The organism is Mesorhizobium sp. M6A.T.Ce.TU.016.01.1.1, assembly GCF_003997065.1.
Taxonomy (GTDB): Bacteria; Pseudomonadota; Alphaproteobacteria; order Rhizobiales; family Rhizobiaceae; genus Mesorhizobium; species Mesorhizobium mediterraneum.
The window spans coordinates 279,992-333,604 of the sequence record NZ_RZTJ01000005.1 but is presented as its reverse complement, the minus strand read 5'-3'; the positions used below and the strand labels follow the sequence as shown (position 1 = coordinate 333,604).

Annotated in this window: 68 protein-coding genes (2 of these 68 only partly in view); 6 read left to right on the top strand and 62 right to left on the bottom strand. The window is 62.0% G+C overall.

The features are described from left to right. On the top strand, positions 1-685 hold the 3' portion of the coding sequence (locus tag EOC94_RS13065) for a hypothetical protein (RefSeq protein ID WP_127290929.1). Its footprint begins 431 nt before the window's first position; only the last 685 of its 1,116 coding nucleotides appear in the window; its start codon lies off the left edge, out of view; its stop codon occupies positions 683-685. Positions 686-717: 32 nt separating this feature from the next. On the opposite strand, the gene nadE is transcribed toward EOC94_RS13065, so the two are convergent. From nadE to asnB, 4 genes are read right to left on the bottom strand one after another with little or no spacing between them, the layout of a single operon-like run. After that, complete coding sequence (nadE, locus tag EOC94_RS13060; RefSeq protein WP_127290927.1) at positions 718-1,725, bottom strand: NAD(+) synthase; 1,008 nt, start codon at positions 1,723-1,725, stop codon at positions 718-720. Beyond that, positions 1,722-3,269 carry an AMP-binding protein gene (locus EOC94_RS13055; protein WP_127290925.1) on the bottom strand — a complete coding sequence of 516 codons (1,548 nt, stop codon included), beginning with the start codon at positions 3,267-3,269 and terminating at the stop codon, positions 1,722-1,724. Before EOC94_RS13055 ends, nadE begins: the two co-directional genes overlap by 4 nt. 22 nt (positions 3,270-3,291) lie before the next feature. Continuing rightward, a complete protein-coding gene (locus EOC94_RS13050; RefSeq protein ID WP_095489621.1) occupies positions 3,292-3,552 on the bottom strand; it encodes an acyl carrier protein in 261 nt (86 codons plus the stop codon). A gap of 16 nt (positions 3,553-3,568) precedes the next feature. Beyond that, positions 3,569-5,446 (bottom strand): asparagine synthase (glutamine-hydrolyzing), encoded by a 1,878-nt coding sequence (asnB, locus tag EOC94_RS13045; protein WP_245465562.1) that lies wholly within the window; start codon positions 5,444-5,446, stop codon positions 3,569-3,571. Here asnB and EOC94_RS34555 point away from each other — a divergent pair. Both EOC94_RS34555 and EOC94_RS13040 read left to right on the top strand, forming a co-directional pair. Next, a complete protein-coding gene (locus EOC94_RS34555) occupies positions 5,333-5,758 on the top strand; it encodes a hypothetical protein (protein WP_245465563.1) in 426 nt (141 codons plus the stop codon). The genes asnB and EOC94_RS34555 overlap by 114 nt on opposite strands. Before the next feature lie 100 nt (positions 5,759-5,858). Beyond that, positions 5,859-6,518 carry a pentapeptide repeat-containing protein gene (locus EOC94_RS13040; RefSeq protein ID WP_210212076.1) on the top strand — a complete coding sequence of 220 codons (660 nt, stop codon included), beginning with the start codon at positions 5,859-5,861 and terminating at the stop codon, positions 6,516-6,518. Positions 6,519-6,783: 265 nt separating this feature from the next. Here EOC94_RS13040 and EOC94_RS13035 read toward each other — a convergent pair whose 3' ends face one another. Beyond that, positions 6,784-7,056, bottom strand: a complete 273-nt coding sequence (locus tag EOC94_RS13035) for a hypothetical protein (RefSeq protein WP_127290921.1) — start codon at positions 7,054-7,056, stop codon at positions 6,784-6,786. A gap of 57 nt (positions 7,057-7,113) precedes the next feature. Here EOC94_RS13035 and EOC94_RS13030 point away from each other — a divergent pair, with 57 nt between their 5' ends. After that, on the top strand, positions 7,114-7,332 hold the full coding sequence (locus EOC94_RS13030; protein ID WP_127290919.1) for a hypothetical protein: 219 nt from the start codon (positions 7,114-7,116) through the stop codon (positions 7,330-7,332). Here EOC94_RS13030 and EOC94_RS13025 read toward each other — a convergent pair. The 9 genes from EOC94_RS13025 to EOC94_RS12990 form a co-directional block, all read right to left on the bottom strand. After that, a complete protein-coding gene (locus tag EOC94_RS13025; RefSeq protein WP_127290917.1) occupies positions 7,316-8,194 on the bottom strand; it encodes an ATP-dependent DNA ligase in 879 nt (292 codons plus the stop codon). The two genes, EOC94_RS13030 and EOC94_RS13025, sit on opposite strands and share 17 nt — an antisense overlap. Positions 8,195-8,315: 121 nt before the next feature. Next, a complete protein-coding gene (locus tag EOC94_RS13020) occupies positions 8,316-8,678 on the bottom strand; it encodes a hypothetical protein (RefSeq protein ID WP_127290915.1) in 363 nt (120 codons plus the stop codon). Positions 8,679-8,776: 98 nt separating this feature from the next. Then, the gene (locus tag EOC94_RS34080) at positions 8,777-8,929 is read right to left on the bottom strand and encodes a hypothetical protein (RefSeq protein WP_185928221.1); all 153 of its coding nucleotides are present in this window, start codon (positions 8,927-8,929) and stop codon (positions 8,777-8,779) included. A 31-nt stretch (positions 8,930-8,960) separates the two neighbouring features. Next, entirely contained in the window at positions 8,961-9,458 is a 498-nt protein-coding gene (locus EOC94_RS13015; protein ID WP_127290913.1) for a hypothetical protein, read from the bottom strand. Further along, entirely contained in the window at positions 9,455-9,868 is a 414-nt protein-coding gene (locus EOC94_RS13010; RefSeq protein ID WP_127290911.1) for a hypothetical protein, read from the bottom strand. Before EOC94_RS13010 ends, EOC94_RS13015 begins: the two co-directional genes overlap by 4 nt. Next, positions 9,868-10,209 carry a hypothetical protein gene (locus EOC94_RS13005; RefSeq protein ID WP_127290909.1) on the bottom strand — a complete coding sequence of 114 codons (342 nt, stop codon included), beginning with the start codon at positions 10,207-10,209 and terminating at the stop codon, positions 9,868-9,870. The genes EOC94_RS13010 and EOC94_RS13005 overlap by 1 nt, the downstream gene beginning before the upstream one ends. A gap of 10 nt (positions 10,210-10,219) precedes the next feature. Beyond that, positions 10,220-10,462, bottom strand: a complete 243-nt coding sequence (locus tag EOC94_RS13000; RefSeq protein ID WP_127290907.1) for a DUF6527 family protein — start codon at positions 10,460-10,462, stop codon at positions 10,220-10,222. Between the two features lie 39 nt (positions 10,463-10,501). Next, positions 10,502-11,098 (bottom strand): lysozyme, encoded by a 597-nt coding sequence (locus tag EOC94_RS12995; RefSeq protein WP_127290905.1) that lies wholly within the window; start codon positions 11,096-11,098, stop codon positions 10,502-10,504. Then, entirely contained in the window at positions 11,070-11,318 is a 249-nt protein-coding gene (locus EOC94_RS12990; RefSeq protein ID WP_127290903.1) for a hypothetical protein, read from the bottom strand. Before EOC94_RS12990 ends, EOC94_RS12995 begins: the two co-directional genes overlap by 29 nt. Before the next feature lie 178 nt (positions 11,319-11,496). Between EOC94_RS12990 and EOC94_RS12985 the strand changes: the two genes are divergently transcribed. Further along, on the top strand, positions 11,497-12,534 hold the full coding sequence (locus tag EOC94_RS12985; protein ID WP_127290901.1) for a serine hydrolase domain-containing protein: 1,038 nt from the start codon (positions 11,497-11,499) through the stop codon (positions 12,532-12,534). On the opposite strand, the gene EOC94_RS12980 is transcribed toward EOC94_RS12985, so the two are convergent. From EOC94_RS12980 to EOC94_RS12950, 7 genes are read right to left on the bottom strand one after another with little or no spacing between them, the layout of a single operon-like run. After that, positions 12,457-13,527 carry a hypothetical protein gene (locus tag EOC94_RS12980; protein ID WP_127290899.1) on the bottom strand — a complete coding sequence of 357 codons (1,071 nt, stop codon included), beginning with the start codon at positions 13,525-13,527 and terminating at the stop codon, positions 12,457-12,459. The two genes, EOC94_RS12985 and EOC94_RS12980, sit on opposite strands and share 78 nt — an antisense overlap. Positions 13,528-13,534: 7 nt before the next feature. Beyond that, a complete protein-coding gene (locus EOC94_RS12975; protein WP_127290897.1) occupies positions 13,535-13,957 on the bottom strand; it encodes a hypothetical protein in 423 nt (140 codons plus the stop codon). 12 nt (positions 13,958-13,969) lie between these two features. Continuing rightward, positions 13,970-14,455 carry a hypothetical protein gene (locus EOC94_RS12970; protein ID WP_127290895.1) on the bottom strand — a complete coding sequence of 162 codons (486 nt, stop codon included), beginning with the start codon at positions 14,453-14,455 and terminating at the stop codon, positions 13,970-13,972. 10 nt (positions 14,456-14,465) lie between these two features. Continuing rightward, positions 14,466-17,855 (bottom strand): phage tail protein, encoded by a 3,390-nt coding sequence (locus tag EOC94_RS12965; protein ID WP_127290893.1) that lies wholly within the window; start codon positions 17,853-17,855, stop codon positions 14,466-14,468. After that, positions 17,855-18,688, bottom strand: coding sequence for a DUF2163 domain-containing protein (locus tag EOC94_RS12960; protein ID WP_127290891.1), 834 nt, complete (start codon positions 18,686-18,688; stop codon positions 17,855-17,857). The genes EOC94_RS12965 and EOC94_RS12960 overlap by 1 nt, the downstream gene beginning before the upstream one ends. Continuing rightward, on the bottom strand, positions 18,685-19,296 hold the full coding sequence (locus EOC94_RS12955) for a DUF2460 domain-containing protein (RefSeq protein ID WP_127290889.1): 612 nt from the start codon (positions 19,294-19,296) through the stop codon (positions 18,685-18,687). Before EOC94_RS12955 ends, EOC94_RS12960 begins: the two co-directional genes overlap by 4 nt. Continuing rightward, positions 19,286-22,759 (bottom strand): hypothetical protein, encoded by a 3,474-nt coding sequence (locus tag EOC94_RS12950; protein ID WP_127290887.1) that lies wholly within the window; start codon positions 22,757-22,759, stop codon positions 19,286-19,288. The genes EOC94_RS12955 and EOC94_RS12950 overlap by 11 nt, the downstream gene beginning before the upstream one ends. Positions 22,760-22,817: 58 nt before the next feature. On the opposite strand from EOC94_RS12950, the gene EOC94_RS12945 reads away from it, so the two are divergent. Continuing rightward, complete coding sequence (locus EOC94_RS12945; protein WP_127290885.1) at positions 22,818-23,222, top strand: TM2 domain-containing protein; 405 nt, start codon at positions 22,818-22,820, stop codon at positions 23,220-23,222. Positions 23,223-23,235: 13 nt separating this feature from the next. Here EOC94_RS12945 and EOC94_RS12940 read toward each other — a convergent pair whose 3' ends face one another. The 41 genes from EOC94_RS12940 to EOC94_RS12740 all read right to left on the bottom strand — a co-directional run. Further along, on the bottom strand, positions 23,236-23,436 hold the full coding sequence (locus EOC94_RS12940; protein WP_245465555.1) for a hypothetical protein: 201 nt from the start codon (positions 23,434-23,436) through the stop codon (positions 23,236-23,238). A 146-nt stretch (positions 23,437-23,582) separates the two neighbouring features. Continuing rightward, complete coding sequence (locus EOC94_RS12935; RefSeq protein WP_127290881.1) at positions 23,583-24,023, bottom strand: branched-chain amino acid ABC transporter; 441 nt, start codon at positions 24,021-24,023, stop codon at positions 23,583-23,585. Positions 24,024-24,106: 83 nt separating this feature from the next. Beyond that, entirely contained in the window at positions 24,107-24,307 is a 201-nt protein-coding gene (locus tag EOC94_RS12930; protein ID WP_127290879.1) for a hypothetical protein, read from the bottom strand. A 32-nt stretch (positions 24,308-24,339) separates the two neighbouring features. Beyond that, positions 24,340-25,572: a phage tail tube protein gene (locus tag EOC94_RS12925; protein WP_127290877.1), complete on the bottom strand. Its 1,233-nt coding sequence runs from the start codon at positions 25,570-25,572 to the stop codon at positions 24,340-24,342. Positions 25,573-25,602: 30 nt separating this feature from the next. After that, positions 25,603-26,055: a phage tail terminator-like protein gene (locus EOC94_RS12920; RefSeq protein ID WP_127290875.1), complete on the bottom strand. Its 453-nt coding sequence runs from the start codon at positions 26,053-26,055 to the stop codon at positions 25,603-25,605. Position 26,056: 1 nt separating this feature from the next. Then, the gene (locus EOC94_RS12915; RefSeq protein WP_127290873.1) at positions 26,057-26,722 is read right to left on the bottom strand and encodes a hypothetical protein; all 666 of its coding nucleotides are present in this window, start codon (positions 26,720-26,722) and stop codon (positions 26,057-26,059) included. Then, on the bottom strand, positions 26,722-27,060 hold the full coding sequence (locus EOC94_RS12910; protein WP_127290871.1) for a hypothetical protein: 339 nt from the start codon (positions 27,058-27,060) through the stop codon (positions 26,722-26,724). The genes EOC94_RS12915 and EOC94_RS12910 overlap by 1 nt, the downstream gene beginning before the upstream one ends. After that, positions 27,060-27,710: a hypothetical protein gene (locus EOC94_RS12905; protein WP_127290869.1), complete on the bottom strand. Its 651-nt coding sequence runs from the start codon at positions 27,708-27,710 to the stop codon at positions 27,060-27,062. Before EOC94_RS12905 ends, EOC94_RS12910 begins: the two co-directional genes overlap by 1 nt. A gap of 3 nt (positions 27,711-27,713) precedes the next feature. After that, positions 27,714-28,175, bottom strand: a complete 462-nt coding sequence (locus tag EOC94_RS12900) for a hypothetical protein (protein WP_127290867.1) — start codon at positions 28,173-28,175, stop codon at positions 27,714-27,716. Between the two features lie 48 nt (positions 28,176-28,223). Then, on the bottom strand, positions 28,224-29,615 hold the full coding sequence (locus EOC94_RS12895; protein WP_127290865.1) for a class I SAM-dependent methyltransferase: 1,392 nt from the start codon (positions 29,613-29,615) through the stop codon (positions 28,224-28,226). A 44-nt stretch (positions 29,616-29,659) separates the two neighbouring features. Then, positions 29,660-29,839, bottom strand: coding sequence for a hypothetical protein (locus EOC94_RS12890; protein ID WP_127290863.1), 180 nt, complete (start codon positions 29,837-29,839; stop codon positions 29,660-29,662). 30 nt (positions 29,840-29,869) lie between these two features. Continuing rightward, positions 29,870-31,990: a hypothetical protein gene (locus tag EOC94_RS12885; protein ID WP_127290861.1), complete on the bottom strand. Its 2,121-nt coding sequence runs from the start codon at positions 31,988-31,990 to the stop codon at positions 29,870-29,872. Positions 31,991-32,004: 14 nt separating this feature from the next. Next, positions 32,005-32,265 carry a hypothetical protein gene (locus tag EOC94_RS12880; RefSeq protein WP_127290859.1) on the bottom strand — a complete coding sequence of 87 codons (261 nt, stop codon included), beginning with the start codon at positions 32,263-32,265 and terminating at the stop codon, positions 32,005-32,007. Between the two features lie 72 nt (positions 32,266-32,337). Then, positions 32,338-32,763, bottom strand: a complete 426-nt coding sequence (locus tag EOC94_RS12875; protein WP_127290857.1) for a hypothetical protein — start codon at positions 32,761-32,763, stop codon at positions 32,338-32,340. Positions 32,764-32,860: 97 nt separating this feature from the next. After that, complete coding sequence (locus tag EOC94_RS12870; protein ID WP_245465554.1) at positions 32,861-34,297, bottom strand: phage major capsid protein; 1,437 nt, start codon at positions 34,295-34,297, stop codon at positions 32,861-32,863. Between the two features lie 27 nt (positions 34,298-34,324). Continuing rightward, positions 34,325-35,056: an HK97 family phage prohead protease gene (locus EOC94_RS12865; protein WP_127290855.1), complete on the bottom strand. Its 732-nt coding sequence runs from the start codon at positions 35,054-35,056 to the stop codon at positions 34,325-34,327. A gap of 6 nt (positions 35,057-35,062) precedes the next feature. Continuing rightward, positions 35,063-36,820 carry a phage portal protein gene (locus tag EOC94_RS12860; protein WP_127290853.1) on the bottom strand — a complete coding sequence of 586 codons (1,758 nt, stop codon included), beginning with the start codon at positions 36,818-36,820 and terminating at the stop codon, positions 35,063-35,065. Between the two features lie 11 nt (positions 36,821-36,831). Beyond that, positions 36,832-38,463 (bottom strand): terminase large subunit, encoded by a 1,632-nt coding sequence (locus EOC94_RS12855; RefSeq protein WP_245465553.1) that lies wholly within the window; start codon positions 38,461-38,463, stop codon positions 36,832-36,834. Positions 38,464-38,560: 97 nt separating this feature from the next. Then, on the bottom strand, positions 38,561-39,037 hold the full coding sequence (locus EOC94_RS12850) for a hypothetical protein (protein WP_127290849.1): 477 nt from the start codon (positions 39,035-39,037) through the stop codon (positions 38,561-38,563). Between the two features lie 76 nt (positions 39,038-39,113). After that, a complete protein-coding gene (locus EOC94_RS12845; RefSeq protein ID WP_127290847.1) occupies positions 39,114-39,446 on the bottom strand; it encodes an HNH endonuclease in 333 nt (110 codons plus the stop codon). A 142-nt stretch (positions 39,447-39,588) separates the two neighbouring features. Further along, positions 39,589-40,230: a transcription termination/antitermination protein NusG gene (locus EOC94_RS12840; RefSeq protein WP_127290845.1), complete on the bottom strand. Its 642-nt coding sequence runs from the start codon at positions 40,228-40,230 to the stop codon at positions 39,589-39,591. Then, positions 40,205-41,383: a helix-turn-helix domain-containing protein gene (locus EOC94_RS12835; protein WP_127290843.1), complete on the bottom strand. Its 1,179-nt coding sequence runs from the start codon at positions 41,381-41,383 to the stop codon at positions 40,205-40,207. The genes EOC94_RS12840 and EOC94_RS12835 overlap by 26 nt, the downstream gene beginning before the upstream one ends. A 2-nt stretch (positions 41,384-41,385) precedes the next feature. Beyond that, positions 41,386-42,603, bottom strand: a complete 1,218-nt coding sequence (locus EOC94_RS12830) for a phosphoadenosine phosphosulfate reductase family protein (RefSeq protein WP_127290841.1) — start codon at positions 42,601-42,603, stop codon at positions 41,386-41,388. Beyond that, positions 42,600-44,765 carry a DNA cytosine methyltransferase gene (locus tag EOC94_RS12825; RefSeq protein WP_245465552.1) on the bottom strand — a complete coding sequence of 722 codons (2,166 nt, stop codon included), beginning with the start codon at positions 44,763-44,765 and terminating at the stop codon, positions 42,600-42,602. The genes EOC94_RS12830 and EOC94_RS12825 overlap by 4 nt, the downstream gene beginning before the upstream one ends. After that, positions 44,762-45,319, bottom strand: coding sequence for a hypothetical protein (locus tag EOC94_RS12820; RefSeq protein ID WP_127290839.1), 558 nt, complete (start codon positions 45,317-45,319; stop codon positions 44,762-44,764). Before EOC94_RS12820 ends, EOC94_RS12825 begins: the two co-directional genes overlap by 4 nt. Continuing rightward, on the bottom strand, positions 45,319-45,912 hold the full coding sequence (locus tag EOC94_RS12815; RefSeq protein ID WP_127290837.1) for a hypothetical protein: 594 nt from the start codon (positions 45,910-45,912) through the stop codon (positions 45,319-45,321). Before EOC94_RS12815 ends, EOC94_RS12820 begins: the two co-directional genes overlap by 1 nt. Further along, positions 45,905-46,156, bottom strand: a complete 252-nt coding sequence (locus EOC94_RS12810; RefSeq protein WP_127290835.1) for a hypothetical protein — start codon at positions 46,154-46,156, stop codon at positions 45,905-45,907. Before EOC94_RS12810 ends, EOC94_RS12815 begins: the two co-directional genes overlap by 8 nt. Further along, the gene (locus tag EOC94_RS12805; protein WP_127290833.1) at positions 46,153-46,641 is read right to left on the bottom strand and encodes a hypothetical protein; all 489 of its coding nucleotides are present in this window, start codon (positions 46,639-46,641) and stop codon (positions 46,153-46,155) included. The genes EOC94_RS12810 and EOC94_RS12805 overlap by 4 nt, the downstream gene beginning before the upstream one ends. Then, positions 46,634-47,059 (bottom strand): hypothetical protein, encoded by a 426-nt coding sequence (locus tag EOC94_RS12800; RefSeq protein WP_127290831.1) that lies wholly within the window; start codon positions 47,057-47,059, stop codon positions 46,634-46,636. Before EOC94_RS12800 ends, EOC94_RS12805 begins: the two co-directional genes overlap by 8 nt. Continuing rightward, positions 47,056-47,910 carry a site-specific DNA-methyltransferase gene (locus EOC94_RS12795; RefSeq protein ID WP_127290829.1) on the bottom strand — a complete coding sequence of 285 codons (855 nt, stop codon included), beginning with the start codon at positions 47,908-47,910 and terminating at the stop codon, positions 47,056-47,058. Before EOC94_RS12795 ends, EOC94_RS12800 begins: the two co-directional genes overlap by 4 nt. Further along, entirely contained in the window at positions 47,907-48,887 is a 981-nt protein-coding gene (locus EOC94_RS12790) for a hypothetical protein (RefSeq protein ID WP_185928219.1), read from the bottom strand. Before EOC94_RS12790 ends, EOC94_RS12795 begins: the two co-directional genes overlap by 4 nt. Further along, positions 48,884-49,546: a site-specific DNA-methyltransferase gene (locus EOC94_RS12785; protein ID WP_127290827.1), complete on the bottom strand. Its 663-nt coding sequence runs from the start codon at positions 49,544-49,546 to the stop codon at positions 48,884-48,886. Before EOC94_RS12785 ends, EOC94_RS12790 begins: the two co-directional genes overlap by 4 nt. A 71-nt stretch (positions 49,547-49,617) precedes the next feature. Further along, positions 49,618-49,851: a hypothetical protein gene (locus EOC94_RS12780; protein WP_127290825.1), complete on the bottom strand. Its 234-nt coding sequence runs from the start codon at positions 49,849-49,851 to the stop codon at positions 49,618-49,620. Then, positions 49,848-50,315, bottom strand: a complete 468-nt coding sequence (locus tag EOC94_RS12775) for a hypothetical protein (RefSeq protein ID WP_127290823.1) — start codon at positions 50,313-50,315, stop codon at positions 49,848-49,850. Before EOC94_RS12775 ends, EOC94_RS12780 begins: the two co-directional genes overlap by 4 nt. Continuing rightward, positions 50,312-50,512 carry a hypothetical protein gene (locus EOC94_RS12770; protein ID WP_127290821.1) on the bottom strand — a complete coding sequence of 67 codons (201 nt, stop codon included), beginning with the start codon at positions 50,510-50,512 and terminating at the stop codon, positions 50,312-50,314. Before EOC94_RS12770 ends, EOC94_RS12775 begins: the two co-directional genes overlap by 4 nt. Then, a complete protein-coding gene (locus tag EOC94_RS12765; protein ID WP_127290819.1) occupies positions 50,509-50,784 on the bottom strand; it encodes a hypothetical protein in 276 nt (91 codons plus the stop codon). The genes EOC94_RS12770 and EOC94_RS12765 overlap by 4 nt, the downstream gene beginning before the upstream one ends. After that, a complete protein-coding gene (locus EOC94_RS12760; RefSeq protein WP_127290817.1) occupies positions 50,781-52,019 on the bottom strand; it encodes an MT-A70 family methyltransferase in 1,239 nt (412 codons plus the stop codon). Before EOC94_RS12760 ends, EOC94_RS12765 begins: the two co-directional genes overlap by 4 nt. Then, positions 52,019-52,288, bottom strand: a complete 270-nt coding sequence (locus tag EOC94_RS35245) for a DUF2312 domain-containing protein (RefSeq protein ID WP_127291055.1) — start codon at positions 52,286-52,288, stop codon at positions 52,019-52,021. Before EOC94_RS35245 ends, EOC94_RS12760 begins: the two co-directional genes overlap by 1 nt. A 230-nt stretch (positions 52,289-52,518) precedes the next feature. Further along, the gene (locus EOC94_RS12750; RefSeq protein WP_127290815.1) at positions 52,519-53,109 is read right to left on the bottom strand and encodes a hypothetical protein; all 591 of its coding nucleotides are present in this window, start codon (positions 53,107-53,109) and stop codon (positions 52,519-52,521) included. Continuing rightward, complete coding sequence (locus tag EOC94_RS12745; RefSeq protein WP_127290813.1) at positions 53,109-53,288, bottom strand: hypothetical protein; 180 nt, start codon at positions 53,286-53,288, stop codon at positions 53,109-53,111. The genes EOC94_RS12750 and EOC94_RS12745 overlap by 1 nt, the downstream gene beginning before the upstream one ends. Continuing rightward, a protein-coding gene (locus EOC94_RS12740; protein ID WP_127290811.1) for a hypothetical protein crosses the window boundary here: on the bottom strand, positions 53,285-53,613 show its 3' portion. 142 nt of this gene lie beyond the right edge of the window; 329 of the gene's 471 nt are visible here — the last part of the coding sequence; the start codon falls outside the window, past its right edge — the gene reads right to left on this strand; it ends in the stop codon at positions 53,285-53,287. Before EOC94_RS12740 ends, EOC94_RS12745 begins: the two co-directional genes overlap by 4 nt.

Genomic DNA, 53,613 nt, shown 5'->3' with positions numbered 1-53,613 from the left:
CTGGGTACGCGTAATGCGGCCGTCGACCTTTGTGCTCGGCCTTTCCGCCAGTCGCATGAAGCTTGTCCGAACGCTCAGTCCGTTTGCCCACGCCCTCGACCGATTTTATTGCAGACGAATGAAGTCGAGCGAACGACGCTGGTCCGGTGTGGCGGCGGACGGGGCAGGCCACGGAGCCTTTCGGATGTCCGAAATCGACAGTCACACATTTGCCAAGCTGATCGAACCGTTGACCGCCCAGTTCGCCCTGCGCCCGGCTTGGGCGGAAGGCCTACTCGATCATATCCTGACCGATGCGGCACAAAAGACGGATCTGGGCGAGCTTGTCTACGTTTCCGTGACATCGCCAGTCGGCACCAATGTCGGCGCATTCGCCTATCACGCACGGACGGGTGAAATCGGTCGCGTGCTGCAGATCCTCGCCCTCCCCGGCCAGGCGGGTCCCGTCATCGACTGCCTGATCGATCATGCCACCGTGCGCGGCATCAGCGGCCTGCGCGGACGCATTCAACCTGCACTTCTGGAAGCAATGCTTGGGCGACGCATAGCTTTCCTGACCGTTGCCTCGACCGTGGTGCATTCACGCGATCCCGAGCTTTTGGATGCCATGAAGAACTCACAAGCTTTCCTGAACGGGCTTGCGGGCGAGCAGTGGAGCCAGTTGATCGGCGGCCGCTTCACCTGAAGCGCTCGCCGTGGCCGGGTTGGAGAGGCAGGTCAGGTACCGACTTCCTCCACCTCATCAACGAGTTGCGGGCGCAGGTGCAGATAGCGCGTGGCTTTTCGCTTGGCGGTGATGTCTGCCCAGACGCGTTCCACTTGTGAGGCGTCTAGTCCCGCCGCCTGCCCCACCACTTCGGCCGCCACGCCTTTGTTGAGGCCGCAAAGGCAAATATCCATGCGGTCATAGGGAAGCGAGAAGTAGAACTCCTCCTGCGTCTGCGCCAGCGAGTAGGTATCGGTGGTAGGCGGCCGGTTGCGGATTTCGTCGGGAACGCCGAGATAGGCCGCCAGCGCATAGACCTGCGTTTTATAGAGATGTGCGATCGGCTTGACGTCGGCCGCGCCGTCACCGTTCTTGACGAAGAATCCCTGATCGTATTCCAGCCGGTTCGGCGTTCCAAGAACGGCGAAGTTCAGCCGATCGGCATGATAGTATTCGATCTGCTTGCGGGTGCGCTGTTTCATGTTGGTGGCAGCGACGATCCCGAGATAGACCGGCAGCGGCATTCTTATTTTCGTCTGCTTGCCTTTGGGGTCCTGCACCACCAGCGAGGAAATATTGTAGCCCTCGCTCTCGAGCGCGTTCGCGATCACGATCTTCGAGGCCCAGCCTTCGCCGTATTCCGGGACCAATTCGCGGATGAAGGCGTCGCGACGCTGGTAGCAGCCCATGGCGCGCAGGGTCGGTCCGATATCCTCCACAATAGCCTCGACACCGAACGTGTCGGCGACAAGGCGGCCGAGCCGCAGACTTTCCGGATCGGAATCGTTTTCCGGCATGAACAGGCACAATACATTCTGAGGCCCGACGGCGCGCGCTGCCAACGCCACCGAAACGCTTGAATCGATCCCGCCGGAAAGACCGAGCGTGAGGCCCCGCTTGCGAATACCGCGCAACTGCTGGCGCAAAGCGGTCACGATCCTGTCCGTTTCGGCGCCGGGGTCGATAGCCAGAGCCTGCGCCAGAATGGCCTGCGCGTCCTCGCTGGGGCGAACACTCATTGCGCGGCCTCCATCATCTCTGCAGCAAGCCGGCGGCTGACCTTGCCCGTATCCGTCTTTGGCAATTCCGCGCGGAATTCTACGAGCTTGGGAACCATGAAATCCTCGAGATGACGTGCGCAGTGGCGCATGACATCCTTTTCGCTGAGCGTCGGGTCCGAGCGGATGACAAGTGCGCCGATCGCATGCCCGAGCACCGGATCCGCCACACCGACGACAATGGCCTCCGCGATGCCCGGATGAGCGTGAAGCACGGCCTCCACTTCCTTCGGGGCCACCTTCTCTCCCCGCGTCTTTATGATGTCGTCCTTGCGCCCGACGAAATAGAGAAAGCCGTCCTCATCGGTCCTGAACAGATCGCCGGTGTAGAGAACCTTCTCCCAGGGGTTCGGGCCAGGCCGCAGGGTCCGTTCGGTTGCAGCTTCGTTGCGCCAGTAACCCTGCATGACATGCGGCCCGCGAATGACCAACTCACCCGCAACGCCCGATGGCACTCGCTGCCCGTCCTCGTCGACGACGAAGGCTTCGGTGTTCGGAATGGCTATTCCGACCGATCCCGGCCGGCGATCGAGCTCCTCGGGCGGCAGATAGGTGCAGCGCTTGCACTCCGTCAGGCCATACATCGAATACAGCCTGACACCGGGAAAAAGGAAGCGCAGACGTTCTATGTGCGCCTGCGGCAACGCCGCCGCCGTATTCGAAATATAGCGAAGGCTGGGCAGGAAACCCGGCGTCAGGTCACGCATCTGCAGGATCATCGCTGCCATCGTGGGCACGAGCGGAAGACCGGTGACGCCCTCCTCGCGGATACGTTCAAAGACCGCTTGAGGAAAAGCGAAGGACTTTTCGAGCACGAGCGTGGCGCCGAGCCTAACGGCCATCAGCAATTGATAGAGGCCATAGTCGAAGGCAAGGGGAAGAACATTCAAAATGATGTCGTCTGGCGCGTTGCGCAGATAGGTGGTGATGGAGTCCGCGGCCGCATCGCTATTGCGGTGCGTCATCATCACGCCCTTGGGCCGGCCCGTTGAGCCCGAGGTGTAGATGAGCATGGCCAGATCGACGTCGATGCCGCCGTGGTCGATCTCACTGGCTTCGAGCGTCAGGCAGTCGGCCAGGGATGTCGCACCTGCCGGGTATTGGTTATCGGCATCAGCGGTGGAAGCCACGAAGATGCCGGTCTTGCCGCTCGATCCGCACGCCTCCGCGACCACGGGCATCAGTTTTGCTTGCGTGAGGATTGCGGCAGCGTCGCAATCGGCGATGATGTAGGCAAGTTTTTCAGCCTTGGTGGATGCGTTGATCGGACTGAACGTCGCCCCTGCCTTGAGGACGGCGAAAATCGAGACCGCAGCCTCCCAGCAATTGTCCATGAAGATCAGGACCCGGTCGTTGCGCCTGACGCCGTTCGCAAAAAGGGCGGCGGCCAGGCGGCTCGAAAGATCGTCCAGTTCTTCGTAGCACAGCCTTTTGTCCTTGGTGATCAATGCCGTTTTGGCGGGATGGGCAGCGGCCTTGGCGGCCAGGAGATGTTCGATCCGCATGGACGCTCCTCGCTGACTGCACCTACGCTGCCAGCGCTTCTGCTCTCGCCTTGATGAAGGACGAGAGGCGTTCAATCGAATCCAGATTGGCCGGCACAACGTCGGAATCGACCATCGCTATGCCGAAATCGTCTTCGATGAATGCCACCAATTCCAGCACGGCGGTCGAGTCGATGATGTCGTTCTCGATCAGCGAGTCCGTATCTGCAAGCTGGAATGATTTGTCGCCGAACAAGAAGTTGTCGACGATAAACGTTCTGACCTTGTCCTTGATTGTAACCATTTTACTTCCTTCCCTCTCAAGCTGCTCGTGCTGCGCCGACCTCTTGGCCGGTGAAATTCTTCTGCCACAGCTGCGTCGACAAAATGCCGACAAAGGCCGCGTTGTCGCGAAACCCGGATACTGGCTGAGTGCGGCATTTCTCATGGAGGCTCGCCACCGCCTTGGCGTTGAACAGTCCGCCGGCGGCGATGCTCGCTTCGCTCAGGCAGTCGCGTACATAATCCAGTTCTCCGGCTCCAACAAAGGAGCTTGCGTCCGGGGCTCGGTAAGGTTGTTTGGTACGCTTCCGGATCGCCGTCGGTAGCAGGTACTTGGCTGCCTTGCGCAGTATGTGCTTTTCCACCAATCCCTTCAGCTTCATCTCCGGCGGCAGTCTTGCTGCGAATTCCACCAAACGAGGATCGAGGAAAGGGAAACGTCCTTCGATACCATGCGCCATCGCCATGCGATCGCCTTGGCTGGAGAGGATATAACCCGGCAGAAGGAAGCGGGTTTCGAGATATTGTGCCTGATGCAGTGGATGCCACAGCGAAAATGCTTGGGGCAACCGGCTGACTAGGTCCTCGGCCGCGTCATAGCCCTTCAAGGCCGCACGCAGGTCACCGGAAAAGAAGATCTTTGCCGCCGCCGTGGTCTTGAAGCGCGGCCGATGCGAGAATAGCGGATCGTCGAGGGCAGTGTTGCTGGTGCCAAAGAATGCGGACAGGTACTCCACAGATTGCTGTTGCAGACCCGGCAGATAGGGATAAAGCCTGCGGAACAGCTGTGGCCTTATGCGCGATGCCGGCTGACGTCCGCAGAATCGGCGAACACGCGCTTCCTTAAAGACATCGTAGCCTGCGAAGACCTCGTCGGCGCCCTCGCCGGTCAGCACGACCTTCAGGCCAGCCTGGCGGACCAGGCTGGACAGCTGGTAGAGAGGCGCCGGGGCCGTGCGGATGATCGGCCGCTCGGCAAAGCGGATGACTTCCGGAAAGACACGAGCGATATCGCCGGGACGGCAGGCGATGGCTCGATGATGGGTGCCAAGTGCAGAAGCCATCTCGGTCTGGAAGGCGCTTTCGTCGTGCTCGGTGCTGTCGAACGTTACGGAAAATGTCTGCAGCCTCCGAGGAGTCATGCCGGCGGCAAGTGCCGAAACAAGGGATGAATCGAGCCCGCCCGAAAGATAGGAGCCGACCGGCACGTCGGCCCGCATGCGAAGTCTCACCGCATCGGTCAAAAGGGCCTGCAGTTCCTCGGCCGCGTCGCCCTCGTTCGTGACTTTCGACGGCTGGTCCCGATGCGGATAGTCCAGGTGCCAATAGCGTTTGACCGTGACTTGACCCTGTGTCGCGATCATCACGCTTGCCGGCTCCAGCTCGTGGATATTGTGGAAAGCCGTGCGCGGAGCAATCGGCGCCCAAAGCGTAAATATCTGATCGAGTGCAATCGGATCGATTTCGGCCGAGACGCCGGGGACCTTCAGCAGGGCTTTGATCTCCGAGGCGAAGTAAAGCACTCCGTCCTTGCTCGTGTAGAACAGCGGCCGAACACCCATTCGGTCTCGTGCAAGCACCATGCGCCGATGCCTGTTATCCCATATCGCGAAGGCGAAATCACCGTTCAGGAGAGGCAGGCAGTCCTCGCCCATCTCGTCATACAGCTGCAGGATGACCTCTGTGTCGCTCGACGTGCGGAAGCGTCGGCCCTTGGCTATCAGCCCTTCGCGCAATTCCACGTAGTTGAAAATCTCGCCGTTGAACGCAATCGTCAAATTGCCTGACACGTCGGACATCGGTTGCTGGCCATCACCGATCCCGATCACGGACAGCCGCGCATGCCCGAGTCCAGCGTCGGGTGCTACAAATTTCCCTTGCTCATCCGGCCCGCGATGGGCGATCGCAGCTGTCATGCGCGCAAGCAAAGCTTCCGCATCCCGGATCGAACCGAAATAGCCCCCGAATCCGCACATTGCTACAACTCATATATCAGTAAGGCGCGAGACGTAACCTCAATAATTTCCTCAAGCGTTAACCGGATAATCTCGGGTATCACATGGTTAACAACAATTAAAAACAAAGGTACTTTTTTATATTTTATTGTTTCGTCATACATAGAAGTATATTTCAATGCTAAACGCAACTTTTGTTCGAGCAAGGGCGGCGCAGTCGATCTGACGCCATCCGGCCCTGATCTGTTCCCGTTTAGCCCGCAACAACCCTGAGATCGTGTTTGGTAGCCGGTCCCCGTGATACCATTCGGCCGCATGGCCTGTGTTCTATCGCCTTGACCGACTGGGCGCGCCGCATGGCTTCTAGGCATCGTTGACAGATGGCGTGCCATTAGGAACGACACCAAGACGCTGGGCGATCTACGGCATTGCAACCGCGGGTCGCATTTTTCCAAATAGAGCCGCAAACATGTTGGGATGGCGAGTACAACAACTGATAGTTTCCACTGTGCTGGCCGTTGGCCTGGGCACTTCTTACTCAACTGCGTTCGATTTGGATGCGGTCGAGCGTCTCAGGTCCAAGCCCACATGCGCAGACTGCGACCTATCGGGCGCCAGCATAACGGGGAGCTATCTGCCGGGCGCGATCCTGACCAATGCGAACCTGACGGGCGCCGACCTCAAAGAAGCAAACATGAATGGTGCGGACCTTAGCGGTGCGAATCTCTCCGGCGCGGAACTATCTGGCGCCAGCCTAAATTACGCGAACTTGTCTGGCGCGAATCTGTCGAATGCGAACCTATCGAAGGCGAGCCTTTCTGGCGCAAACCTGTCAAATGCGAGCCTGTCAGGAGCGGTCTTGATTGGCGCAAGCCTAAGGGGCGCGCGCCTTGCGCAAGCTCAGCTGGCGGGCGCAAACCTGGAGGGAGCAAACTTGCATTTGGTGCTAAACTTAGATGCGGCGCTGCTTGTGGACGCGAAACTTTGCAACACAACAATGCCGGACGGCCGCATAGATAACAGAGGCTGCTAGGTGTTTAGTCCCGGCATTTGAGGGAGAGCGGGTGCCGTTTTGGATTTGCCTCCGAGTTCAATGAACCCGGAGGTGACTTCTGGGCGGAAGTTATTGATTTTATGGTGGGCGATGACGGGCTCGAACCGCCGACATCTTCGGTGTAAACGAGCGTTCAAACCGCAGGAATGGCGGATTTCTGGGCTTTTTCGTGCCGTTTGTGCCCAGCTATTCCCCCTGAAACTGGGCGCTGCCGGCACGTATCTGGGCGCTTTCTGGGCGCATGTCAGTCCGGCAGCTTCATGCCCCACGTCGTCGGCCCGCCGCCGCGCTTCTCGTTGCTCTTCAGGTGTACGGTGATCCCGACTTTCTTGCCGCGGCATTTTGTGCAGCGAAGCTTCGGCACCAGGTCGTCATGCATCGCCCCGTGATCCGGCCCTAGCCGGTCGCGCAGCTTGAGGAAGTCGATCTCCTGATGATGCCCGCACCGCGAATTGTGGCACCACGCTATAACCGTGTCGCCGCCGGCGATGACGTCCTGAATGGTTCTGCCTGCCATCCCGGCGATATAGCGCGAGCCCTTGACGATCGCCAGACCGACACCAGAACAGCAGCTATGGAAGAGAATTACGTCTATGAAGAGCGGACGGGCCTGCAGCTGGTGCGCATGGCGATCGAGATGACCTGCCCGGCCGGCGTGCTGCCGAGCGAGGAAGCGGTAAACGCGCTCTACGGCCCGTTGCCTGTGCATGAGGGCGAAGCCCTGGCGAAAGCAATCATCGAAACAGTCGAGCGGCTGAGCCGATGCCAAAACGACGCTACTCCTCGTCGCTGAAACCCAGCAGCGACGCATGGCGTATGTGGGCGTGGTCGCCACGGAGATGCTTGACGCGCAGCTTGACACCGGGCGTTACCCACTGCGTCGCCGGCCGCTTCTTCAAGGCCGCTGGCGGCGGCCCGGCATGCTCCTGTACGCGCTTCCACAGTCGCTCTTTCATGTCGCGGCCAAGGGTGATGAAGGCCGAGCCGACATATTTGCCGGTTCCCGGCTCGGCCAGCAGCGCAAATGCCGCCTTGCCCTGCTCACGCTCGACGCCGAGCAGCTCGAATTCGTCGATCGTGAAGCTCTTGGTCTTCTGCCAGTTCGACGTCGGCCCGCTGCGATATTTACTGTCGGCGAGTTTCGAGACGATTCCCTCGATCCCGGCCTGGTCGACGAGGTAAAAGATCGCCTTAGGGTCACCGGGCATGGCCTCGCTGAACTGGATCCTGCTGTTTGGCTTGATAATGCCGTAGAGGATCTCGCGGCGCGCCTTGCAGCCGATGTCGCGCAGGTCGTGGCCGTCGAGATGAAGGATGTCGAAGGCGCCGAGGATCATGGCGTAAGGATCGTTGTGGACGGCCTTTTGGAGCGCGCCGAAATCCGGCAGCCCGGCCTCATTGGTAACGACAGCCTCGCCGTCGATGATCGCATTCTCGACCTCGAGCTCCCTGGCGGCCTCAACGATGCCGGTGAACTTGCTCGTCCAGTCGGCGCCGGACTTCGTGAAAACGCGGATATCCTCGGGGCTGTTGATGACGACCTGGGCGCGGTAGCCATCGAGCTTGATCTCGTGAATCCAGTCGTCACCGCCGGGTGGCGTGGCGACCAGCTTGGGCTCCATCGGGGGGATAAACGTCAGCCTGGCCCCGTTCATGCAAACTCCAACGCAACAGACCCGATTCAATAAACTTTGAACGTTTCGGTTCCAAGAACGCAAAAAGCCCGCCGCACCTTTCGGCACGGCGGGCGATCATGTTGCTGGCGATGGGAAATGATCAGGGCGGCGGCCGGCCAGTCATAGCGTAATAGGCGGCAGCTGCACCGGCAGCAGCGGAGATGACGCCCTTCCCGATCGCCCACAGCACCTTGCCGAGCGATCCAGCGAAGACGACGCGATCGCGGACTCGCTCGAGCTCGACGGTCGTCGGCCGGATCGCCTCGACGCTTTTCTCGACGGAGGTCAGCCTGTGATTGATGCCGATCATCTCGCGTTCGGTGCGCTCCTGCGCCTCATAACCGCGGCGCCGGCCGTTGATGGCTTCCTTCTGGCCGGCAACGACGTCGACCAGCATCCTCTCGATCGATTTCAGCCTTTCGTCTAGGCGCGCGATCTCTACTTCCATGTTTTCGTCCGCCATTTTGTCCCCGCGCGCCCCATGCACTGCTCAATTCGAAAGGATCGCGATCGCGATAACGCAGACCACGGCGAAGATCAGCATGACCGTCAGCCAGAGCTTCACTTCGTCAAAGCCTTGATGGTCAGAGCCTTGGCGTGATCGCGGCGCTTGCAATCGCCAAGCGACTGGCGATCGATCGCGTGGAGACGCACGAGCTCGTCATAGGGAACGAAGCGGTGCGGAATGGACACCACGCCCTTGCATTCAGCCATCACACTGGGATCGACATGCGGCTTCGGCGGGTCAACGGCCGACGGCGTCAAGTTGTGTTGACACCCTTGCAGGAATGCCAGCGCGACACACAGGGCCAGTCTTTTGGTCAGGCGACTTGGGGTCAGGTGGGCCAAGGTCTTCGTCCTTCTGATCTCTGATCGCCTGCTCGAGGTCGGCGATGCGAACCGCGTCGGTGTTCTGTTGGTCGACATAAGCCTGAGCCGCGGCGTCGATCTCTTTCTGCTTCGCCTCCGCCTTGGCAGCCAACTGGGCGAGTGCCTTTCGCTGCTGCTCCTGCCAGACCAAGCGTTCGGCGAGCTGGCCGTGCGCGTATTCGCGATCGACACGGCCGTCGACGAGCGAGGCCAGGGCCGGCCCGGCGTAGGGAATGTAGCGAAGCGGCCCGATGGGCACGCCCTCATAGACCAGGACGATGCCGCCGGCGACGATCAGCGGAAAGCCGAAGCGCGAGGTCGCGAAGGCGAGGAATGGGCCGACGTAAGGCATAGCCATCAGCGCGGGGATCATCGACTGCTCCTCGCAATACGGAGACCATGAGGATGCCGCGTGCCCGGGTGGCGCTCGTTGGCCCAGGTCTGCGGCTGGATCTTGAAGTCGATTGGGAGACCGGTCTGCTCTTTCAACCAACCGGAGATGGCAACGGCGTGCAGCAGCCATTTGGTATCGAATTCGAAGTTGCCGGTGCTGAAATCTCGGACGGCCGGGAATTCGCGCTTGAACTGCTTGTCGTCGAGGATCAGGACGACATCGACATCCCGCCAGTCTGGCCGCTCGAGGGCGCTGCCGACGACATAGCAGCCGAAGCCGCCATAGGCGTCGTTGAGGTGCTTGCAGGCGAGCTCCAACTTGAACACGGCCGGCACGCCGATGTAGCTGGCCTTCTTCTTCGGCGCCGGCTTTTCCTGTTCGTCGCTCATCAGATGCCTCCGACGATCTGCCCGTTGGTGATGAAGCCATGCCAGAGACCGCCAGGGCTGCCATCGAGTGACGGAGTGACGGTCATCGTTTCGAAAGTCGCCGTGTCGATGCCGCCGGCAATCGTCCATCTGGCATTGGGATTGCAGCCTTGGATGATGGTGGCGCCGTATTGCTCCAAGTCGTTGAACATCTCGAACTGCTCTTTATGCGACGGTGGTGTCTCAAAGCAGGACTGATATTGGCGATGTCTGTCACGCTGGGTTGGCGATCGGAAGATAAAGCCGATGCGCTTGCCGTCCTTCATGATCCAGCGCGGGTCGAGATCAGTGAGCTTCATCATTCAGATCACCTCAGAGATGCGAGACGGCTTTGCCGCCTTCGATGGAGAAATGCCGACCGCAACCGGCCTGCCGGCAATCGATTGACGGCCGGATCGTCGGCACCTCGACGTTGCCGTCCCAGGTCCACATCGCCCCGACTGGCTCTCGCTTCCAGACTGACCACTTGCACTCCCCATTGAGCGGGCAGGAAACGACGATGAAAGCGCGGTCTTCGGCTCTCGGCTGCACACAGACACTGACATCAAGCATCATGATCGGTCGGCTCCCACCACGATGTCTTCAACTCGGTCATCAGTTCAGCCCCGACACGCAGAGCTCGGCCTCGCCGATGCGAGTGGCGTCGCCCATCTCGCGCCGCTTCACCAGGCCGATGATCATCTTGCCGCCAGCCTTGTTGAAGGCGGTCGCGGCGATGCAGCTCGCCTGATATTGTCCGGCGCGGCCCAACCGCGCGGCTGTCGATCCGCAGGCCGCGCCGACCCCGACATTGTAGGAAAGCGAGGTCATCATCGCCTGCCAGGACACCGGCTTCTTGTCGAACGAGGCAATGCACTTCTTGAGGCCAGGATAGAAATCCTTGGTCAGCCGCTTCTGGAGCCGCTTGTCGCAGCCGGCCGACGTTTCCACCATGCCGGCCTTCACGTTCTCCGTGTCACCATCACAGATGGTCCAGACCGCCGGCTTGGCGATCCGGTCGTAGTAGGCTCTGAGCTCCCGGCCTTCCCACGGCTGGACCAGTGTGCCGGAGGCGAGAACGATAGCGGCCGGAACAGGCTCCTGGTTCGGGCGGACGACGTAGTAGGCGCCGCCGACCAGGCTCGACATCGCCATGACGGCGGCGATCGCGGCCTTCGCGCGGCTACTCGACTTGATCTGATTTTTTGGCATTCGAATCTCCTGAGAGTTTTTCCTGGACGACGAAGCGAGAGATGAAGGCGCCGCAGACGCAGAGGCCCGACAGAGCGGCGAAGACGAGCGGCGAGATCGGCAGCAGGCCGTGGAGCAGCGGCAGCGCCACCTCGAGCCCGGAGAGCACAGCCGCAACAAAGAGCAGCCGAACCGACCAGGCGTGCTTCAGCACCGCCCGCCAGTTGTCGACGACGCGCATGGCAGTTCCTTTCCGCCCTCGCGGGCAGGTTGCGTGATCGCGGAAGTTGCGTTTTCAGATTGGTCGGGGCAGTGTCGCGCCGGGTCTGACTTCTGTCGGCCAAGGCCCGGCTGCCCGCTCCCCCGTCAAGGAAGCCCGAAGCCGGGCCGCCATCAGGCTTGGGGATGCAGTCTTGGTGATGACCAGACGCCAGCGTTTCGTTCTGATTGCCAGCGCTATCGGCTCCGTTGCCTTGGCGTTTTTTACGGTCAAGCCGATCGCCTCTGAAGCCCTATTCTGGCGCGAACGAAGAACTCCGGCGGACGTCGTCGCCTATTTCATGCGGCAGGAAAATATTGATGGTGCTGTTTTTGCCTATGGGCCAGCCGGACAGTCGCCAGTCCGGAAAGCCGGTTTCGGGAATCTAAAAATTGACGCGACGCTGCCGATCGCGTCTTTGTCCAAGACCATCACGGCGGCCGCAGTTTTCGAATTGGCCGACGCCGGCCTTGTCGATCTCGATGCCAGCCTCGCCAAATACTTTCCAGACGAACTCGCCGGAGCAAAGGACGATCGCTACCGCCTCATCACTCCCCGCATGCTGCTGCAACACACTTCCGGCCTCGACCATGCCGTCAGTTTCAAGAGAGACACCGGCGACGATTGCTGGCTGATAGCCAAGGAGGAACTCGCAACCCCGCTCCACTTCGCCCCCGGCACAAAGTGGGAATACGCGAACCTCAACTATTGCTGGCTCGGCCTGCTGATCGCTCGCGTGTCCGGGCAGCGATACGACGATTATGCAAGCCAGAAAGTCCTAGCTGGAATCGAGGGATTTAGCCTGAGCGACCGCACAAAAGGCGCCGCCTATGGATGGTCAGCAACCGCCGAGGGTTTGTTCCAGTTTGCCTCCAGCGCCAGACCGCTGCCGCCCAAGGCGCCGGCCCCTTCTTTCTACACAGGCATCAACTACGGGTACGGCTGGTTCCTCGAACCTGCAGTTGCATGGCATCTTGGTTCGATGCCAGGGAGCCTATCCCTGGCGATCAAGGCCGACGATGGCTGGACGATGGTGGTCATCTTTAACAAGCGCCCAGCCGGCGCCCGAAAGAAAGCCCTGCATCTAAAGCAGATGCTGATCAGAGCACATGAGCAGCAGCTACGTCCCACGGATAGCCATCGTCGCGGCGACCCAGTTGCTGTTGACCACCGTGAAGACTCCAGGGTTTTCCGATGAGGCGACAGAGGTAAGCCTTGCGGTGGAACATACCGCATCATCGTTGGCCGCTCCTGTCGTCGTGCCTGTAGCGAAGTTCGTATAGCCGGATGGTGCCGCAGTTGTCGGCGACGACGTCCCTCCGCGATGGCCCTCAAATGCAATCCACAGCACGTCGTCGCTGCCCCAGCTTGGAGTAAGCGTCGGCGGGTCCGGATTGGTGCTGAGCGAGTTGGCTGCGGTCGCTTCCGGTGTGCCCTGATAGTTCGAAATACGGAAGGACTGATGCCTGGATTTGCGAGTCGCCCCGGATGTGACCGAAACGCTTGCCCCCTCGGACCCCGTGGCAACCCGATAGTATCCCGCGGATGTCCGGCTCGATCCTTCGACTTTAAACAGTTGGTTCCAACCGGCCGGTGTCGAAAGTGTCGTGGATGCTCCGCCGAGCGTGATGACGATGATCAACAGTTCGCCAACTGTTATCGAGGCCGGCAGCAGGACCGTGTGCGACGTGACGAGGGTGTCATTGAGGCTGGTGTTTGTGCCGTTGACGAGTGGGAAAGGCGCCCCGGTTGTCAGCGTTGCCGCATTGCCGGTCAACGCGAACGCTCCAGCTCCTGCGGCCATGCGAAACTGCCGCTTCAGGCCGGCGGCATTCCCAGTCAAGGCGAAGGCGCCGACGTCGGCCGCCAAACGCCTGCCGTAGAGGAGAGCCGTCGCGTTGCCCGTAAGCACAAACGAACCAGCATCCGCGACGAGAGGCGGGATGCCCTGGAAAAGGGTAGCGGGATTCCCGGTAAGGATGAAGCTGCCGGCCGCCGCCGACATCTTGAGGGCACGCTTCAACGTCGCAGTGCTGCCGGTGAGTGCGAAGGAACCCGCCGCAGCAACAAGCGTCGCACCGCTCCCGCCGGCGGCCCAGATTTCGGTGGCGCCAAAATAGATCTTCGACACCGCAGTGGCGCCGAGATACACCTTCAGCGGCGACGTCGCGCCAAGCTTCAAGCCGGCCATGGCTGCTTTACGCGATCGTCAGGACGCCGGCCGAACCATCGAAGTCGATCGTCAGGCTTTCGCCGTCGGCAAGGGTGAGATCGGAGCCGTAGTCATACCAGCCGATCAGCGGGTCGGCCGGCGAGGTCGGCGTATCGTTATAGATCACGATGTATCGAAACGCCGCGACCGATCCGCCGGACGCGGTCAGCACCAGGTCTGCCAGCGTCAGCTTGTAGGTGCCGGCGGTCTGCGCCGAGGCCGACGTGGTGATGTTGCGCGACGACAGGTTGGTGTAGGCGACCTGCGTCAGATCGGCCAGAACCGAATTGCCCGCCACCGGCGCATTCGCAGCCGCGCAGAGCGCGACGACGAGCTGATCGGCGCCGAGGTTGTGGACCTTCTCGGCCAGCGCCTCGACGAACGACTGGAATTTGTTGAACGCTGCCATTTCCAATGATCCTTAGCTGGTGATGAGGTAGACCGTGTCGGCGTCCGCAGGCGACAGCGCGTCGTAGGCGATCTGGCTGATCTCGACGATACGCGAGGCATCGGAGCTGCGGACGGCATAGCTCGAGGCGTAGCGGACGTTGACGCCGTCGCTGATCAGCGTATCGCTCTTGCCGTCGGCGATTGTCGGCGCCGTCACGGACTGGCCGGAAATCGTCACCGTCACCGTCTGGCCGCAACTGTTGACTACACCGAACCGACCGACCGAATTGGCCGGCAGCGTCAACGTGACGGCGCCGCCAGGTGTCGAGTCGGTCAGGATGAACCCGGCGTAACCTCTGATCTGTGCCGCCGTCAGGCTTTCCGACGTGCTGTCGACAGCAATCGTCAGGAACGCGGTCAGCTTGGCGTCAAGCGCACCATCGGAATCGTTGATGGCGACGACGCCGTTGTCGGCCTGCCCGGTCGCCACCAGCGTCCGGCCGAGATTGTTGGTCATATCGAAATCCTCAGAGCGGGATGGTGGCGTCGGCGGCGTAACCGCGGCCTACGGTGGCCGACATCTGGTAGACCTTGATATCGGCCTCGGCCGGCGGGGTCCCGAAGTCGGTGACCTTGTCGGCGGCGAGGTAGGTGACCGGCAGCGATGTCGCCGTGATGGTGCGGACCACATCGACACCATCATAGACATCGACCTCGAAGGACTGCGTGGCCTCACCATTGTCGGGCGACACCGCGAACATCTCCCAGGGCCGTAGCCGGCTGCGGCGATCGAAGCTGATCAGGGTGTCACCACCATCCAGCGCGCCGGCGACGTTGACGGCGGCATAGGGTGTTTCCGCGGTACCGGTGACGACATGCGGCAGCACGGCACCGCTGAACTGGTCGGCCCCGGCGCCGATCGCCCGGTAATACAGCGTGGCGTCGAGATCGCTGAGCGGATGGCTGAGCTTGGTCAGCCATGCCGACGAGATCATCACAAAGGAATCGCCGACGGCATGACTGCCGCAATGCACCTCGGATCCTCGGCGGCCGCGCACGGTGAAGCCGGAGAGCGTGAAGGTGCCGTCGCCGTTATCGACTGCCGTCCTGTAGCCGACCCACTCCCAGCGGCCATCCTTGCCGATGAAGGCATTGTTGGCGCCAAGAAGGACTTGCGATGCGGAGGCGTCAACGAACAGCGTGGCATCACCGCTGGTGATCCGAACCGTGACGGTGGAAACATCATCGGTGACGAAGAATTCGCCAGGCGCCGCAAGCACCGTGGTGCAGATGCCGATGACGCCGTCGTGGGGCGCCTGGGTGGCCTGTGCGCCAAGATCTGAGGTGACGTTGCCGCGATACAGGATGCCGCCGGCCCAGTTCGCCTGGCCGCGTGATGCCACAACACCATATTGCACCAGCCCGGCGCCGGCGACATCGTCAGAATACTGGAACAGCGGGACGTCGAGATGGATGTATTGCGTCGCGAAGGTGACCGCCAGGACGGCGCCATATCCGGTGTTCGTCACCGCGGTTATCGTGGTCGAGACCGCGGTCTGGAAGTCGATCGCCTCGATGTCGGCGACCATGTTGCGGTTGAGCGAGACGCTGTCGATCTGTACCGTGTAGGTGATCGCTCCGCTCGGCACCGAAACGACGTCGCCAGGCAGAAAGGCGGGCTTGCCGGTCAGCGAGAACGAATGGGCGCGACGTCTCGCCTGCAGCTCGAAGAACTTTTCGGTGACGAAGGTCTGCGCATCCTGATCCGACAGCACCAGCGGCGTCGAATATTGTTCCACCCGGATCGAGTTGGTGATCGCCGGCATGGTGAAGGATGCCGGCCGCGAGGTGTAGCCTTGTTCCCTGGAGATATATTCGAGCTCGACGCGGGACACAGTGCGGATCGTCGCCTCATCCTTACTGTTGACCGCGGCATCTTCGCCGAAGACGAGGTCGGCGGTGGTCAGCGCGGCATCGAGCGCGAAGGAGGCGTCGCGGCCCGGCTTCTTGAAATAGAAGCCGTTGCCGGTGTCGGCGAAGGAAAACCCGTAGATGTCGGCGACGGACTGAATAACGGTCCTGATGTTGGTGTTGCTGTAAATGCCGAGCCCATAGCCAGACAGGCCGGAAAGCCCTTCGAAGGTGAGTTCCGATGGACCGTAGCCGACGAGGAAAGAGGCTTTGGTCAGAATGGTTTCAAGCGGAACGGACTGCGGTGTCGCCAGCGCCGATTTGTGGATCGTCCATGACCACGGGGTGCCATCAGGAGCCAGCCATGAATTGCGGCTCTGGTCGTAGATACCGAGTTCGGGAGAGGTGTACGGATATTCGGCGTATTTGATCAGAGCGAAGCTCGACAGGTTGAGAAGATAGACGTCCTTGTCGGTGCGCTCGATCAGGAACACGCTCCCGAATGACGGGAAGAGGCGGTTTGACGTATAATACCCGTAATCCGAATTGAGGTCGAAATCGCGTGCCGTGCTAATCGTCCTGATCAGCACCCCTGTCGCCGGATCGACGATATAGATCGAATGCACGCCGGAATTGACGGCAGGGATCACCAGATAGCCGGTCATCGGGTCGTAGGCGACGCCGCGAGCAAGCCCGGCCGGGACGGTGTAGATGTCGGTGACTGAAACAAGGCCGTCCTGCCAGACGATCTCGCTGATCGTGGCGTTGGAAAATTCGCTGCTGGTGTAGTCCCATTTGACGATGAAGAACGATGCCGATCCCGGGCCTACCCTGCCGCGACAGGCATAGCTCCATCCGTCATAGGTCACCGAAAGATCGATGATCTCGACCGTTCCGTTGACGGTATTGCAGACCGCGATCGCGGCGTTCGCATCATCGGTCGATGATGTATGGACGGTCAGATATTGGCCGAGAACAAGATAGACACCCGGCGCGCTCGTGCTGATGGCATGGAACCACGCGATTGCCTCCCAATCCTTGCTGCCGCTCGGCGCCGTGATCACCACGGCCTCGCCGTTGGCGGCGTTGATCAGGCCAACTTCGTAAGAGGCGCTGACCTGATAGGACGAAGCAAGCAGAAAGCCGGTTCCAGGCAGCACGACGAAGGATCCGGGTGAGGTTAGCGCAGATGTCGGCCATGGCACTTGGTAAAGTTCCGCCCGGCTGTCGACACTGAGCACATGCAGCGTGTCACCGCCGTCCGACACATACTGGTAGATCAACCCATCCGCGACGTCATAGGCGGCTTCGGTTTCGAACCAGTTCAGATCGGCGTATGCGCCTTCGATAGCTTCGGTAACGGCGTCATCGACATCGGCGGCGTTGGAGATGACACATTTGACCGATGGCGCGCTGTCGGTGGCGTAGCCGTCGAGATAGATCATTGCGAAGTTCTGCCAGGCACCGGCGTTGGCGCCGATGACGCCCGAGGTTATCGGGTCGACTTCGGTGTGGTTGCCGCCATAGAAGCGGAAGCTGACCGAGGCACCGACGCCGTTTTCGGCGTCATAGACAACGACGTCGTCGACCTCGACGCGGACCAGTTCGTAGCCGTCGCCGAACGGATCATAGGCCAGGAGATAGCCGAGCGCGGCGACTTGCTCCGCCGCGCCGGCAACCGGAACCAGAACAATCCCGTTCGACGAGAAGTAGTCACCCTTCAGCCACTTCGAGCCCGGCGGATAGTCGCCGAGCGATTCATAGTTCTTGATCTGCACCTGGTTGTAGCTGGTAGGCCCCGGGACGGTGAGCGCACCGCCGATGACCGGGATGCCATCAACCTTGCCGGTGCCGATGATGACCGGGATCGAGCGGCCGAGCACCTTTGAAACCGTGAAACGGTCTGCCGATACCTCCTCCGGCTGCTTGGTGGCGTCCTGTTTCACCGGACCGAAGCTGAAGCTCGGCGCGCCTGGCCGCGCGCCCGGTGACGCAAACCACACCATCAGGTCGATCCAAGCAATTCGCCCGGCGTGTAGTCGAAGCCGGGATAGCGATTCTTGTTGTCGTAGCTGACGCAGCCGGCGCGAGACAGCGGGCAGCCGGCGTGGATGGTCAAGGTGTCACCGACTTCGATGTCGAACGGGAACCCGGTCACCATCTGCACGACACCGGTGCCGGAGACCCAGAGCATGACCCAATCCTTGGCGCCTTCATTGGCGCCGGATGTGAAGGTGACGCCGCCATGGGTGAAGTCGAGCGCGTCCGGGTTGGTCACCGTGATGGTGAATTTGGCGTTGCTGGTCACCGTAGCAACGATCGCCGCCAGCGTGTAGGGACCAAGATCGACGCCGCATTGGTCGCCGCCGAATTTATAGCTGCACTTCGGCTGCACTGTCGGCAGGATGATGTCGGCGAGAGCATCGGCTTTGGTGACGATCTCGATGGAACCCGCCAGACGGTCGCTGAACTCGGTGAGACCGATGAAGCCGGACACCAGGATCTCGCGATCCGACGGGTTGGTGAAATCGGCGATCCATACCGTCACGACGGCGCCGCGCCAGGCGCCGCGCTTGACGTGATCGGTGGTGATCGGCCCCTCGGCATCGAATGGCAGCGAGATATCGAGGCCGGCAGGCCGGCCGCCATTCGAGACCGTGAACTTGGTGACGTCAAAACCGGGCGAGTGTTCGAATGTGTCGATGCCGACGGTGAGGTCGGCGTCATGGTCGGTCAACCTGACCACCGGCGTGATCAGATTGTCGAGCTCGATCATGAAACAACGTGTCACCTCCTCGCCGGCCAGCATGGCGACGAGCGTTGCCGACCAGTCCCTCACGGGATCACCTCGACGGCCTGGACGTCGTCGACATCGAGAACATCCGGCAGAGACTGCGGGATCGACGCCATGAAGGCGTCGCCATCGAAGCGGACGGGGACATAGAATTCGCAGCTGATCGAGATAATCGCGTCGAGCGCCGGGATGTTGCCGCCGGTGAATGTGATCAGCCCGGTAGCGCTGACCGTGTAATGCGTCGTCAGCGTCTGGGTGACGCCGTCGACCTTGACGACTAGCGTGCCGGACTTGATGTGGCGGATGATCCGGACGTACGGATTGGATCCGGCCGTGTAGGTTTTTGCGGCTTGGTAGGCGGCGGTGACACCATCGCCAATGCCAATGGCGCCGTCGACGATCTCGAAGTCGGTCCAGTCCTTCAGCAGCCAGGCCTTGAAATCGCCGCGACGATCGAACCAGAAAGCGCGCAGCGTTTCCACGATGGCGGAATCAGCGTTGCGCTGCGACCACGCATAGGTGTGCCTGGCGATCGACTGGTTCTGCAGGCGGCGTTCCTGATTGTTGACCGCGGTGACCTTGTCGGTCGAAAAGTGCGGCCCACCCTTGAATCCGACCGAAACATATTCCGACAGGATGACATTATCGACCACGGATCGACCTCAAAGCGTCTTGAATACCCAGTGCAGTGGCGCGGCGGATCTCGGCCAGGCTTTCCCTCGAAGGAGGCGCCGATCCTTCCCATCGGTTGACTTGGCTGAACTGGATCGGACGATCGCCGCCACTGGAGTTCGACGAGCCGGAACGCCGATCTTCGAACTGATCGGGCCTCGCCACGATGACACGCTCATTCGGGTTCTTGAAGAATTCGACCTTCTGAGTGTCGCCAGGCGCGATCATGCCGCCGCTATCGAAGCCGACGTTCTGGCCACGAAACACGCTCCGCATGGCGTAGTTTTGGTTGATCGCCGAGCTTCTCTCGTAGGACGTCGCCCCGGCGCTGCCGAGCGGCGATTGGCCCCCATAGACAATGTTGCGAGCGATCGTTTCGGGAGAGGCATTTAGACCTTGGAGACCATAGCCTGTGATGCCACTGCCGACGATACCAGCCGCATGAAAGTTGGCTTTGACGCTGGCGAGGACTCTTCGGTATCGCGCGGAGAGCGCGTCGTCCTCACTGACGCTGCTGCTGGACGATGAGCCGTCGTAGGACGAGCCACTGGAACTGCCGTAGCCGCTGGATGCCAGCTTATCGATGCCTTCGAACGTTTTGCGGGTGTTCGCCTCGATGTTCATGAGGACCGTCCATAGGCGGTCCTGTTCACGCGTCGCATCGCGACCGGTGAAGGCAGATTGCGGATCGGCCAGACCTCCCTGCAGCGCATCCACCTGGTTCGGCGTGAAGATGCCGACGGTCTCCTCCGGTGACTTGAAGAACGAGACCCGCTGGGTGTCGCCAGGATGGATCATGCCGCCGGTGGCAAAACGGGTGACGTTGACTGTGGTGGAGCCGGGATTGCCCGACCCGCCCATGCTCCCGTAGCCGCCCGTGCGCGGGACGCTATTCGACGTGATCGATGGGCCGGACTGCTCGCCGGCGACACCACCGTAACGGGTGACACCAACTGTGCTGGTGCCTCCGCTCTGGTTTGGCACATCATAGAGCGACTGCGTGCCCGACCCGACCTGCTTGGTGACGACGGTGATGGTGACCGTCTTGTTCGGGATGTTCTTGATGCTGGCCGACAGGTTATCGACACCGGATCTAAGGTCGCGAACCTTGAGCTCGCCGTTGATGATCTTGTTGATGAAGGCGTCGATGGCACGCGGATCGCCGCCAAGCTGCTTCATGCTTTCCCGGATGAGATCGAGGCTCTCATGCAGCGAACCGATCGAGACATTGCCGGTGTCGAGAGCCGAAAACAACCTGTCGATCGACGTCACGGTGCGATCGATGGCATCTGAGGCGGCATCGGCGTCACCAGAGAACGCGTCGCCGAATACGTCGGTCACGGAGGCTTGGGAGGCGACATCGAGCGTCTTCTGGATATCCTCGGCCTGGTTCTTCATCGTCTGCAGCTGCTGCGACGACTGTTCCAACCCGATGAGCTGCGCCCGTTTCGCATCCTCGAATGCGCGGGTGACGTTGATAACCTCCTGGCCGACGCCGCCGATCTGAACCGATACCCCGCTTGCTGCCTTGCCGACGCCGCCTATGGCGGAACCGAGGCCGTTGGCGCCGCCGATCGACTTGTCGAAGCTGACGTTGCCGAGGGCCTCGAGGCCTTCCAAAGCATGGTTGGTCTGAATCTTCTCGACGACGTCGTCGGCGAAGTCGCGGAGAGGTGTCGACGACATGATCTCTTCGATCGCCGCATTGCGGTCGGCGACAGCCTTTTTCAGGTTCTCCAGGTACTGGTTGTCGAGCGGTGCCACGGTCTGGTCGGACGCATTGAGCAGCGGGACGTCGCTGCCGGAGATCCGGTTCAACGCAGTGATGATGCTGTCGACCGCATCGGAAGACTTCTTGACGAGGTAGTTGAGCGCCGTAATGGCGGTGTTCGCGGCGCCGACGAATGCAGCACCAAGCACATCGGGGAACGTGTTCCACAGCACCGTGATGTCGTGGAAGGCGGCGCGGAACGCATTGATGACCAGTTCGGCGATGTCGACCGCCGCGGAGCCAAGCTTCTCGAAGACGTAGCCGAAGGTGGAGCCTACGGCATCAATGGCCGGCCCGAATTGACCGCGGATGTAAGAGCCAAGCGTCTGGAAGATTGCCAGCCCCGTTTCACCGAAGCCTACGGTGCGGTTTTCGGCCTCGCTTGCCGCATCGCGAATGGCTTCGAAGCCCAGGGCGCCGACGGCTATCCCGGCACCGAACCTGGCAACCCTCGACAGCATGCCGCCGAGCATACCGCCGATTTCGCCGATCGCAGCCGCGAAGCCGCCGCGGCCCATGAATATCTGACCGATCTGGGCGACCTGGAACCCCATGTTCTGCAGGAAGTAGAGCGGCGACTGGAACGCCAGCGGAATCGACTGCGCGATGTCGATCATCTGGAACTGCAGGTTGCGCATTTCGAAGGAGGCAAGCTTGCTGCCGCGACCGATCGCTGCCGAAGCGATATCGAATCGCGTCTTCACCAGAGTTTGAGCAGCCGCCAATTCCTCGGCCGAAATCGCGCCCCTCTGCGCCATGACGGCATATTCCGCCAGTTCAGCGTTGGCCCGCTCCTGAGCGGCGGCGAGCGGGTTAAGTTCGGCGCGCAGTGCGGCAACCTTTGATGCCATCAGGTCGGCCTCACGGCCTGCCTCCTCGAATATCGAGGCCGAGGCGCGTGCCGAACTGCCGCCGGCGCCGATGCCGAAGGATGTGTTGAGGTCGCTCTGGAATGCAGCCCCGATCTGAGCCGCCTTCAGCCGCGCGACGTCCTCGACCCGGTCCAGTTCGGCGGCAAAGACCGATGCGGCATCGCGCGCCGATTTCGTCGTACCGGCGACAAGGCTGCGGTCGAGGTCGATCCCGAAGGTCTGGCCGGCTTGTTGCGCCTTTTGGGCTGCGATCTCGTCGAAGCGGTCGAGCTCGGCCGCGAAGACGGATGCCGACGCCCGCGCCGATCCGGCGCCGATATTGCCGATGCCGAGCGTCCGGTTGATGCTCGCCTGCGCCTGCTCTGCGGCAAGAGCCTCGCGGCCCGCGGCCGCCAGCTCTCGATAGCTTTGCGCCTGTGCCTCGGCGGCGGCGGCGGCGGCATCGGTTTTCAGCCTGACCTGGTCGAGGACGCGGGTACGCTCTGCTTCCGATACACCGAGCTTCCTGCTCGCCGCATCCGCCGTCAGCAGTGCCTTCTCCATCATCTGAGTGGTGCGAAACGCCGGATCGGCCGACGCCTTCAGGCGGTCCCAAGCGCGCGCCGTTGCGGTGATCGAACCGGTCGAGCCGACCATGACTGCGGTCTGCTTTTCGATCGCGGCCGTTGCCGCCTGCTCACGATCGAGAACGCGATCGACCGCCGCCTGTGCCGCGCCCATGGCGCGGACATAGGCAGCCGAACCCGCCTCGGCGCCTCGGGCGTCGATGACAAGTTCGGTGACAACGCGTTCGTCGGCCATCGTTGCTCCGGTTACAATGTTGGATTACCGTCCTCCCTTTCGAGGGGAGGGACGAGTTATGGGATTATCGACACAGCAACAAATTCTGATCGAGCAACGGGTGGCGAATGAAGCCAAGTCGATCGGGGTCGCTTACGTGCTTTGGTTTTTTCTGGGCTTGCTAGGTGCCCACCGGTTCTATTTGGGCAGAAAAGGCAGCGGAGCCGCCATGCTGGCGCTGGCGGTCATTGGTATCTTGTCCGCGCCGGTCGGCGGCACCGTTCTATTGGCTGGAGTCGCAATTTGGGCGCTTGTCGATGCCTTCCTGATCCCCGGCCTGGTCCAGGCCCACAAGAACGACATCCGCAGAAACCTCGGTATAGAGGCCATGATCTCGGATGCCGCAGAATTCCCCGTCGATACCAGCAAGTGGGCCCAAGCTGACAAGCAACGCTTCATTTCACAGCGGATCAGCGGTCGGTAACCACTGCTGGCATTTAAGTCTGCCGGCTCTTGCCGTCCTCGGCCAGGTAGAGACGGTCGAGCTTCTCGACGATCTCGACTTCCCAAGGCGCCAGCCGCAGGCCTGTGGCGCGCTGGAAGGCATCCAGATCGGCCCACGACCAGGTTCTTGCCGCGCCGCGCCTATTGGAAAGCCGCAGGAACGCCTGCCAGAGATATTCCAGCGCCGCTGGCAATGGCGGGCAGGCAAGCTCGGCTTCCAGTGCGGCCCGGCGTTCCTCGGAAAGACGGGGGCGGTCAAGGAGCCCGGACAGTGTCTGCCGGTAGGAGGTGCCCTTTTCATCAAGGACAGAGAGCGCAAATTCGCGCTCCGCGAACGCGATCAGGTCGTCGCGGAGCGCGGCGTAAAAGAGGTGTCGGCGGCAAGGAATTCCAGCGCCTGCACGTAGATCGCTGATTTGCGAGGATCGGCGAGCAGCTTGCGCGCCGCATCTTCGGAATAGGTCAGCATCTCGCCATCAATCTTGACCGGCGTCCAACCCAGGAGTCGGCCGACGATCCAGTTGACGTTCTTTTCACGGACCTCATTCGGCGTCGGCTCTTCGGCGATCCACTTCTTGCCGTTGACGACTGCCTGCTCCTTGCGTGCTTCCTCATGAAGACGCTGACGCGCGATACGATTGGATTGTTCCACCGTCTTCTCGTGACCAGGCCCGGCGAACGTCCATACCCAGGTCGTCACCTTGCCGTTGATCACAACGTCCATGGGGGCTTCGTCGAGGGCATCGAGCGAGCCGATCTCTGTCACTTCATCGGTTTTCATTGGTCTGTCCTTTGTCGGAAGGTGGGAACGGGCGGCACCGACATGCCGCCCGCCACTGCGCGCAATGCTTGTCCTGATGTCGGTCAGGATTTCTTGACGGCCGGCTCTTTGGCGGTTTTGGCATCCGCCGGCTTCGTGTTCTTGGCGGTGGAGCTCACCACGATGGCATCGAGGTCGGCGGCGAGCCGCGGCATGATGACACGATAGCCGGCAGCCTCGGCCGCCGTGATCGCTTTCTTGAGTGCGGACGCGGCGTCACGCACCGATTTTTCAAGCGGGTCCATGCAAAGTTTCCTTTCGTCAGGGCGGTGGCAGATTAAGTAGCGTTCGAGATCTGCAGCTTGACCTGGCTGGCATCGTGGCCGGCGCCGGTCGCATCGACGCCGACGAGGGCCGGTGGCACTGAGATCGACTGCGTGCGGGGACCGCCCGCCTTGGCCAGAGCCGACTTGTCGACGGAACCGAGCGTGAAGTTGCCGACGAACAGCGAGAAAAAGTCCTTCGGTGCGCTCTCGTTCTCCTCGGCCAGCACATGCAGGGAAAGCGGCGTCTCGTCGATGAAATCAGCCACAGACAACAGATCCTTGCGCAGGATCGACAGGTTCATGGTCACCATTTCGGAGCCGTTGAACACGTCCGGCGCGTAGGGGCTGGAGCTGATAACGTCCGGCGCCGACGGCTGGATGTCGACCGTGATGTCGAACGACGTGAGATCGAGCAGGTCGGTAGTGCCGAGCCGCAGCTTGGCCTCTACCACAGCCAAGGGGACACCCGTCGATGTCACCGGCGACGTGAACATCGGCGAACTGCCGGATGCCAATGCCTCGAACTGCCCGGTGCCGACCCATGACGTATCGAGCGTCAGCAAGCCATTGGGCGCCATGGTGATCTTGTAGGAACCCCACACGCAATCGGTGAACAGCTCGGATTGATCGAGATCGTATTCGTATTCCTCGACCGTGAAATAGCGCTTCACCAGGTTGCCGGAGCCGGGATTGACCAGAACGCGGCCGGTGCGGGTGATCTCGCAAGTGGTGTCCGCTACGGCGTTGACGACCAGGGTTTCCGCCACGGTGATGGTGGTCGCGGTCAGGCCGGTGATACGCAGGTTGACGTTGTTGTTTGTGGTCGACGTCGCCTGGTTGCTGATGCGGATGACGTCGCCGACGCGAAGGCCCAGCGCGATCGGCGAGCCGGAGGTCAGCACAATCGTATTGGCGCCGGTCGTGATCGACGTGAAATCGGCCTGAGTGAGCTGGAGATTTGCCGCCGACCAGGTGCCACGCATCACCGCCTGCAGGATGTCGTCGAAACCACCAAGCGAAAGCTCGCTGGTGTAGGCACCATTGGTTTTCTGCAAGCCATGCCGACCCCGCGTCGACAAGCCGTCGCGCCGCACCTCCTGGCTCTCGATCGCCGCCTTCGACATGCGACCACCCTGGCCGCCGGTCTGGCGAAGCACGATTGCATCCGAGCCGCTGGCTTGAGAGCCCTTCGCGGACTGGATTTTCCGCGCGGTATAGCCGTTCCACTGTTCCTGATACGCCATGATCTAGGTCTCCTTGAGTGTGCGGATCGATCAGCCGCGGTGCCAGTATGTGAAATCGACTGTCATGGTGACGCGGAACGTCGTCCCGTCGTCATCGCCTGTGCCGCCGTCGTCGATTCCGGGGGCAAGCGTTCGGATGTATGAGCCGAGCCCGTCGTCGTAGAATTTTGCGGCTCGAAAGAGCTCGCCGATCGCAAGGGCGTACTGATCGGCAAGGGCATCGCCGGAGCCGACCGGCGCGAAGACGTGCACCATGATGGTCCCGTCGTAACGCCAGCCCCGATTGCCTTCGGTACCGAAGGTCCAGATCTGGCTGCCGGTGCTGTGTATTTCCAGATTGACCCATGGCAAGAGGACTTTGTTGGCGTCGACTGGCGGCCATGGTTCCGCGGGCTGTTCGTTTTGGTAGGTCTTCCTGGTTGTCGTCCAGCCAGCTTCGAGCCGCGCTTTGATCGCAGCCTTCGCCCCCGCGTAATCGGCCATTTCAGCGCTCGGATATCTCGAGGACGGGGAAGCGAAGGTCGCGCTGGTTGTGGGCCTGCTTGCCGACGGCAACGTATTGGCCCTTGCGATTGCGCTTCTTCAGGTTCGGCGGCAATGAGGCGCCGTTGACCTGGTGGCCGGAGACGATGCCGCGGAAAGTGAAGCGGATCGAAGCCATGTTGCCGAACCGGGCAAGCACGATGCGCCTGGCCTGCTGATAGACGCCGTCGGAGCCCGGAACCCGCATCTTCATTTTGCCGACCTCGATCTTGCGGCTGTAGGGCACGTAGTTTGTTATCGCGATGTCGTCGCCGGGCCTGTAGTTGGCGAGGTTGGAGACCTCCTGCCCGTTGACGAAGAGGGTATGCGCGTTGCGGTATTCGCCGGACAACACCGGCGAGAGGTCGAACAGGGTCTGCATCGCGAACCTGACGACTTCATCAAGACGCGAATAGGTGTAGACGATGACGCCGTTCGGCTTGACCGCCTCTTCCTGGGCATCCTTTCGGCCGTCGACGATGCGGGTGAACGATCCCGGCCGGGGATCGGTACTCATGACCTTGGCATGCTCGCGCTTCGCCACCTCGACGACGAGCTTTTGTGTCGCCGCAAGCGTCTTCTGCGCCGCGATGGTGAAGACGTTCGCGCCGGATTGGATGCGAGCCATCAGCCCCGAACCTGCAATTCGATGCGGACGAGGGTGCCCGCAACCCTGATCGGAGTTGGCGCAATGATCCGGCGCGGGATGTCGTCGACGATGACATAGCCATTAGCCGGCGGTACGCCGAACGAGGTCAAGCCCGTGGGCGAGATAACGACCTTGCTGTCGCCCTGCTGGATGATCCCAACCAATTCCGCTGGCTTGTAGAACCGAACCCTAGCCTTGACCGTGACCTCGCCCGTCGCGGTGTTCGATTTTCGCAGTTTCACGTCCTGGCCGCGGCGCGAGAGGGCGTCGTCAAGCCTGGCGATGGTGCCGGCCGGCGTGTCGGAGAGGTCGACCATCAGCCGATCGGATAGTTTCGGAAGCGGGCCAGCTGGCCGGCGACGATATCGGGAACCGCCCCTTCATTCGACTGGCCGGGAACGGAACCGACCCACCAGGTCCTCTCGATCCGCTCGACATCAGGCTCATCGATGATAAGGCTCTTCAATGCGGGATCTCGGCCGCTTTCCGACCACGCCAGCCGCATGAAATCCATTGCGGCCATCTTGAGATCGCCCGGCACAGTGACGAAGCCGGCCTTGTAGACGACCACGACCTTTGCCGCGCACCAGCGCCGAGGACAGTCGCCGGAAAGCCTGGTCACCAGACCGGATTCGGGATCGACCGTGAAACCGACATCACTGTTTAGCGTGGCACCGTCCTCGATCAGGCTGGTGATCTCGACGTTGTGTCGCCGCGCCAGCACGATGACGTTGGCGTCAACTCTGCGACAGGTCTCTGTCAGCGTTTCCTGCAACAGCGTCGGCTCGGCGCCAGCGCCGATGGCGATCCTGCATTCCGCCACGATGGCAGCGCCGAGACGCAGATCGAGCGCCGCAAGCTTGGTGTCCTGACTTGAATCGGTCACGCCGATTGCCTCACGGCGTTCGGCTTGGGTCAGCAGCGAGCGGTCACTCGCCGGCGTAGTGACCACCAGGACGGAATGCATGGATCAGCCCTGCGCCGCCATGCGGGCGTCGGCGATCTTGCCAACAACGACTTCCTTGCTGTCGCCATCGACGACGGCGATCTTCTCGGCGTCGACGACTTTGGCGAGGTCTTCGTCGGATAGGCCGGCCAAGTCCGCCAGGATGGCATCGCGCTTCTTAGCGGCTGCCTTTGCGGCTTTCTCGTCCGCCTTGGCAGCCTTCACAGCATCCGCGATTTCCTCAGGCGTGCTCCGCGAGGCGTAGCCTTCCGGAGGATAGTTCGATGCCGGATAGCCGGCGGCCACGTACTCGGCGATGGTGGGACCATCATCGCGCAGGGCGACTTTCATCGTTTTGCCGCCGCGCTCCGCGACATAACCCGCGGCCTCAAGATCCCCGAACAGCTCGGCGGGGATCTCGTCGTCGGTTCCCTTGATGATCTCGCGGCCGTACAGATTGCCGATTTCGGCGACGCGGACCGACATGAGGACCGACACTGCTTTCATTCCTGACATGGGATTGTCCTTTCAGGGTTAGCCCTTCACGAGGGGATTGGGATGCTTGGCGTGATCGTAGCGCGCCTCAATGGCGTCGGCGGTCGGCAGCCTGTCGTGCGGCACCATCGTAACGACGTGCCGTTCGCCGGTGTCTTCGAAGGAAAGATCGACCAGATCGTAGCCGTAGAGGCGATCTGTTATCGGTGCGTTGGCATCCATCAGCGAAGTCTGCGCTGGGAACCCGATCTCGATTCCGCGCTCCGCTGCGATGCCGAGATGGAACTCGACGCAGGCGCGACCTTTTTCGGCCTGGTGGCTGTTCGCATAGGTGAAGTCGGCGCCCCAGATGCTGATCTTCTTGACTCCGATATGGACGGCATAGGCGATCGCGTAAGCCGCCGTCGAATTGAAATAGGCCCAGCCGCACGAGTTGATCACTTCCTCGAGCGGGAACGCGACCAGGCCGGGATAGCCGGAGTGCACCTGGCTGGTGTAGATCGGGCCGGGGTGCTTGCGCATCCATTCCAGCATGCGCGCGATGTTGCTGTCCGGCCGAGCTGCTGCCCGGGCCTCTTGGACGCGGACATCATCCATATGGAAGACCCGGTCGCACTGGATGACGCCGGCGACAGCATTGATCCCCCACACCTCGTCGGAGAGCGCATGCCGGCCGCCGAGCCGCTTCACCATGTCGACATAGGCCTCCAGCGACGGGCCAAGGCCCAGAATAACGACGTGCTCTGGTGCCGGCAGCGCTGGCGCCGGCGCGGCGGCAACCGCGACTGACTTCGGCGCCAAACTCTTCCGCTTCCCTTTGCCGGCGCGAGAAGCGGTCACGACAATCGTGCGGCCCTCAACATCGGGCTCGACTTCCGATTCCGGTCCGACCTGGCCGAACCAGCCGGTGACACGCCAGCCCGCGCTTTCGAGCAGCTCGGCGAACTCCGCCCGGGTATAGTGGCGGTGATGGTGCAGGATCCGACCGCGGTGCGGGAATACGGTCTCGTTTGGCACGCTGGCGACCAGCCGCGGCGCCACCGCATGAAGCGCCTTGAGCATCGGCAGAGGGTCCGCCAGGTGCTCGATCGTCTCGAAACAGACGGCAGCATCGAACGAATTCGCTACGAAACCCTCCGCCTCCATCACGTCGCCGGCGCGCAGCGCGACCTTATCGCGGTGAAAGTGCGCTCGGCCATAGTCGATCGCGGCTTCGCTGCGGTCGATGCCGACGACGGTATGGCCGGCATCGGCGAGGATAGCCGAGCCGTAGCCGACGCCGCAGGCGAGATCGACGAGGCGCGATGGCTTACGGAACTGTTTTGCCGCAAATTCATAGCGCGCAGTATGATCGCGACGGATTCCGTCGATTGTCGGCGAGACCTGACGTTCGCCGTTGGCGAGTTCGCCCTGGGCGGCATGCATGTTCATATCCGAAGCACTCCCGAGAACGTTCCGTTTAGCTGCAAGGGAGACTAGATCGGCTCGTCAGGAACGAATTGGAGGCCGATACCCAAGAAGGTGCCATCGCGCCAGTTGGTCGCGTCCTCACCCGTTACAAGTCCGGCCGTGACTGCGGCTCCTGCCGTGCCGTTTTCAACGGTGGCAGTGGATGATGCCAACACAGCGCTGGCGGTAATCGTAATGTCGGCCATGTGGCCTCCTGTTTTGTGTTGGTGTGTGTACTACCAGCCAGCCGCAGTTATCGCGTCTGCGATGATCTGCGAAAGATGCGCCTGTCCGCTGGCGTTTGGATGCAGGCCGTCAGAGGTCTGCGAGGTCGGCCACAAGCCCGCCGCCACGGCCGCTAGGTCTGGCGCATCGCCAAGGCTATATGACTGCATGATCGCGAGTGTCGGTACGAAATGGCCTGGATAGGTCGTGTTGATCCAGTCATGGATAGACTCGATCACGAGGCGCTCTGGCATTCCTGTCTCTTGTGTGCCTGGGCCGTAACCGCCTTCGATAAACAGCCAGCGATCATGCGTCAGGTGCGCAATTTCCGCTTGGATTGCCGCCTGCGCCGTCGCCAGATCGTCCGACAACCCGCCGTCCATGATGACAAGGATGTGATCGTAATACCACGGTGTTGCGTCGAACCTGATCTTTTGCGCGGCCAAGCTAGAGCCGCCGACACCGTCCTTGCTGACGGAGCGGACCTTGTCGTCCAAGGCGCTGGCGACATAAAGCTGAAGCCCCGTGCCGTTAAGGAAGCTATCACCAAGCAAATGGATGCTCTGCGCCTTTTCCACGGAGCCGACAGGCGTGTTGAGCGCTGCAAGCTCGTCATCGGTCGAAGTGGCAGGGAAATAGAATGCTTCCTTGACGTGACCCTCCAGATGAAGGGAACTATTGCCCCGGTTTCCGATGCCAAGCTTTTCTAGTGCGGCACCAATGAAGGTGCCGGACACATCGGGATTCCCCGTTGATGGAACGCCATCCTGGTATGTCCGGAAATCATTCGGTGCAGCAGAACCAGAAATACGGGTAAAAAGCCCAGCGGTGTAGCCATTGAGAACCAGTTGCGCCTGAAGGGTGCCGTCGAAGACGTTAAATGTCGTGCTGCTGGCTTCGGAAACAATGTAGAAGGCGTTGCTGAATGTCGATGCCGAAACATCCATGCCTCTCGATGAAGCCAAGCCCTGCCTTGAGACCTCGAACTGCCCGCCTATCGTCCCTTCGGTTTGGCTGACAGGGAAAACCCCTTGCGCAACCATATTATCGCCAAGACGGGTAGCGGTTACTGCGAACGTCTCAATTGGTGAGGACGTGAATGAAATCCCGGTGATATGCTGAAAAAGCTCGACATCAACGGCGTCGCCATTGGTCCCAAGGCGCAGGCCGAGGATCGGGTTAGCCAAGGTCGCAGCCGCGATCGACACCATGGTCCAATCGCTTGTCACAGTGACCGCCGCCCAGGTCGCGCCGTTGTCTTGCGTCATCTCCACCGTGCCGCCGCCGGTGCGGCGCTTGATCCAGCAATAGGTAAGCCTCAGCGCCGAAGCGCTCGTGATGGTCTGAAGAACTGTTCCTGCACCCGCTGTCGCGGTTAGGGTTGTCGCGCTGTTGGCAACACCAGTAATACCGGTTGCCGTCTTCGCCGCTGTGACGTTCGTCTTGACCCACGCGGCGTTGGCGAGATCGGAACCCCACAAGGCTAGATTTATGCGCTGCTGCTCGGACAGAACACCAAGCAGATTACCGAACTCGTCCCACTCGAATGGCAGGTCATACCGTTTCGCGGCAGTTGTGGCCACATAGCCGGCTTCGACCGGAGTCCTAACGACTTGAACCGTTGTCGGGCCGCCTGCCACGGTGCATGTCAGAGTGACTGACGATGCGGTAAACGACACCGGAGAGCCAGCCGACGCAACGCCAGTGCCCGACCCCGTCAGGGTGACCGTACCTGAACCAGTGACAAGCACCTGATAGGTTGCATTGACCACTATGGAGCCAATACTTTGCGTGACCGGAGCGCCGGAATTCAGAAACAAATTGTGCTTCTGATAACGATAGAGGCCGTTCGATCCGCGAAGCAGCTTCACAGTCGGGGTCGCATAAGTCACCAAGCCAAACGGATGGCTGTTGTATTCGTTGGCCGGCGTAGCCGTGTCTTTGACCTGTGCCGATCCGTAATAGCCTGTGGCGGCATAGAACGTATCATCAACGAAGCTCAGGACAATGCCGTCTGCCCGCGATCCGAACCGCGAAGCGGCCTGAGACCGCGTAGTGACACCCCCACCACCACTCAACGGACCCATCAGCGGCGCAAACAGCCCGCGCATTAACGGTTGAAACAAACCCATAACCGTTACCCCGATTAAGCCGAGAACACCCCGCAAGAGGCTCCAGCGACGCGCGTGAACCGATAGGTGCCGGCGGCGGTGATCGAGGTTGCAGGCGCGTAGGCGGTGAGCTGGCCGACAAGATTGTAAGCCGCAGCATCATCCTTGAGATAGATCTGCACCTGGGCGCCAGCAGCGGCACCCTTGAGACCAACGGTGACCGGCGTGCCGGCCGCGACGACCAGATCGGCTGAGTTTGCAGCGGTTACCCCTGCAGCGATAAGTTCGGTTGCCATCACTGTCTCCGCGCGCGGGTTGATCGAGAATCGGAGGCGCGCCGGGTGAGACCGGCGCGCTATTTCACTGGGTTAGGATGCCGGCTTGCTGGCGGCCTGCTGGATTGCGTTGGCGGAAATCAGGGTGCCGGCGGTGACGGTCGACCTGATGTTGATCTGGGCGTATCGCTTGCCGCCCTTGTAGGCGATTTTCTTAGCGACGAGCTTATTGGCGTTGGAGGTACGCGGCGTGCCCGCAGCGATGCCCGCAGCCGACTCGGTGCCGATAAGATCAGCATCGGCTACGGAGGTGAGAGTGCCGGTGACGTCACCTTCCTTCACCGTGACGCTCAGCGTCGCGTTGGTGGCGGTGATTGAACCATAACCGATGTCGAACAACACCGGGCCGATATAGCCTTTCCGGTCGATGATCTTTCCGGTCTGGCCGGTGCCGGTGGTGCCGACCGCAACCGGCGCGATGGCGCGGATCACGTTGAGACCGCTGTAGAGGTCGTCCATTGGAATTTCTCCTGAATGGAGTTTCGGGGATTGTGAGGGTATTGAGGCCCGCCATTGCGGCGAGCCCCGTCGGTCCCGAGAGGGGACCGTCAGACCGTCAGGCCGAGCACTTCAGCTTGCGGATCGCCTCGGCGAGCACCACCTTGCCGCCGGTGCGGCGACGGAAGATGAAGCGGATGTTGCCGCTGGTCGCCTGGGTATAGGGATCGCGAAGCATCTCCATCGCGATACGATCGACGATCGTGTAGGCCCTGCGATAATCGCCATACGCGATCGGATAGAGGCCGGCGCCTTCCGACGGCATGTCGGGGAACTCCGCATAGGGATCGCCGTCGATCGAGTTCGGCTTGCCCTGCGCGATGCCCGGCATCCAGATGTAGTTTTTCTGGCCATCCTTCAGCTTGCGGACCGAACCGATCGTGGTGCGGTTCATGATCCAGGTCGCGTTCGCCGCATATGCCGTCTTGATGGCATGCTTCAGCGTCAGCAGACCGTTGGCCTGGCCGTCGGCGTCAGCGATTGTCGCCGCGCTACCGGAGACTGTTTCCGCCACCGACCCATTGGTCAGAATGCCTTCGTATTCGCCGATGCCGGTACCGGAGACGAACTCGGCGCCTTCCTTGACGGAGAACTGTTCCGCCGATTCCTCGCGGATCTCGGCTTCCATGTCGAAGGCCGAATCCTCCAGCATCTGGTTGGAGATGTCGATCAAGGCGTACATCTCCGGAGCGGTGAGCTCCTCGAGGCCGTAGGTGAGGCCGGTCGTTTCAGTTTTCGTCCCGGTTTCGTGAACGCGGCGAGCCGCAAACTGACCGGTGCGCTTCGGGATCTGGATCGCCTTGTTCGCGGTGTTGCGGACGCGAACGAGACCACGGGCCGGGCTCGACAGCGTCACCGCTTTGATGATCTCGCGGACGTATTCGGTTGGCGCGAGATAGCCGGCCGCGGTGTCGGTGCCGACGTTGAGGGCCTTGGCTTCCGCGGTGACATCCGCGAGCACCTTCTGTTCGTCCGTCGAAAGATTGACGACGCCGACGGCATGGGCGCGAACGACAGCCTTGCACCAGCTGTTGAACATGACCTTGGCTTCGTCGCCGTCCTTGCGGTTCCGATCGTTGGCCGGCAGGCGTGCTAGCGCGACTTCGATGCGCTCCGAGGCCTCCTTGGCGGCCTTGGCCTGCTGTTCGGCCATGGTCAGCTTCTGGTTGATGCCCTCGTACTGCTGAAGCGTCGCCTCGATCTTGGTGAGCTTCTCCGTCGTGATGACGTCGGCGGCGCCTTTCTTCTCGATCTCCTTGAGGCGGTTGTCGTTAGTGGTCTTGAACTCCTCGAAGGCGGTCATGACGGGGCTGATCGCCTTCTTCAGCTCCTCGGGGTCGATCGCGGCGGCCGCGGCCGAGGCGATGATCATTCCGGAGCCAGTGTGCCCGGACTGAGCGAAAGCGAAAACGGCCGCGATGGCGTCAGGCGCAACGGCGGTGGTGATGGCAAGCGCGACCGCGCACGCCACCATGAGCATGGTGGAGAGTTTCATTTGGGTATCCTCGGTTGAATGAAGGGGCTACTTGCCCCGGATGCGGTTTGCGGCATCGGCAATGATGGCCGCGACGACGCTTTCCCTGTCCTCATCCCGAGGGTCCAGTTGAGCCTTGAAGCCGCCGGCGGCGATCGCCTTGGCGGCAGCATGCGAGTAACCGCCTACATCCCGTAGGAAGTCCTCGAATTCACGAATGGTCTTGATCTCGTCGGCGAAGTCCTCGCCATCTTCAGCGCGGCTCTTCATCCGGTAGACTTGCGAAAGAGCGTTCGACGGATCGTCGACCAGGGAGACTTCTTTGAGATTGAGCGCCTTTAAGAAGCGCTTGGGCTCGCCGGCTTTCCCCGATCCGCTACGAGCGCCGTAGGCTGGCACACTGAACCCGATCGACAACCCCTTCAGACCGCCTTCTTTCAGTTGTGCATAGTTCCACTTTCCTTGGTCGGTATCGAGCCCGATGAGACGGCCTTTGACATGCAGACCAGCGGCATCCTCGGACATCGCGTCCCACACGCCGACCGGCTCGTGTCTATTGCCTGGGAAGATCTTGCCGCCATGCATTTTGTACATGGGCGGCAGCCCCCGACCCTCCCGTTGGCGATCGAGCAGAGACTTAGCGAAGGCACCGGGCTCGATGATATCACCATGGCTGTCAATGTTGCCGAATACGGCGCCGTAGCCTTCGAATGAGCCAGGTGAGGCATCGCTGTCCGCGAACTTCGCCTCGAACGCCGCGCCGATGCAGCCGATTTCCATGTCAGATCACTCCGTCGCTGGGCCGCTGTCGGCGCGGTGCTCATCAATTTCCGAGAAGATCTCGGGACCGAACTTCAGTTCGCCGCGGTATGGTTCCACCTTGGCGAGGTCGACGCCGGCGGCGTCCATGGTGATGGTGACGTGCGGCTGGTATTCCGGCCAATCCCATGATGCGCCGGCTTCCCGGATCGCCATGTGGCGCCAGGACAGGTCGGTCGACGCAAAAAGCAAGGCAACCGCGCCGTCCTTCCCCATTGGCTCCACAACACGAGGGCCTCCTGGCGCAATTGTCAGCGTGCCTTTGCTGTTCTGGATCCAGTTCTCTCCGAGAGCGATCCAGTCCAGCCGAGAACGGCTGTAGGCGATCGTCACATGCAGCTCATCCGCCGGCAGAGTGTTCTTGAAGCCTTGGCCGCGCGCCCATTTCAAGAAGACATCGCTGTTGATGAGATGCCGGCAGACGTAGAGGGTCCGAGGCGCCGACTTGGTTTCCGTTGGCCCGGGCTTCCCCTGCTCCTGGCTAGTTGGCGCCATGGTGGCCGGCTGCCAGACCTCATCCATCTTCGGATCTTCGTCCGGGTTCCAGCCGTCGTCCTCGCGGACCTCGTTCGGCTTCAGCCAACCAGGCGACGAATTCGTGCCCAGACCGGCCTTGTAGTATTCCGTCCGATCCTTCAGCGAGCCCCGCAGCAGCTCGGAGGTATCGATTCGGCAATAGTAGCCCTCAGCCCGCTCGTCCTTGGTCAGGATCTGGGTTTCCACTCCGGACCGGACAGCTTTGATCCAGGGCTGCAGCGAGTAACGGACGTGCGCCTCGAGGAAGGCGTCTGCACTGGCGAAGGTCGGCGACTGATCACCGGCATGCCCCAGCATGATCGGGAAGATACCTAACAGACGAGCGATTTCTTCGATCTGGTGCTTTCTGGTGTTGAGGTGCTCGCCGTCGACGCCACTCAGCGCGATCTGTTTCCATTTCAAGCCGCCGGCCGTGACCGGCGTCATGCCGGCTTGCGCCGCCCCACCGAAGCTTTCCTGCCACTGCGTGCGCAGAAGATCGATCTGGGCTTTGTTCAGCTTCTGCTCGCTCTCGAGGACGCCACTCGGACGCGCCCCATTGGCGTGCAACTTGGCTTGCGTCTCCTCGATTGAACGCGACAGACCGATCGCTTCACGGCCGACAACCGCTGGGTCCAGTCCCTTGTATGGCGACCAGGAAGGGCCACGAAGATGCAGCACCTGGTCGGAACCCACAGTCGCGAAGCCACCGCCCTCGAAGGTGAGGTCGTAGGTGACATAGTTGAACTGGTTCGGCAGGTTGATAGACACGCATTCCGGCCGAACCGGGATCAGCTCCTTCAGCTGGCCGTTGAGTTCTACCTTGTAGGAGACGCCGTTGCCGGCGCCGGCGGCGTGCATCAGCGTGGTGCGCCAGAACTGGAAGGAATCCTGCAGGTTGTTGGCGCGGTGAAGTAGGACGTCATAGGCCGGATGGTCGATCGCCGGTTCGGTGCCCTTTGCGCTCCGCTTGTGGAGCTCGACGGGCAGCTGCGCGATGCCTTCCGCAATGACCAGGATGCCCCGATGGAACGAAGTCGTCTGCAGCGCAGATGAGGTCGACACCTGGGCGCCCGACTTCGTCGGCAGTCCCCAGCCACCGTTGATCGCCGACCACATCTCAGGCGAGAAATCGACCGCCTTCGCCTCGTCGTCGTTGGCCGCCGCCATTGGCTCAGAACGGCGCGGGATCAGTGGGACCGACCTCATTTATTCGCCTTTCAGAGCGCAAAAATTTCTGCGGGAGCCGTCGTTTCTGGGTTCTTCACCATCACACTGACCGCATCGAAAAGCGCCATCACCGGGTCGATCTTGGCATCGCCGGCGTTCTGCTTCGTCGCGCGGATCGCGGTCGCGGTCGGCTCGATCTTCACGTTCTCGACGCACCAGTCCATCAATCCGGACTTCGCGTGCGTCAGCATTCGATTCGACAATCGGCCTTCGCTCGTCTTGATGGCGTTCATGAGCCTGTAGCCCTGCCCGACGCCTTCGACCTGACCGCCTTCTTGGGTAATTTCGAGTTCGGCAAGAGCATCGACGAGCTCGCCATACGGCCCTTCGGCATCAACCGCGACACAGGCAAGTAGGCCCGTATCATTCACTTGCCGAATAACTCCGATGCTCTCGGCGAGACTGACAATCGTGTCATCAACGATGGTGAGCTCGCCCGCCGCTTCGAAGTCCAGCAATTTCGTCGCGATCGACTGGCGACGATCGAGCACACCGCGGTGGCACCAAGCGTGGCTCCAGCAGAGCCATCGCTTCATCCTGATGACGATGTCCTGACCGGCGATCTTGATCGTGACCTCGATCTCAGCTGGTTCACGACCGAGCACCGACAGCCCGTAAAGATCGTCGAGCCCGCCACCATCTATTCCGACGACGACGGCTTCGCTTCGCTCAAGGAGAGACTGCAGCGTGATCGTCTCATCTTCGGAGTGAGCCCAATAAGCGGCACCAGGCCAACCGTCGGTCTTCATACCGACGCCCATCTCAATGTTCAGATGTTGCGAAGCCCAGATGCGTGTCGGCTTGTCGCCCTTCTCGCGCTCGGAGTTCCAATCCGGGATCAGATCGTGAAGGTGTATCGATCGGCTGAGGTTCGGCATCACCATCGGCCAGTTGGCCGAGTCGCCCCATTTGTCTTTGTCCTTGGCGATGTCGGTCGGGAACTCGTAAAGCACCGGCAGCATCGACCTGATTACTTTGCCGCGGTACTGACCATCGCGGATCTTGCGGGCCATGTGCAGTTCATCCCTGAACGCACCGGCCGGGATTTCGTCGCTCTGGGTCGTCGTGATCAGCAACACGCCTTCGTTCGTCTTGTCGAGGCCACCGCGTATCTGGCGCAGCACCTTCGTCGTGTGCTGGTTGCGGCCGAGAAGGTGCAACTCGTCGACAAGGGCAAAGATCACGATCGCGCCGGTGAGAATGTCGAGGGCGAACGTCTTAACCTTGAGTTCAGAGTTCGTGACCAGGCATTGGATCGTCTTCTCGTGATCCTTGCGGTGGAAGCGGCGCTGCAGGTCAGGCGATTTACTGATCATGGCCGTTGCCTGGTCATAGGCGCGGTCAGATATCGTCTGCGTCGGGCCAACAAACAGCGCCTCGACGTTGTGGCGCTTGTTCATCATCATTGCGGTGAGCATCAGGCCGGCGCTGTAGGTAGTCTTCGACGATCCCTTCGGTGCCATCACGAAGAAGTCGCGGATGGCGCGCCGGCGCACGGCCGGATCCCATGATCCGAAGATGACACGCACCAGGTCTCGGAACCATTGCCCGGCCGCCTGGCCTAAGGTCATTTCGTCGAGGCCATCTGGCAAGGGCAGCGCGTCGAAGAAGGCGAGCCCCATTTCGGCCTCTGCCTCATTCAGCGCCAGCTCATCCGGGATGAGCGTCCGCCCGTCCCGCATGCGGTCTTCCCAGTCAACGCAACTCAGGTCCCACATTTCAGTGCCGCACCGGCTCCTGACGGCGCGCCATCAAATCGCCGAGCGTCGATCCGGTATCCGGCCGCCGCGCATCAACCAGGGCCTGCTCTTTCTTGCCGAGCTTCGGGGCCTTCTCTTCCGCCTGTGGTCGCGACGTCTGGCCGTAGAGCATCAGGTCGTTATGCTCGACGAACTTGCGGAATGCCTTGCCAGCCGCCGAACTCCCGCCCTCGAACTGCGTCCAGAAGAGCATCGCGGTTCGGGCATCCAGCCGATCTCGTGCCTCGTCCCGGAACTTGAGCTCGCGAAAATAATTCTTCCGCAAAGTCGGCGGAGAGATGCTCAGCGCGCGGGCGATCCGCTCATTGTTCCACCCCAAGGCCAGCAACATGTTGACTTTGTTGCGGTTTGCCGCAGTCGCTACATGCTGCGGTCGACCGCGCTTGCCCCAGCCTTCGGGAACCGGGTCCCCAAACAGGTCGAAAATCTCACTCATCGAAAAAAAATCCCTCGCTGAGCCCCAAGCGGTTAGGACCCCATGAAGGCCCTAGAGATTTGCCCCCCCCTCCCCATCAGGGTCGGGCGGCCATCCTCTTGGCCCGCTCGGCCAGCGTCTTCCTGGTGTGCGATGCTCCGCACCGGAGCATGATGTTGCGCTTGTCGAGCGGCGCGCCACCGTCCCTGAGCTCGACCACGTGGTCACCGAACACGCGCATGCCTGGCCGGTGCGTCCTGCCATCGCATTGCGGGTCCTCGCATCTGCGACCCCGCTCGGCGATGATCTCTGCCATCAGCTTGCGCCACTCAGGCGACAGGTAGAACGCATCAGCAGTCTTGGGTGCGACCTTGACCGTGCGGGTGTCGATGGTCCGGATCGCCGGCACCATCATCTTCAGCTTTGCCACTGGAATCTTATCCATTGCGGGGAAGCATGCTGGGCCGCGCCCTTCGCTTCACCTGGATCCGTTCGGGGCCTCGGCCTTGCGGCTGGCACTCGGTTTTAGAAGCTCGCGCTTCAGGTCAACGGGTCGTCCTAGGTGAGATTCGCTATTCCGCTTTTGTGATTTGTGCAAGGCATAGCTCGACGGGCACGTAGCGACCGAATATCTCGACCAGAACCGTGGCAACCTGCTCGTCCAGCACCGACTGAATGACACCCGGAAAGCTGGCGAATGGCCCATCCTCGATCAGCACGCTCGCGCCCACCGGGAACGCCGCTTCGACCACCTCAGCATCGGTTGACCGCTCTTCCAATTTCTTCTTAAATTTCAAACGCATCGCGTCGGACACTGCGACTGGACCAAGGCTTCCGCCAAGCACGCCGACAACGCCTTCCATACCGAGTATTCCTGCCCATGTGCGGTCCCGATTGACCACACGGATGAACACGTAACCGGGCAGCGCTGGCACAGTGTAGACCACCTTGCGCTTGGCATGCGGGGCTTTGCGAACCTTCTTCACAAGGGGAAACCATCGTTCGATCGATGCCTGACCCAGCAACTTATCCACATCCTTTTCGGCGTGATTCTCCAGGCGGAGAACGAACCATTGCGCTTCAGGCACCGCTTCGCCAGCACCGGCTAGCAACGCTTGCTGCCGGCGAGACACCGCGATCATGCGATCCGATTCGGCATAGCAGCGGTCGAGATTGATCTTTTCGGCTTCATTCGGCCGCTTGCTGTGCATCATTGGTCCCTCGCACCGATTGTTCAAATGCTTCCAGTCCTGCCGGCCCGCCAGCCGGGAAATACACGCCACGCATCGTTCCCGGGTCCGGCAGCCACGGCCATCCGCGCAGCTCGTGCTCCAGCTTCCAGGCTTGCCACACCTCGCTGCCGATCGGCACGAACTCGCATAGCTTGCCGATCTGCTCTTCCTCAGGTCCAAAGCGGTGGATCCCCAGCCCGCGCGTCTCGGCTGCCTGGTGCAGCGCGTTGACCATCGGCCACCCGGCGCGCATCCGGTTGCCCCGCTCAAGCGTTTCCCGGTCCAGCCTGCCGTTGGCGATTGCGCTCTCCTCCCAGCCCTTCAGCGGCTGCGGTGGTGCCTTCGGCCCGGTGATCAGGTCGCGCATGCGGATCGCCGCCCAGACCGGCCCGAAGGCCGGCGCATAGGCCGGCTTGTCCGGCGCTGCCGGTTTCGGTCCAAGCCGCTCCCATCGCTTTTCGGCGAGATACACGCCGAAGGCGCAGCGACCGCCGGAAGCCTTCTCGGCGGCGAGGTAATCGGCCATGCGGTCGGCCGCCGCCTCTCGCTCGGACGCCGTCAGCGCCATCGCCGCGGCGAGCGCCGTCTTGCCGCTATCGGCAACGAAGGTCGGCCAGGTCGGGTGAACACGTTTCAGCCAACGCTCGACCGCTTTTCGATCTTCAGGTTCGCGCTCGCGCTCTCTCTCTGAATTACCTTCAGGAGTTACTAAACCATCAGTATTTACTAGTGTTGGATTTACCGTCGACGGATTCACCGTCGACGGGTTTTCAGTCTGCGGCAAAGATGCAACACCTTCACCGTCCGATGCAGCGATACTGTCGCGTTGCTCACGCGGCTCGTCGAAGATGACCAGCGAAAGCTTGCCGAAGCGCCCTTCATCACGCTCCTGTTCCTTGTCAGCATAGCCGTGTTGCACCAGTTCATTGACGATGCGCCGCGCCTTGTCGCGCCCGCAACCGCCGCGCTTGGCGATGTCGCCGAGAATGACGGTCCAGTTATCCGGCTTTGACAGCAGATAGCCAAGCAGCCAGCGCGCCTCCATGGAAAGGCGCACGTCTTCGAAGACGTGGTTCGGCACCGTGGTGTAGCGCGCATTGCGAACGCCGCGCCTGATCGTGGCCTCTTCGCTCATGCTTACACCAACAGCGGCTGCACGGAGCCGTCCGAGAAGTAACTGTCCATCGGCATGTCGGCGGCAGGCTCATCACCATCCCATCCGTTCGGCCATGTCTCCGCGGCGATCAGCTCTCGGATGCGGGCCTCTTCCTCATCGTTGAGGATGTCCAGCAGCGGGCGGCCAAGCTTGGCGGCGCCGGCGTTGCATTCGGCCTGTATAGCCAGAACGCGTTCGAGCCCTATCAAACGGGCGGCAAACGTCAACGGGCCCATCCTTTGCGGGTTGGCCGCGACCGATCCATCCTTGAGTCGTTCAAGGCCTGCCTTGCGGATCCGGTGGCGAGGCTCACGTAACTCGCGATAGAGCGGCTTCAGTCCTTTGAGCGGAGCAAGATGCGACCACGCCGACGACGCTACGATCGTGTCCAGGGCCAGATCCTTGCTGGCCAGCGGACAGCCGGCGCATCCGGTGCGGGCATTGATCTCCGTCGCCTCGTCGCCGCCATAGGCGTCGGCGATCGCGGCCGTCGCCCAGCCGCCATACTCGGCCATGGGTGCGTAGATGCGCAGCCAGTCCCAGACGTTGCAGACGCGCCAGTGCAGCAACGGCGCGAGCGTCGCGATCCGACCCCGGATGCCCTTTGCGTTAGGCAGGACCTCCTGATACCAGCCCTGCCCGCATTCAGCGCCGTCCTTGCCGCACGACATGGCAATGCGATCATCGCGGATGGCGCTTTCACCCTGGCGCACGCCGGTGATCATCAGGATCTTGCCATCGAGCTCGCCGAGCCTCTGCTCCAGCGCTTCGGCCATCGGATCGATCTTGATCTGCCGCGTGCACCAGCGCAGCGTGTTGTTGTTTGGCGGTGGCACGCCTCGGCCGAGAATGTAAACGAGGAACCGCTTGTCGAGTGGCGCCCGAACCACTTCGCAACGGATGCCGCGCGCGGCGAGCTGCGCCATGATACGTTCGGCGGCAATGGCCAATGGCGGCAATTCCTGCCGCGTGTCGGCATAGAACACAGTGAGGCTCTTCGGCGCTGCAAGCCGGCCGACGTCGATCAGATGGACGATAAGCGACAGGGTCGCGGAACTGTCCTTGCCGCCTGACCAGGCGATACCCCAATGATCATGAGCCGGCCCATAGGCCTGCATTGACTGCAGCGTCAGATCCACCGCCTCGTCGTAGACCAGGCGCTTTGATCCCTCGAACAGCGTCGGCTGAAAGGCTCTCATTCCGCAGCCTCCGCGAAGGCCTGGCGCACGTTGAACTCAGCAAGCAGCTTGATCATGTGCGGCGGCACACTGTTGCCGACGAGGTGATATTTCTCGGTCTTGGTGAGCCGACGCGTCTTGCCGTCAATGGTGATTTCGGCCGGCAGCGTGCCGGGCTTGAACCCATGCGCGGCAGCGCCTTCCTCAGGCTCCAGCATGCGGATGCCGATGTCGTCGATGTAGTGCCGGACGCCCTTCACCATCACCTCGACAAGGCCGTAGCGCGCCTTGCCGGTCAGCGCGCCGAGAGGATGGCGCACGTCGTCATCCTGCTTGCCGGAGCCGAAATAGTGCTGGAGGAAGCCGAGGATCAGGTGTGCATGGTTGCCGCCGGCAGCGACCGTAGCCAGCGGCTCTTCGATCGGTCGACCGTCGCGGCTGGTGCCATGCAGGTTTCCTAGCGCTGCTGCGACCAACGCGGACTTTCCTGAACCGCCCACTGTGACCGTCGGCGCAGGATCCTCGACGTCCGCTCCGATGCTGGCCCCGAACTGGCGCTGAAGACTGATGGCGGCAACGCCTTGCGTCGATCCGAGCGTGACAATGGTCGACAGCGGATCCTCCGCTGATCGCCCGGGCTCGCCGGTGTTGTGCTGGGCAATGAATGCGACGCTGACACCAACTTGCGGGCTAGTTGTGAAAGCACCAAGCGGCTGGTCGATCGGTCGGCCCGGCCGCGCCTCTTGGCTGCCGTCAACGCGCGGATCGCCGTTGTGCTGTGCAAGGAAAGCCGCGATCAGCGCATGCTTGCCACCGCCGGCCACCTGCGCGCCGATCGGCTCTTCGATATCGAGGCTGCGCGGCGCCTGCCCCTCGCGCTCGCCATAGCCTGCTTGGATAAGGTTGGCGGCGACAATCGCATGGCGCGGCGCACCGGCCATGACGGTCGGCAACGGCTCGTCCGGCATCGAGCCGTCGCCGTTCTGATTGAACTTCGACAGATGGGCGGCGACAAGAACGCGATCTTCCTTGCCCGTCGTCGTCCCAAGCGGCTCCTCGAGGTCGCGCGGGGCTGACTGCGCGGCCCGGCCGCCGGCGCCGACGATGGTGGCGCCAAGCAGCGCCATGCCGGACGACGTGTGCATCGTGTTCACCGGCTCTTCGGCCGAATGGACGCCGTTGCGAGCCGCAGCGCTCTGCTGGTCGGTGCGGATCAATGCCGGCGCCACCACGGACAGTTCGCCGCGGTGTGCCGTGGTCAGCGTCCGCAGCGGTTCCCCGGCATCATGAACGCGATCCCCGCCCGAATGCGTGATCGGCACGATGAACGGCTTTGCGGCGTCCACGACGTAGCGCATGACACCGCGCGCAGTGCGTCGAAGCGTCGCTTCCGCCAGCGGCTTCTTGCGACCGAAGATCGATTTTACCGGCAGCGACCAGTCGATGATCGTATGCGCGCCGACCCATGGTTTCAGGCCGAGCCGCTTGGCATCCTTGCGCGGCGCATGCGTGCGCACCGGCCAAACCACAGGACGGCTATCAGCCTGGGCGACGCCGAAGAATCGCTTGCGGATGGTCGGCACGCCATAGTCGGCGCAGACCAGAACACGGTGCTCGAAATTGTAGCCGAGCCCGCGCAGATGCTTCAGCCAGGCGCGCCAGATGCGGCCCTTGTGGCGAGGATCCGGGATCAGCCACTGCTCACCGATCGGCACACGCTCGCTCTTGGCCGCGACCGAGCCGTCCAGCCGCATCACGCGCCCGGTCGCCGGGTCGCGCTTGGCGACCAGCGGACCCCATGTCGTTATCTCCTGCACGTTCTCCATGGTGATCGTCTCTGGCCGCACCGTGCCGGCCCAGCGGCAGATCACCCACGCCAGCGAGCGCCGACGCTTGCTGACCGGCTTCGACCCCTTGGCGACCGAGAAATGCGTGCAGTCGGGCGAAGCGTGCAGGACGCGAACACCGCGCCCATTCGTGACCTTGCGCGGGTCTGCCTCGAACACGTCACAGCGCAGGTGCTTCGTATGAGGATGACGCTTCTCATGCACAGCTACCGCAACCGGATCATGATTGATCGCGACATGGACATGGAAGCCAGCTTGTTCCAGCCCATCGCAGCCACCGCCCATGCCGGCGAACAGCACGATTGTCATGCGGTTATCGAGAGAAAATGCGTTCATCGTGCCGCCTTGCGCCATGCGTCGAAAGCACCGCGCAGCGCTAACCACGCCTCGCTCGCCCGCCCGCCATTGTTGAGTTCTTTTCGTGATTGCACGCCGAGCAGCGAGCGCACCTTTTGCGCCACGCGCTCATCGGTCAGCGGCTTTTCAAGCCCATGCTGCTCATGCAGGAACACCTTGAAAGCAGGATCGTCCTTGCACTTCATCGCGCATTCGGCGGCGAAGTTCTTGACGTCGTGCGCCATTGGTTGGCCAGCCGGATGGTTATGGCGGCGCGGTTCGCGCATCTGGCGGATTTCGCCAAACGACGCATCGAGCAGGCGCAACAGGAAACCAACCATGTCAGGCGCATCGGCGGCGAAGGCGACCTCGTCGACCGAGGCATCATCGCCAAAGCGGGCAAGCACCAGCAGTTCGCCCATCTCGCCGGTGAATTCGATGAAGGCGCCCTCGGCATCGTGCGCGCGGGTCCATCTGGCCGGCGCAATGGCGGCCAAGCTGGCGCGGATCTGCTTCAGTCGCGTCGCGTCGGGCGAGAGCACCGCGGCGTTCATCAACCAGCCTCGCCCGCCAGAATGTCGAACACGATCTTGCCGGCTTCGCTCAACGACCATGGCGTCGGCGTACCCGTCCCGTAGCGCCTGCCGCGCACAAGCACTCCGCGGTGCTCAAGGGCGGTCAGCACCTGCGGGACAACATGCTTGCCCTCATGCGGCAGCAATTTGGTCAGTGATGCGATGGACAGGCGGCACCAGCCATCGGGGCTCGCATGCGTTCCGATCAGGTGGATGACGGCGCATTGCCGCAGCGTCAGCTGCCCTGCATCGCCGAACGGCCGCCGGCCCTGGCCGCCAGCCTCGTATTCGGCTCGGCCGTCGCCGATCAGATCGTTGGCCATATCGGTTTCGAGCAGCCTTGCCAGCAGCGCCGCCGCCAGCACCTGCGGGCTTTCGCCTCGGCCTAACGCACACTGCCGCAGGCCTTCGGCGAGATGGCCATGAAAGGCGACGTGCACTGGAGCCGGAACGATCCGGCGCGGCGGGCGATGCTGAGCCTGTTCGGCCTTCTGCTTGGCGATCAGCGCCGGCGAGCGCATGTCGAGGCGCGGCAAGCCAAGGTCGAGTTTTCGGAGCGTGGCTTCAGCCATCGGATTCGACCCCTAAGGCTGCCAGCGCCGCGTCGTTTTCGCTGATGCGCAGATTGAAGGCGGCGATCAGGTCGGCGCGGATGCCGGCCACGTAACGCGGCATCAGAACGATGCCGAGGCTATTGCTGCCTTCACCTATGTTCAGGCTCAGAACCTCGCCATCCGCCAGCCTGTCGCGCAGGGCGATGTTCTGGGTTCGGGCGCCGGCAATCAGCCGCGCTTTTTCGAGGTCGGCCGCCTTCACTGGTCGAACTCCCCGCAGCCGCGCCCGATCTCGCCTGGTTTCTCAGGCTTGGTGAATTGCTGCCACGGCACCCATCCGCGCGGGCAGTGGAAGCCCCAGGTGCGCAGGTTCGGGCCGGTGATGAACAGCGTCCAACACGGACCATCGACGAGTTCGATACGATGCGCGGCCGAAGCGAGGCGGAACTTGCGGTCGCCGGCGCGCCGCTCGACGCGCTGATTGATGCCGCCGGCGGAGATCGTGTGCTCAACATACCGGCCGCGCAGCAGCACCGACAGGTTCCACCACGGATGATCGTGCAGCGCCCGGTCGTCGTCGGAGCGCATGAAGTGGTGGAGATAGATGTTGAACAGGCGATTGCGGGGAATGACCCACCAACGGCGCATATACGGATCAGCGGCACCCCCGATAGTGACGTTCGGAGGCCGCTTTTCGGACAGGGCAATGAGGCGCGGCGCCAGCCGCAAAATGACAGACTTAAGCATTCGAGAGTTTTCCTGTTTCAGTGCTTTTCCCGTGAAACATCCGGCAGCGTCGCGGACGCTTGCGCGGCTTCGGAGCGCTCAGCGGCGCCCGATAGAACAAGCGGGCATCGAGACCAGCCCAGTCGCAGATGGCGAAGATTTTTCCCGCCGCGATGTCCTGCCCCGCCATGACGCGCGACAGGTCCGATGAGGTCACGCCGATCTCGTCGGCCAGCACTCGCCAGCCTCGCCCGTCATATTCCAGCATCGGCCGCAGTTTTCTGCCGAGCGCGGCGGTGTCGTAGGCGGCGAGCGTGCCGGAACGGATCGGCCGGCCCTGACGCACTGCCAGTTCCTCGGCGCGATCGTCCAAGCGCATGCGCTTTTCCAACGCCTTGCGCAGGCGGGCCATGGCGCGCAGGATGGTGGGATCGCTCATGCGACCTCGCCGAAATCGAATGAGGGCTGCGCGGTTGCCGGGCCGGTCAGCCGTGCTTGCGCAGCGGTCAGCGCGTCCTGTGAGATGTCGATGCCGATCGACTTCCGCTGTAGCCTGGTCGCGGCGACAAGGGCTGTTCCACTGCCGCAAGTTGGATCGAGGAGGACATTGCCAGGCAGCGTTGCGGCCCGGATTAGTTCCTCAAGAAGCGCAACCGGCTTCTGGGTCGGATAGCCGACACGTTCCTTATCGGTAGGGCCGAGCGGCGCAGCTATTGCGAAGTCATCGAACCGGCCAAAGCCATCGCCCGTGATCGGGTCGCCGCCGAGCGTGCCGATCCGCCAAAGCCGCCACTTGGCAGCGCGAGACCGGCCATAGCAGGCGATGGTGTCATGAACCCTGCCGAAGCGTTTGGAGTTGCCGTGGCCGCCGAGGGTCCTCACCCAAACCAGCGTGCCGATAGCATTGCCGGCACCGAAGATCACGTCGCATAAGACGCGCAGTTCCGCGCCCATTGTGTCGTCGAAATGCAGCCACAGGGTACCGGTCAGCTTCAGAACACGGCGAAGCTCCACGATGATGCCCGCCATGACGCCGAGATAGGCACGAGACGGCGCACTGCGCGCGACTGCCGCCAACAATGCAGCGCCGGCGGCGGAATGATCTTTGAGGGCCGCCCAGCCCGTCGATGACGCCGCCGACCATTCCCAGCGATCATCGAACGACCCGGCTTTGCCGGTCCATATCTGCTCATTGCCGAACGGCGGGTCCGAATAGACCATATCAACCGACGCGGTGGCGATTTCCCTGCGCAAAACGTCGGCGGCAGCGCCAAGCAGGAGGCGGGTCATGTCGTAGCCTCTTGTTTGTGCCTGGCATTACTGAGGACGACCGACACCGCCGACGGGGTCGACTCCGTCATCGCCGCCAGCTGCGCCCGATTTAGGTCGGGCCGCGCCTTGGCGAGCGAGAGGATCGCGTCGCGTTTTGATTCCGACTTCGCGTAAGGCGATGCACCTTCATGGGCGAGCAGGTCGACGAACCAGAACTTGTCGACCTTGCGAAGATCGACCGCTGCAACATTGTCGATGACGAACCGTGCAACATCGCGCCGGTGAATCCACCAGAAGTCGTCAGTCGCGGAAGCCTCACGCCGTGTCGCGCGCAGCCAGCCTTTGGCGATCCAGCCGGCGACCGTCTTGCGATCGACGCCCATGACACCAGCCAGTTGATTGGCGTTGAGATGGTGAGGGTCTGTTCGGTCGGCGCCGAGGCGCTTGAGCTTGACGATGATCGCCGTCTCGCTGCGGTCGAACCCCTTTGCCTTCAGCATCCGGCGGAGCGTTGCCGGAGCCTTGTGCGCATTGTCGCCGATCAGGTCGAGTTCCGCCTCGGACCACGGGGCTTGCTTGAACCGCGGCGTGACCAGCCCGAGCTTTGCCGCCCGCTTCGAGATCCACCAACGCGGCCGGCCGCACGTGCCGGCGCAAGCCTGCACGTCGTTCTTGGTGGGCGATTTCTGGTAAGTGCGGCGGATGATGGCGTCGATTGCGTCGCTTGATGCCCATGCCTGGCGCTCATTGACCTTGCCATTGGCGTCAGGCACGCGCAGGCCGAGAACGTTGGCGCGCTGATAGATCGACGATGCCGAGCGGCCCGGCAGTGCTGCGAGGCATGCGGTGATGCCGCCGCCCGGATAATTTGCGCGCAGCAGCTTTTCCTCACGACCGGTCCAGAAGCGCCTGGTGCCGGTGCGGCGTTCGCCGGCAACCGGGTTGTGATCGAGCAACTCGCGGATACCGCTGACCTCGCGCGCGACGATGTTCATAGCTCCAGCGCCTCCTGCTTTGGGTCAGGAGCACGCTCGGTCTCGACGAACATGTCAGGCTGGGCATAAGCCTTGCGGATGCGATCGCAGGCGATGTCGAAATAGCCTTCGTCGATCTCGATGCCGATGAATTTCCGCCCGAGCTTGACGCAGGCAACGCCCGTTGTTCCGGATCCCATGTAGGGATCGAAGATGGCGCAAGAGGCCGTCCGCTCGATGCACCACTTCATAAGTGCTACCGGCTTCTGGGTAGGGTGCCCCGTTTCATCGCCAAATGGCGATCCGGTCATTTCCAGCCGCCGGCGGCCGTTGCTATCAGGCGCGTGGAAAGCGTAAACGCCGTAGCCGCCTGATTGCCAACCAATCTCAGCGTCTGAAAGGCGAGTGCCATAGTGCTCCGGCTTTTTCTTCAGCCAGATCAGCGATGAACCAACGGGAAGCCTGTCAGCGAAGTGGTTGGCTCCCCAAAGAATAACTTCAGGAAACGACAGCCACGGTGTCGGATCGAACGGCCGATCGTCCCCGCTCACCTCCCTGTCGGCACGCCCAGGCCCCAGCGGCGCGTTCTGTGTTCCACCGGTGAATCGCGTGCTGTCGAAATCGAAGTCGCCGCCGTAGGGGTTATCCGTCACGACGGCGGCATCGACCTTGCCCAGCACCGGCAAAACCTCCAGGCAGTCGCCCAGAATGAGCCGGCAATCGCCGATGATTTCTTCGCGGTGTATTGCGCTCATGCCGATTCCTCGACACGCGAGAGGTCAACGAAATAGCCGGCCTGGGTGACGCGCAGGCGGCGGCGCTCCATGTAGAACTCGACCAGCTCGGCCGCCTGCAGCTTGTTCCAGGTCGAGCGCATGACCGGCGCACGCTCGCATGCAGCAACAAGCACCTGGTTGCGGTCGAAGACGCCGTCGCCATTGCGGTTGCGCAGCCATTTGAGTGCGGAGAGGCAAGACGGGCTCATGCCGGCACCGCCAGTTCAGCCGCCATATCGCGCGCGGCGCGCAGGATCTCGCGCGCGGTACCCAGCGGGCGAAGTAGCTTTGGCGTGCCTTCATGGTCCGAATGCCAGTCAGTGAAGTGGCAGCGAACGAGATTTTCCAGCGCCGACCAGGCGCACTCCTCGTCCCATTCCGGTTCGTAGTAACCGCTGGTTTCGCCGACCATTATGGTGCCTTTGCGGGGATGGTCGGGTGGGATCATCCAGATCCAGCCACCGCCGTCGCGCGCTGGCCATTTGATCTCGAACTGGCGGACGCACTCACCGTGCACCGACCGGCCACGCTCCCAGTGCTTGCGGTCCATGATCACGCTGCCGCCGATGTAGTTGCCGTCGCGTGCGGCGCGGAACTGCTTGCGCATGTCTCCGAGCAGCGGCAGCAGCGGCGCGGCGCGCTTAGACAGTTTTTTGAGCGTGCGCAGGTTCATGCCGGCACCGCCTTCTCAGCCGCTGCGGCCTTCTGGACCCGATCGAGATCACGGCCGATCATTGCGTGTTGAATGCGCAATGCGGCGAGGTGCGCTGACAGCTCATCCGACGGGATTTCATCCGCCCGCTTCAGCAGGCGGCGCAATTCAAGCGCATCGGCGCGTGCGAAGGCTAGATGTCTCTCAAATTCGCTCATGCCTGCACCGCCTTGCCGGCGAGAGCGTTGTCGATCTCGATCAGCGTCTCGCCGCTTAGTTTTGTGAAGGTGCCGTATTCGCGACGCACCTGCCGAAGCAGAGCCGCGAAATCGGATTGCGCGTTGATCGCGGCCACAGCTGCAAAGGCAAGCTCCGCATGCTGTTCGCAGTAGAAACCGCCAATAGCCTTGCCGCTCGAATCGATCAGAAGCGTCGTCTGCTTCGACGTGGCGCGAACCGGTTGCAGCGGGAGGCTGAATCGCGCCGTCATGCCGGCACCGCCTTACGCGCCGGACCGCTGGGTTTTGGCGCCCCGGCTTCATCCGAAGGTGCGGGGCCGACCTTGCTGTCATGCTCGGCGTCATCTCGCTCTGCACGGGATCCCGATGCCTCAAACCCCCAATGATCCCAGCCAGGCCGGGGCGAGCGGCAGAACATCTCCAGTCGCGCCACGCCGGGAAACAGCCGCTCGATCGTCTCGGCATAGAAATCAGGCTTGGTGGAATGCTTGCCCTTGCGTTCGCGGTGCACGGTCTCCGGCTGCGAGCCGGGCAGCGGTGCGGCGACTTCGCCGCGGCGGCCGATCAGCAGGATTTCGTGACGGTCGCGGCCCCAATAGCCGGTGCCGGCGACTTCCTTGTCCCAGACCCAGTGATGCACATAGGTGAAGCCGAGCGCTTCCAGCAGGCGCAGGGCGTCCAGCAGCATCGGGTTAGTCGCCCAGCAGAAGAACACCGCATTTTCGGTGAACGGATCGAGCTCGCGAAACAGCGCGATGATCTCGTCGGTCGTCATAGTCGGATAGTGGTTTTCGGCGCTCTTCTCGCGGCCTGTCACTTCCGAGCGGACGGCGTATTTCCACGGCGGATCGGCATAGCCGACAGGATACTGGCGCTGCAGCTTGCCCGGCGCGGTGGCACGGCCGGTTTCCCGCACCATGTCCATATGCGCCAGGCGCACCGCGTGACTGACCTTCTGCTTTTCGGCGCGGATGATCTTGGCGCCCTTCAGGAACTCGCTGACGTTTTCACGATCCGGCACAAAGGCGGTCTTGATCGCCTTGCGCGAAGGCTGGCGAACGCCATCCTTGCCCTCGACCTCGTCATGGTGGGGAATTTCCCCACCATCGACCATGCGGGTGCGAACCGAAGCCACCGTCTTATGATCGACGCCGAGCATGCCGGCGATCGCTCGCGACGAGATCGACGGCGTGTCGCGCAGCTGGTCGGCAATCACCGCCTGCTTCTGCGCTGTGGTCAGGTGCCTGCGGGCGAAGTTCAGTTCACGCGACAGCGTCCGCTTGTCGACCTCGTTAAGCCCCTTGCGCACGAAGCGAGGCCAGTCGACCAGGCCGAGGCTTTCGCATATCTCGACGCGATGATGCCCGTCGATGATCTCGCCGGCCTCGTCATATTCGACCGGCACCAACACGCCATGCGCGATGATCGAGCGTTCGAGTGACTCGAATTCTTCCGGTGAAAGGCGCGGCAGGAGCTGGTATTTCATCACACCATCCCCAGCGCAGCCTTATAGAGATCGAGGATGGCTTCCTCTTCCTGCCGCTCCGCCTGGTCCTTTTTGCGCAGCCGAATGATCGACCGCATCGCCTTGGTGTCGAAGCCGGTGCCCTTGGCCTCGGCGAACACTTCCTTGATGTCGTCGGCGATATTCTTTTTCTCTTCCTCGAGCCGCTCGATGCGCTCGACAAAGGCGCGCAGCTGGCCGGCCGCGACGGTTTGTGCCGCGCTTTCGCCGGTCTCGTCAGCGTCGAACATCTCTTTGGTCGGATCTTCGTCCTTGCCACCCTTGACCACCTTCAGGGCGGCCTTCACGACGCTCATGGGGATTTCGCCGGTGGATTGCCCGTCCGACGACCGGATCGAGATCGTCGGTTCGGAATCACCCTTGGCCCGACGGGTCACCTCGGGCGGTAGCTGCTCTGGCTTCGCCTTGCCTTTCGGCTTGCCGTCTTTTTTTGGAACGCGCGGATTGTAGGGATCGTAAGTCACGCATCCTCCTCGACCGCAGCGACGGCGCGGTTCCACAAGGTTTGGGGAATCCGGGCCAACCACCCCTTGGCTTGCAGCCATTCCCTCGTGCCGGCCTCGCCATCGCATGCGATGCGATTAGCGAGATCGTCCACGACATCTTCGGGGTTGCCTTCGACCTGGTCGGGCAATGTCAGGCACTCTTCGCAGACGACCTCGTCGCCGATGGCCTGAGCGCCGTTTTCGGGATGGCATTCATATCCGCAACGGCTGCAGCAATGACCGAGGTTGGCGCGGATCCAGTCGGCAGGATTGACGCTGTCGGTATTGCGCCCGTCCCATGCCGGAACGCGTTGGACATTCAAGGCGAAGCCATACTCCTCCTCGTCGTCATAGCCGCGATCGTCGAGCCATATTTTGATCGCATCTTGGGCATTGTTGGCCGCGACGTGCATCCAGTCGAATTCGCCTGGCGTGCCGACGACGAAGGCTTGCAGAGGAGCCGCTGCCGTTACGTCGAGTGCTGGCGCGGCGGCAAGAACCGGAATTGGCAGAGCCGCGGCGAGCACGCCCGCTGATGCGCTCTTTAGAAACTGGCGCCGGTCCATCAGACGCCCCCGATCCGCTCGTCGGCCTTCAGCCGCTCACGCACGCGCTCGCCGAGGTATTCGACGTCATTGGCGAGGCTGCACGCCTGGCTGTCGTCGTCTTCGCCGCGCATGATCTTGGCGAGGAAGTCTAGCGTCACAGAAGCCAGCGCCAGCCGGTCTTTCAGCGGCAGGTTCATTGCTCAGAGCCCTCGCCGATGACGCGATAGGTTGCAGGCGCGCCCATCTTGCCTTTGCGCAGGGTCTCCAGCAGGCCCGCATCGATCAGCGTTTTGGCCAGCCGGCCGGTCGACGCATGGTCGCAGCCGATGTCTTCAGCGAGCAGCGTCTGGAAGCGCTGGACCTTGCCATTCTCGTCGGCATGGACGCGAAGCGCGCACCAGAGCTTCGCAGCCATCAGCGAGAGGTGATGGGACTTGCTGAACGTGACCGCATCGAACGCCGCCGCGTCGAAAGTAGCCAGCTTAGGCGCGTTTGGCCGAGCATCGAGGATGCTGTCGAAAT

Excerpts from the sequence above, each read along its gene's own strand:
- nadE (WP_127290927.1), bottom strand. The coding sequence starts at position 1,725 with ATGAGTGTTCGCCCCAGCGAGGACGCGCAGGCCATTCTGGCGCAGGCT.
- EOC94_RS13055 (WP_127290925.1), bottom strand. The coding sequence starts at position 3,269 with ATGCGGATCGAACATCTCCTGGCCGCCAAGGCCGCTGCCCATCCCGCC.
- EOC94_RS13050 (WP_095489621.1), bottom strand. The coding sequence starts at position 3,552 with ATGGTTACAATCAAGGACAAGGTCAGAACGTTTATCGTCGACAACTTC.
- asnB (WP_245465562.1), bottom strand. The coding sequence starts at position 5,446 with ATGACAGCTGCGATCGCCCATCGCGGGCCGGATGAGCAAGGGAAATTT.
- EOC94_RS13035 (WP_127290921.1), bottom strand. The coding sequence starts at position 7,056 with ATGGCAGGCAGAACCATTCAGGACGTCATCGCCGGCGGCGACACGGTT.
- EOC94_RS13030 (WP_127290919.1), top strand. The coding sequence starts at position 7,114 with ATGGAAGAGAATTACGTCTATGAAGAGCGGACGGGCCTGCAGCTGGTG.
- EOC94_RS13025 (WP_127290917.1), bottom strand. The coding sequence starts at position 8,194 with ATGAACGGGGCCAGGCTGACGTTTATCCCCCCGATGGAGCCCAAGCTG.
- EOC94_RS13020 (WP_127290915.1), bottom strand. The coding sequence starts at position 8,678 with ATGGCGGACGAAAACATGGAAGTAGAGATCGCGCGCCTAGACGAAAGG.
- EOC94_RS34080 (WP_185928221.1), bottom strand. The coding sequence starts at position 8,929 with ATGGCTGAATGCAAGGGCGTGGTGTCCATTCCGCACCGCTTCGTTCCC.
- EOC94_RS13015 (WP_127290913.1), bottom strand. The coding sequence starts at position 9,458 with ATGATCCCCGCGCTGATGGCTATGCCTTACGTCGGCCCATTCCTCGCC.
- EOC94_RS13010 (WP_127290911.1), bottom strand. The coding sequence starts at position 9,868 with ATGAGCGACGAACAGGAAAAGCCGGCGCCGAAGAAGAAGGCCAGCTAC.
- EOC94_RS13005 (WP_127290909.1), bottom strand. The coding sequence starts at position 10,209 with ATGATGAAGCTCACTGATCTCGACCCGCGCTGGATCATGAAGGACGGC.
- EOC94_RS13000 (WP_127290907.1), bottom strand. The coding sequence starts at position 10,462 with ATGATGCTTGATGTCAGTGTCTGTGTGCAGCCGAGAGCCGAAGACCGC.
- EOC94_RS12995 (WP_127290905.1), bottom strand. The coding sequence starts at position 11,098 with ATGCCAAAAAATCAGATCAAGTCGAGTAGCCGCGCGAAGGCCGCGATC.
- EOC94_RS12990 (WP_127290903.1), bottom strand. The coding sequence starts at position 11,318 with ATGCGCGTCGTCGACAACTGGCGGGCGGTGCTGAAGCACGCCTGGTCG.
- EOC94_RS12985 (WP_127290901.1), top strand. The coding sequence starts at position 11,497 with ATGACCAGACGCCAGCGTTTCGTTCTGATTGCCAGCGCTATCGGCTCC.
- EOC94_RS12980 (WP_127290899.1), bottom strand. The coding sequence starts at position 13,527 with ATGGCCGGCTTGAAGCTTGGCGCGACGTCGCCGCTGAAGGTGTATCTC.
- EOC94_RS12975 (WP_127290897.1), bottom strand. The coding sequence starts at position 13,957 with ATGGCAGCGTTCAACAAATTCCAGTCGTTCGTCGAGGCGCTGGCCGAG.
- EOC94_RS12970 (WP_127290895.1), bottom strand. The coding sequence starts at position 14,455 with ATGACCAACAATCTCGGCCGGACGCTGGTGGCGACCGGGCAGGCCGAC.
- EOC94_RS12965 (WP_127290893.1), bottom strand. The coding sequence starts at position 17,855 with ATGGTGTGGTTTGCGTCACCGGGCGCGCGGCCAGGCGCGCCGAGCTTC.
- EOC94_RS12950 (WP_127290887.1), bottom strand. The coding sequence starts at position 22,759 with ATGGCCGACGAACGCGTTGTCACCGAACTTGTCATCGACGCCCGAGGC.
- EOC94_RS12945 (WP_127290885.1), top strand. The coding sequence starts at position 22,818 with ATGGGATTATCGACACAGCAACAAATTCTGATCGAGCAACGGGTGGCG.
- EOC94_RS12935 (WP_127290881.1), bottom strand. The coding sequence starts at position 24,023 with ATGAAAACCGATGAAGTGACAGAGATCGGCTCGCTCGATGCCCTCGAC.
- EOC94_RS12930 (WP_127290879.1), bottom strand. The coding sequence starts at position 24,307 with ATGGACCCGCTTGAAAAATCGGTGCGTGACGCCGCGTCCGCACTCAAG.
- EOC94_RS12925 (WP_127290877.1), bottom strand. The coding sequence starts at position 25,572 with ATGGCGTATCAGGAACAGTGGAACGGCTATACCGCGCGGAAAATCCAG.
- EOC94_RS12920 (WP_127290875.1), bottom strand. The coding sequence starts at position 26,055 with ATGGCCGATTACGCGGGGGCGAAGGCTGCGATCAAAGCGCGGCTCGAA.
- EOC94_RS12915 (WP_127290873.1), bottom strand. The coding sequence starts at position 26,722 with ATGGCTCGCATCCAATCCGGCGCGAACGTCTTCACCATCGCGGCGCAG.
- EOC94_RS12910 (WP_127290871.1), bottom strand. The coding sequence starts at position 27,060 with ATGGTCGACCTCTCCGACACGCCGGCCGGCACCATCGCCAGGCTTGAC.
- EOC94_RS12905 (WP_127290869.1), bottom strand. The coding sequence starts at position 27,710 with ATGCATTCCGTCCTGGTGGTCACTACGCCGGCGAGTGACCGCTCGCTG.
- EOC94_RS12900 (WP_127290867.1), bottom strand. The coding sequence starts at position 28,175 with ATGTCGGTCCGCGTCGCCGAAATCGGCAATCTGTACGGCCGCGAGATC.
- EOC94_RS12895 (WP_127290865.1), bottom strand. The coding sequence starts at position 29,615 with ATGAACATGCATGCCGCCCAGGGCGAACTCGCCAACGGCGAACGTCAG.
- EOC94_RS12890 (WP_127290863.1), bottom strand. The coding sequence starts at position 29,839 with ATGGCCGACATTACGATTACCGCCAGCGCTGTGTTGGCATCATCCACT.
- EOC94_RS12885 (WP_127290861.1), bottom strand. The coding sequence starts at position 31,990 with ATGGGTTTGTTTCAACCGTTAATGCGCGGGCTGTTTGCGCCGCTGATG.
- EOC94_RS12880 (WP_127290859.1), bottom strand. The coding sequence starts at position 32,265 with ATGGCAACCGAACTTATCGCTGCAGGGGTAACCGCTGCAAACTCAGCC.
- EOC94_RS12875 (WP_127290857.1), bottom strand. The coding sequence starts at position 32,763 with ATGGACGACCTCTACAGCGGTCTCAACGTGATCCGCGCCATCGCGCCG.
- EOC94_RS12870 (WP_245465554.1), bottom strand. The coding sequence starts at position 34,297 with ATGAAACTCTCCACCATGCTCATGGTGGCGTGCGCGGTCGCGCTTGCC.
- EOC94_RS12865 (WP_127290855.1), bottom strand. The coding sequence starts at position 35,056 with ATGGAAATCGGCTGCATCGGCGCGGCGTTCGAGGCGAAGTTCGCGGAC.
- EOC94_RS12860 (WP_127290853.1), bottom strand. The coding sequence starts at position 36,820 with ATGAGGTCGGTCCCACTGATCCCGCGCCGTTCTGAGCCAATGGCGGCG.
- EOC94_RS12855 (WP_245465553.1), bottom strand. The coding sequence starts at position 38,463 with ATGGGGCTCGCCTTCTTCGACGCGCTGCCCTTGCCAGATGGCCTCGAC.
- EOC94_RS12850 (WP_127290849.1), bottom strand. The coding sequence starts at position 39,037 with ATGAGTGAGATTTTCGACCTGTTTGGGGACCCGGTTCCCGAAGGCTGG.
- EOC94_RS12840 (WP_127290845.1), bottom strand. The coding sequence starts at position 40,230 with ATGATGCACAGCAAGCGGCCGAATGAAGCCGAAAAGATCAATCTCGAC.
- EOC94_RS12835 (WP_127290843.1), bottom strand. The coding sequence starts at position 41,383 with ATGAGCGAAGAGGCCACGATCAGGCGCGGCGTTCGCAATGCGCGCTAC.
- EOC94_RS12830 (WP_127290841.1), bottom strand. The coding sequence starts at position 42,603 with ATGAGAGCCTTTCAGCCGACGCTGTTCGAGGGATCAAAGCGCCTGGTC.
- EOC94_RS12825 (WP_245465552.1), bottom strand. The coding sequence starts at position 44,765 with ATGAACGCATTTTCTCTCGATAACCGCATGACAATCGTGCTGTTCGCC.
- EOC94_RS12820 (WP_127290839.1), bottom strand. The coding sequence starts at position 45,319 with ATGAACGCCGCGGTGCTCTCGCCCGACGCGACGCGACTGAAGCAGATC.
- EOC94_RS12815 (WP_127290837.1), bottom strand. The coding sequence starts at position 45,912 with ATGGCTGAAGCCACGCTCCGAAAACTCGACCTTGGCTTGCCGCGCCTC.
- EOC94_RS12805 (WP_127290833.1), bottom strand. The coding sequence starts at position 46,641 with ATGCTTAAGTCTGTCATTTTGCGGCTGGCGCCGCGCCTCATTGCCCTG.
- EOC94_RS12800 (WP_127290831.1), bottom strand. The coding sequence starts at position 47,059 with ATGAGCGATCCCACCATCCTGCGCGCCATGGCCCGCCTGCGCAAGGCG.
- EOC94_RS12795 (WP_127290829.1), bottom strand. The coding sequence starts at position 47,910 with ATGACCCGCCTCCTGCTTGGCGCTGCCGCCGACGTTTTGCGCAGGGAA.
- EOC94_RS12790 (WP_185928219.1), bottom strand. The coding sequence starts at position 48,887 with ATGAACATCGTCGCGCGCGAGGTCAGCGGTATCCGCGAGTTGCTCGAT.
- EOC94_RS12780 (WP_127290825.1), bottom strand. The coding sequence starts at position 49,851 with ATGAGCCCGTCTTGCCTCTCCGCACTCAAATGGCTGCGCAACCGCAAT.
- EOC94_RS12775 (WP_127290823.1), bottom strand. The coding sequence starts at position 50,315 with ATGAACCTGCGCACGCTCAAAAAACTGTCTAAGCGCGCCGCGCCGCTG.
- EOC94_RS12770 (WP_127290821.1), bottom strand. The coding sequence starts at position 50,512 with ATGAGCGAATTTGAGAGACATCTAGCCTTCGCACGCGCCGATGCGCTT.
- EOC94_RS12765 (WP_127290819.1), bottom strand. The coding sequence starts at position 50,784 with ATGACGGCGCGATTCAGCCTCCCGCTGCAACCGGTTCGCGCCACGTCG.
- EOC94_RS12760 (WP_127290817.1), bottom strand. The coding sequence starts at position 52,019 with ATGAAATACCAGCTCCTGCCGCGCCTTTCACCGGAAGAATTCGAGTCA.
- EOC94_RS35245 (WP_127291055.1), bottom strand. The coding sequence starts at position 52,288 with ATGTTCGACGCTGACGAGACCGGCGAAAGCGCGGCACAAACCGTCGCG.
- EOC94_RS12750 (WP_127290815.1), bottom strand. The coding sequence starts at position 53,109 with ATGGACCGGCGCCAGTTTCTAAAGAGCGCATCAGCGGGCGTGCTCGCC.
- EOC94_RS12745 (WP_127290813.1), bottom strand. The coding sequence starts at position 53,288 with ATGAACCTGCCGCTGAAAGACCGGCTGGCGCTGGCTTCTGTGACGCTA.